Consider the following 41,563-nt stretch of genomic DNA (forward strand, 5'->3'; position numbering starts at 1 on the left):
GGATTTGGTGGCCCTGGCCGATTCCTTTCTGCGCCTACCGGAATTGGCCGCCCTGGCCGAGCAGGCGACGTCGCCCTACTTGCAGGCGCTACAGTACGTGCCGCCGGAGCTAGAGCAGCTGGGGCAGACGCTGCGATCGCACCTGGTTGAAACCCCGCCCCTCTACCTCACCGAGGGCCATCTGATTCGCGATGGCGTTAACGCTCAGCTTGACGACCTGCGCCAGCAAGCCGTCGATGACCAAAAATGGATCGCAGAGCTAGAACCTGCCGAGCGCCAGCGTACCGGCATCTCTACGCTCAAAGTCGGCTTTAACAAAGCCTTTGGCTACTACATCAGCGTCTCCCGCGCCCGCGCCGACCAGGCTCCCGACGACTACATTCGCAAGCAGACCCTCACCAACGAAGAGCGCTATATCACTCCCGAACTCAAGGAGCGCGAGACGCGGGTGTTCAATATCGAGTCAGAAATTAACTCGCTGGAGTACGAGATCTTTAACCAGCTGCGCGAAAAAGTGGGCGAACAGGTCGAACTCATCCGCAAAGTAGCCGCCGCCGTGGCTGCCGTCGATGTGCTCTGTGGCCTAGCGGAAGTAGCGATCTTCCAGGGCTACTGCTGCCCCGAGATGGATGAGTCGCGAGCGATCGCCGTCACCGAAGGCCGCCACCCCGTCGTGGAACAGCTGCTCCCGGCTGGGTTCTTTGTACCCAACTCCAACTACATGGGCACGATTCCCCAGGACAGAGACGCTGTCGCGGCTCAAGATCTGATTATTCTTACCGGCCCCAATGCCAGCGGCAAGAGCTGCTACCTGCGCCAGGTAGGGCTGATTCAGCTGATGGCGCAGATGGGCAGTTTTGTGCCCGCCAAGGGGGCAAGGCTGGGTGTGTGCGATCGCATCTTCACCCGGGTCGGCGCAGTAGACGACCTGGCCAGCGGCCAATCGACCTTCATGGTGGAGATGAACGAAACGGCCAATATTCTCAACCACGCCACGCCCAGATCGCTGGTGCTGCTGGATGAAATTGGCCGAGGCACCGCCACCTTCGACGGCCTCTCGATCGCCTGGGCGGTAGCCGAGCACCTGGCGGTTGATGTCCAGGCTCGCACTATCTTTGCCACCCACTACCACGAACTCAATGAGCTGGCGGCGCTGGTGCCTAATGTGGCTAACTACCAGGTGACGGTCAAAGAAATGCCTGACCAGATTATCTTTCTGCACCAGGTACAGCCCGGCGGAGCCGATAAATCCTACGGCATCGAGGCCGGGCGACTGGCAGGGTTGCCCACCTCGGTAATTCAGCGCGCCCGCGATGTCATGCGCGAAATCGAGCGCAACAGCACGATCGCCGTGGGCCTGCGGGGAGAGGTACCGAAATCTTCAAGACCCCGCCGTCGAGTGAGTGAGACTGCTGCCAGTTACGATCCCTCAGAACAGCTTGACCTGTTTGGAAAAACTTAATTCTCCTTGAGGCTGCCTTTGCTCCATACACAGGGCTTCGTTCTGCCCTAGATTGAGGCGATCGCCTACACTGAAAACACAGAGTATTGCTGCACTCAATGGTTGTTGCTGCCCCTGAACCCAAATCTGATCTGCGCCCAGTGGGGGAGCAGCGGGTAGTGCTGCGGGGTCTATCTTGGCAGGGGTATTTGCAAGTTTTAGACGCGCTGCCCCCATCGCGCGGTTCGCGGCTCACCTACGACGATGGGGTATTAGAAATTACCGTGCCGTTAGAAGAGCATGAGTTTTCGGGGCGGCTAATTGAGCGCTTTATCTTGACCCTAGTGGAGCTGATCGGTCTGCCCATCAAAACTATGGGTTCCACTACCATGACCTACCCCCACCTGTGCAAGGGGGCCGAGCCCGACAACGCTTACTACATTCAAAACCAACCCCTGGTAAAGGGGCGAAATGTGGTGTTTGGCGAAGACCCCCCGCCCGATCTGGTGGTGGAGGTCGATATCACTCACACCGATATTGCCAAAAATCAGTTCTACGCCAGCTTGGGGGTGCCAGAGTTTTGGCGCTTTAACGGGCAGGTGTGGCGGGTATATGTATTGCAGGAGGGAGTTTACCAGGAGGTAGAGAACAGTCCTACCTTTCCCCAGGTGCCGAAAGAGTGGCTCTACGCGTTCTTGAGCATGGCTAAGGATGACGAGATCGCTGCTGTGCAAACCCTGCGAGCCTGGTATCGAGAGGTTTGCTAGGCTAGCGCGATCGCCGTCAGCTTCTATAGCTGTCGTCATAAGGGTTTAGGACATTCTTTACAGCAGTCTGTTGGCAATGGCTATATGCCAGGTCGCCGCTCCATCGCGGTGAGTCGTTGAAGCGTCCTATCGATAGTCTCAGCTGGTTGTCAAGCTTTATTCAGGGTGCTCTCAGGTTGTCGTGACAGCCTGATGACGTAGCGCGATCGCCTGACACGGCGGCGGCTAGGTTATGTTTTCTCCACAAGAGGTTGACTATGCGAATTCAATATCTGGGCGCTGTGGCGATCGCCTCCCTGCTAAGCCTGGGCGCTGTGGCCTGTGGCACCACTACCGTCAGTACCCCTGAGGCTGTCAGCCAAGAAGCGGCTGACCCTTGTGCCGCCGCCAATCCCTGCGCCGCCGCTAATCCCTGCGCTGCTGCCAACCCCTGTGCTGCTGCCAACCCTTGCGCCGCCGCAAAAGCTGGGGCACAGCCCGAAGTTTACGCCTTTGAAGGAGTAGCCATTCGCGGGGCCGATCCAGTCGCCTACTTCACCGAGGGCAAAGCAGTTAAAGGCTCCGCCGACTACGAAACCACCTGGGGCGGTGCCACCTGGCGCTTTAGCAGTGCCGAGAACCTGGCAGCCTTTGAGGCCGACCCCGAAGCTTACGCGCCCCAGTACGGCGGCTACTGTGCCTGGGCGGTCAAGAGTGGCTACCTGGCCTCGGTCGACCCCGAGGCGTGGAAGATTGTCGACGGCAAGCTCTACCTCAATTACAGCGCTGGGGTGCAAAAGCAGTGGCAGGCCGATATTGCGGGCAACATTGCCCAGGGCGACCAAAACTGGCCCGCTGCCCTCAGCAGCGACAAGTTTAGCGAGAGCGGCAAAAGCTGGTAGCCTCGGGCGTGTCATCAATTCTGACCAAAATCTTCAGGACACCAGCGTTGCCACGCCCGACCCCAGAACCAAGCTAGAGGCTGTAACGGCTGATTCTTGAGCCATCATCAGCTAACTAACGCCAGCCCTAGCCCATGGGTCCGGCCAAGATGACCTTGGCCAGAGCGTTGACTACGGCCTCGGGCGGTTCTTGCTTAAGGTCGCAGTACCACTGCTGAGTGGCCTCGGGAACGTGCCCGTAGATAGTGCTGGTGCGCTTGCGGGCCTTAAGCGCCAGGTCGGCGGTGCGCTCCTTGCGGGCGGCTTCGTAGCGCTTGAGGGCATCGACCACGCTGATGTTGGTGGTGGTCAGGTAGCGGGTCAGCACTTCGGCGTCTTCGATCGCTTGGCAGCCCCCCTGGCCCAGGGTGGGAGTCGTGGCGTGGGCCGAGTCGCCCAGTAGGGCAACGCGCCCTTTTACCAGGCGCTCTAGGGGGTCAATATCGCCAATTTCCAGGCGGTTAGTTTGCTCGGGGTCAATGGCCTGAATTAGCTTTTGCACCGCCTCGGGCCAGCCCTGAAAGATTTTGGCGAGTTCGTCCTGGCGGTGAGGGGGGGCAACCTGGGTGCCTTCTACCATCGGCGCACCAAAGAAAAAGTAAAAGCGATCGCCCCCCACAGGCATCATTGAGGCGCGCTTGTTGTCGCCCACGTAGAGCACCCACAGGTCTTTTTCACACAGTTCGGGATCGGCCTTCACCAGCCCGTTCCAGTTGACATAGCGGGCGTAGCGGCGATCGACGCAGTGCCCCACTACATCGGCCCGCACGGCGGAGTGAATGCCGTCGGCCCCAATCACCAGGTCGCCGCTGACGCGATCGCCATTTTCAAAGATAGCGGTGGCGCTGTGCTCGTCTTGCTCCACGCCGACGCAGTTCATGCCCAGGTGGACGTACTCAGAGCCACAGGCATCGAGCAGCATGGACTGCAAATCGGTGCGCGACACCGGGTAAGGCCGCTGGCCTACCCGCTCAAACAGGGGGCGCAGGTCGACATAGCTGAGCGACTCATCGGTGTGGCTGCGATACTCCATGGCGTTCATTTCGCCGCCGATAGCTGCTAGCTGTTCGCCCAGCCCCAGATAATTGAGTACCTTAACTCCATTCGACCACAGGGAAATACCCGCCCCAGCCGGGCGCAACTCCTGGGCGCGATCGTAGACGTCGACCTGGTAACCGGCTCGCCGCATCGCGATACCTGTGGTCAAACCACCAATTCCGGCTCCGATAATCACCACCTTCAGGTTGTACATGGGTCGCTCCTAACTGCTGTGATGGCTAGGGCATGTCGCCTAGGGCTGTCCAATTGTTTTGGGCTAGCCCAAGGGCATGTCGTTAATGCTTTCACTATAAAGAAAACCTGTATACAGTGCACATTTAAGGCGAGTTGGTTAACTGCTTTGCTGAGCAACGTCAACTCTCGAAGTCTACTCAGTAAGATTCCTGCTTAATCTTCAAAAACCTGTCAAATTGTTTACTAAGTCATTAACCCGGCTACGCAGAAGTGGGTGGATTTTTGGGCTGGACAGAGAAGAGGTAACTGTCCCAATTTGGAATACCATCATGTGGCATCGTTTCCCTGTAGTGTTGACTCTTCTGGTGGCTGGTAGCGTAGGGGGGCTGAGCTATTTAGCTCTATCTCCCCAGGCGGCATCTGCACCGTCACCCTTAGGTATTGAATCTGCTGAGGTTCAATCTGATACCGTTGTTGCCACCTATCTGCAAGATAAAAAGCGCTCCGGTAGCGGTCGGCGCGGTATGCGCGGTTAGGGCTCGTCCCTTTGAGCAGCCCGGATTTTTTCAAGCTGGTATTGAGCGTCGTCAAAGCAGCCTAGACGGCTGACATCTAGACAGGCGCTGGCCACAGTTTCTAAGTCAGCGATCGCGCTCTCCAGATCCCCCAACTCCGCATGGAGCAAGCCCCTGTCGTAATAGGCAAAGGGATGGTTGGGATTGAGCTGAATCGTTTGGTTAAAGTCACTTATGGCCCCGGCAAAATCGCCTAAGTCCTGCCGTGTCAGGCCGCGATTGTAGTAAGGCTCCGGGCTGCTCGCATCAATTTGAATCGCAATTGTAAAGTCTTGAATGGCCCCCTGAAAGTCATTGAGGCGACGCTTGACCAGCCCTCGGTTTTCATAAGCCAAGCTATTGTTAGGTCGCAGGTTTACGGCTTCGGTACAGTCACTAAGGGCCGCCGCATGATCCTCTAAATTTGATAGAGACAGGCACCGATTTAGATAGGCATCAGCCTTGCTTTCTGGACTACTGGCCAGGTTGATTGCGGCGGTATAGTCTTGTAGGGCTCCGGCTTCGTCGCCCAGTTCGGCGCGGGCGTTGCCTCGGTTAATGTAAGCATCTGTATAGGCCTCTTGGCGCTGAAGGGCTTCGCCGTAGTCAGCGATCGCCCCCTGCAAATCGCCTAGCTGAAAGCGCAGATTACCCCGTTGATAGTACAAAACGGCTCGCTCAGGACTGGCCTCAATTGCGTTGGTGAGATCTTGCAGAGCCTCCTCTGACTGGCCATTTTCCCACAGCAGGGTAGAGCGTTGGGCTAGGGCATCGCTATTGTTAGGCTTAACTTCTAAAACCTGATTTAGGTAGTTTAGCGAGTCGTTGTTTTGTCCCATTTGCTTGGCCGTTGTGGCCTGCTGGAGCAAGTTATTTACCGTTAGGGTTTGAGGAATACGTAGCCATAGAAGGCTGCCGATCCCCAGCAGTGCTAGGGCGGCCCCACCTCCTAACCAAAGCAGGTTTGGTCGGTATGGGCCTGGTCTCCATCGGCGTGGCGCTGGAGGGGGGGCAGCGGGCGATCGCGGCGGTTCGGGTTCTATAGCCCCATTCTCTTGAGAGGGCGGTGGCGCTGTTGCCATTGCAGCCAGCGGGACTGGGGTAGCTTCTAGCTCCGGAAGCGTGGCCAAAATGTCTTTAGCTTGGTGAAACTGCACCTCGGCTTGGGGCGATACCATTCTCAACAAAATATCTTTGCAGGCACCGCCCAGCGATGAGCATTCGTCGAGCTGAAGCTTAATCTGAGCTAAAAAATCGTCTTGGATCAGGCGCGGAATGGCTTCGTTCGAAAGGCCTGTAGCCATTTGTATCGCAATGATGCCCAGGGCAAAGTGGTCGGCTGCAAAGCGTGTGTACTGCCGCTGCTTGACCTGCGGCAAGTAGGCAGATTCAGCCGTGAGGCTGGCGGAGTGTCCATTGGAGATTGGCCCAGGCTCAGGGGTGCCTGTATCTTGAATCAGGCCAAAGTCGACTAAAACCAAAGGGCCGCGATCGCGGTGGCGAATCAGGTTGTTGGGGTGCAGGTTTTGGTGGGCAATACCGTGGCGCTGAATAATCTCTAAGATACTCAGGCTCTCTCTCAAAAAGCTCTGCACCTCGGCCTCAGGCTTAGGTTTTTGATCCGCCAGCTCCGTGAGTAAAGAATGACCGGGTACATAGTCGCGAACCCAGTAAAAATCCTGCCCTTCTTGAACCGTTGATAGATTTTTAGCGATCGCATCGTGCTCACCCATGCGCTTGAGCAAGCTGACTCGTTTGGCTAGCAAATCATTTAGAAATTTCAGGGTAATGGTGTTGTGGGCAGGCAGCTGTAAATGCTTGACAATGCACTTGTTTTTCGCCAAACTGCCGTGATCGGTCATCAGGTAGGTCTTAGTATAAGCCTTAGTACTGACAACTCGAATGAACTGAAATCGTCCATCGATCAGTCTTTTCACAACCATTAGATTCGCCGAGGTAAATGCACCGGTTAAGCCGGATAAAACAGCCTTTCACCCTAGAAAAGCGTTGATTCGCTGCCGTTATCTATTTGCTCAGGGCCTAGGACACAGCGGACACAAACCCCAATCCGGGGCGAAAAATTAGCCGTTGTGGCACCCTGCAGTTGTAGCGTCGACTTCGGGAACTCAGGAGCAGTAAGCCTGCTGACCGTTTGGGTGAAACCCAAGGGCCGGACAGTTAAGATAACGATAATGACCCATCAGCAGCAATACTACTATGTACTGTGTAATTTATGACGGTAACTGTAACCTTTGTGTCAGTCTGGTGCAGTTGTTGGAGTCGCTCGATCGGGGCATGCAGTTTCAGTACGTGCCTATGCAAGATGAGCAAACCTTAGCCCGCTACGATATTACCGCCGCCGACTGCGAGGCTGGCATGCTGCTGATCGATTTGCAAGCCCCAGACCGCCGCTGGCAGGGCAGTGATGCCGCCGAAGAAATTGGTCGTCTGCTGCCCCTAGGCGATACCTTTGTGCAGGCCTACCGCGCCCTACCGGGGATTAAGCAGGCCGGTGACCAGGTCTATGCCTTTGTGCGCGATCGCCGTTACGAGCTGTTTGGCCAGCGCCCCAGCCGCTACGACTCGGCCTACCCCCTCTGCACCGATCAGCGCTGCGGACCAGTGTCTGACAGCCCCTAATAACCTATGCCTGTTTTTTCATGAACCTTTCCTCCTCGAACAAAAACCCCAGCTCAGGCCTAGTGCCTGCCGCCGGGGAAGAGGGGTTATTGGTCAGCCCGCACGCTCACAGGGGCAAGCGGCAGCGCGATCTACTGCGCCCAAGACACCACGTTTTCGTAGAAGGTCTTCACGGTTAGCACACCAGGCCAATTGGCATCACCTTTAACGATGTTGCCGGGAATATCCTGTACCCACTGCTGCTGTACCTCGGCGCTGTAGTTCAGGTAGAGCTTGCCATCGACAATCGTCCACACACGGGGATCAACCGAAGCCAAATTGCCTTCGCTCATCGCTTTGGCGCAGTAGCCACCGTACTGAGGCGCATAGGCTTCCGGATTGGCCTCAAATAAGGCCCTATTTTCAGCACTGCTAAACCGCCATGTGGCTCCACTCCAGGTGAACGAGTAGGCCTCGTTACCAGGCACCGCTGCTCCCTCCGTAAAGTAAGCTACCGGGTCGGCCCCGCGAATAGCCAGGTTGCTAGCCGACTCGACATAAACCTCAGCGTGAGGTGGTTCGGTAGCTTGGACTACATCAGCCCCGGCGCAGGGATTGGCGCTAGCGCAAGGATTGGCACTGGCACAGGGATTAGCACTAGCACAGGGATTGGCACTAGCGCAGGGATTGGCACTGGCACAGGGATTGGCACTAGCACAGGGATTGGCACTGGCACAGGGATTCGCACTGGCACAGGGATTGGCACTAGCACAGGGATTGGCACTAGCGCAGGGATTGGCACTAGCGCAGGGATTCGCACTAGCACAGGGATTGGCACTGGCACAAGGATTGGCACTGGCGCAGGGATTTACCGTTCCAGTTGCTCCGGCACAAGGGGCCGCAAATACAGAACTCACAACATTAGGGAGAGCCATAGCGCCAACTGTCAGCGCGGACGAGGCCAACAGGGCCGCCAGGTATTGAATCTTCATAGCATCCTTGGGAGCAGTACAGCAGCGTTACTATCCGAGGCCTGGTAGCCCTCTGCAAGCGCCGCAAAATTGCAGCTAGGCAGGCAGAAACTACCAACACCGAACGTTGTCACCACTAAACTCGGTGCAACTGAGGCCACTATGAGTGCATTCTGAGAAATCGTTGAGACGACGACGGTGCGATAGCGTATATCCACAGATGCAGGCGCTACTGGTCCCTGAATACTTTAGAGAAACAGGCAGCATTCCCCTCTCACAACGGCCTGCTGCCAACCCCTTCGCTCAGCAAAAGGATGACTGCTATGGCCACGCGATCGCACTTTGCTCTAGTCGTTCTCAGCGTTCTAACCACCGCTGCCCTTGCTTCTACCGCCGCCAGTGCCCGCCCTGGGCAAGGGCAGGGGCCTCGCCCTCAACCGAGTTCGCCGCTGGTACAGGCGGTGGAGCAGGTTGAGTCTGTCGCCGTCTCTGTCGAAATGCCTGACGTTGCGGTTGAAACCCCCGAGGCCGCTGTCGAAACCTCTGAAGCAGAGGAGCAAGAGAGCCTGCCTTTCCATGGCCCTGCGGCTCAAGCCCCCGCCGAAAATCTTCGAAATTTGCCGTTCGGTCTTCAGCGTCGAGTTGACAATGGGCATGGCCTGACCCCCGGCTTGCAGAGGCAGATGGACAGTGGCCGTGGCCTACCCTCTGGGTTGAATCGGTAAATTCCTCAATCGCTCAATCGCTCAATCGCTCAATCGCTAACTCAGGGACCGGGTTGTTTGGGACTGACCACCAGTGTGGTGGCACCTCTAGCAACCCGGTCCCTTTGGCGTGAACCTTGAACCTCGGCCCCTTTGGCCTAGAGCCTTACTGAGGATTGACGCGCACCCGAGCAAACTTGAGGCCGCTAACCCCCTGCAAAGGCTCTACCGTGCCCCGCTCTATCGAGCTATCCACAATACCTTCGCGGTGCAGGTAACGCAGGTAGCGCTCGTACTCCTGCCACTCTTCTGTGGTGGAGTAGACCACCGTTAGCATGCCGGGCTGGGTAATGCGATCGCCCGTCTCCGCGTCGCAGGCTTTATCAATGCGCTTTTTGACAATTTCGTAGCGGGTATCGCGGGTGCCCCGTACGTCAAACAACCGCTCGCTGGTATCGTCGTGGACGATATCGACGGTAAACGCCTGCACCAGCACCAGGTGGGTGAGCGTCATGTCGGTGTCGTAGGCGGCTTTGAGGGCAAACCCCTGGCGAGCGCAGTCGCACACCGCTCGCAGCTGCTCATAGCGCAGCGACTTGAGCTGAAACTCAGTAAAGGTTGAGTCAATGGATTGACCCGCATAGATCATGTGGTCAATGCCGTCGGTGGCCTCTAGGTCGCAGTAGTGGGCGGTAATGGCCTGCATCGACTCCTGCCACTGGGTCCAGGTGTCGCGCAGCAGCCCGTTGATGTGACCAATGGTTTCGTCGTATATGGCCCGAGCGGCGTAGACGCAGCCGTGTTCGGTATCAATGGCCGCCCGGTACTGAGCGATCGCTCCTTCGGCCTCCGCACTGTGCTGGGCAAAATAGGGGAAATGCCCCTCCACCTCCCGCTGTAGATAGCGCAACAGGGTGACTTCAGCATCTACCGTTACCCCGTCTTCTAAATTGGCAACGTGGTCGGCTAAATCAAGGGCTAGCTGACCCACCAGGGCATTGTTTACCGCCTGGTCAGCGGCTTCAACGACTGCTAGAGCCAGACGAAACTGGGTCAGCAGATCCTTTTGAATGGCTCGATTGCGCTCATCTGACGAGCCGCGAATGTCAGAGATGCCGTAGAGCGGATATACGCTTTCAAACACAACCGGGGCAGAGGGCAGACCCAGGCTGAGGCGCTCGGCCTCCTGTTCAAACCGCCACCGCACCGAGGGGTGAATATTGGTAAAGCGGTCTTGAACGCTGTGGCGCATGGCCGCCGTCAGCGCCGGAATCAGCGTCGTGGCGCGGCTACAGTCGGCCTGGTCAAAGGCGTGGAGCTTAGCACTGGCCAGGCCCACCAGGCCGACCATTTGGGCGGCGCTCTCCCCCAGGCGGGCAGTACGCATGACCAGGGGAATGAGGAGGAGCGATCGCGCCCCTCGTTTGAGCAAATCGACCTCGCACTGGGTAGAACAGTCGAGGCTGAGGTCGGGCACATTCACAACCTCGCGGCGCTCGGTAGCCCGCAAAAACGCCGACCCTTTGAGATCGTCTACCGCATAGATCGCGGTCTGCCACTCGGGCTGGTCGATGCCAGTGAAGAGCTGGGCCTGGTTGTCTTCAGCACTGAGCAAAAAGCTATCGGTCGCGTGAAACAGCTGTTTCATCAGCCCGTTAGCCTGCTCAAAGCGGCGCGTCCCCAATACCGACTCATGACCCACCAGCAGTTCAATGAGCGTCTTAGAAATCTCGCGTTCGGTAACGTCAATTCCCTCAATCAGAATTTGGCCGGTAGCAGTGTAGTTGCCTGGCTTCAGGGCAGACAGCAGCAGCTTAAAGACTGGGTCTTTGCCTAAGATCTGGGTAGCAACCTGCTCGCGGCGGGGCGGCTCAGGCCAGCAGGCCGCCAGACTGGCCTGAAGCTCGGGGGCGATCGCCGTCACCTGCAAGCCACTATCAGCGGTGCGCAGGCGCAACTCAATCTTGCGCATCTGACCCGTTTGTGAGTCGTCTAGGGCCACCACCAGCGGCTCGTGAAGCAGGCGCTTAGACACCAGATCGGCCTGCCCATAGGTGTGGCATAACACGGCGCTCAAAAAGTGTCGCCGAAACCGCTCTTGCAGCGCCTTTTGATCGGTCGTTGAGAGGCGGTTAAAGAAACTCAGGTCGAGATGGCCTCCTTCAAGGTGAATGCCCGTTAGACGACAAAAGTATCGGTTGGCGAAGAGCACCGGATGGGCCTGAGTCGGAGCGCTGATCGTCGTGGCTACGTCCACCACCGCCATCACCAGGTGGCTGTAGTGCTGAATCAGCTCTAGCCAGGGCAATGTCGGTCGAGCAATGGTTTGATCAGGGGTCTCACCCTCCTGGCAACATCCACTGCGATCGTCCAATGTATAGGAGAGATCTAGCAGTAACCCCCCGTCAGGGTCGGCTATGCGGTCGGTGTCGATGCAGCGAGACGTTTCGTTAGCCATAGTTGCTCTTGGTGTACCCTTCACTAAAGTCTTACAAAGCAACCTAGTAAAATTCCGCAGTAGTACTCACATCTTTGCGGAATTTCGGGAGTTTGCAGAGATTTGGTAAACGTTATCTCTGCGGTGCAACTTTAATCTACTACCCGTACCCGCCCGCTCGGGGCTAAATATTTAGTTTGTCATGAAGGTACCCAATGGCGGCGCGCCATCCTCATCCGCACGGGTTTCGCTCCTGGTTAAGGCCTTCACCCCTTAGAATAGAACTAGCGCCCCAGGATTATTCTCTTCTGTTAAACCATGTTTGAAGCTCTGTCTGACCGTCTTGAATCTGCCTGGAAAAGCCTGCGTGGCCAGGACAAAATCAGCGAGTCCAATATTGATAGCGCCCTGCGTGAGGTGCGCCGCGCTCTGCTAGAGGCTGACGTCAACCTCCAGGTAATTAAAGACTTTATCGCCCAGGTAAAAGAAACCGCCCTAGGCATCGAGGTGGTGAAAGGGGTCAGCCCCGACCAGCAGTTCATCAAAGTCGTGAACGACGAGCTGGTGCGGCTGATGGGCGACACTAATGCCCCCCTAGCCGACTCGCCCACTAAGCCCACCGTGGTGCTAATGGCGGGTCTGCAGGGTACGGGTAAAACTACCGCCACCGCCAAACTTGCCCTGCACTTGCGCAAAGAAAACCGCAGCACTCTGCTGGTAGCGACCGACGTTTACCGCCCCGCCGCCGTCGATCAGCTGGTCACCCTGGGTAAGCAAATCGACGTGCCCGTCTTTGAGCTAGGCACTGACGCTAACCCTGTCGACATCGCCCGTCAGGGGGTCGAAAAGGCCAAAGCCGACGGTATTGATACCGTGATTGTGGATACGGCGGGTCGCCTGCAAATTGACCCCAAGATGATGGGCGAGTTGGCCGACATCAAGACTGCGATTGCGCCCGACGAGGTGCTGCTGGTGGTCGATGCCATGACCGGTCAGGAAGCCGCCAACCTAACCCGCACCTTCCACGACGAGATCGGAATCACGGGTGCCATTCTGACCAAGATGGATGGTGACTCGCGTGGTGGTGCTGCCCTCTCAGTACGGCAGATTTCGGGCCAGCCAATTAAGTTTATTGGCGTGGGCGAAAAGGTAGAGGCGCTGCAGCCCTTCTACCCCGAGCGGATGGCCTCCCGCATTTTGGGTATGGGCGATGTGCTCACCTTGGTCGAAAAAGCCCAGGAAGCCGTTGACATCGGTGATGCCGAAAAACTACAGCAGAAAATTCTTGAAGCCGAGTTTGACTTCGACGATTTTCTCAAGCAGATGCGCTTCATGAAGAGCATGGGCTCGCTGGGCGGCATCATGAAGCTGATCCCCGGCATAGGCAAGCAAATTACCGGGGACATGCTGGAGCAGGGCGAAGTACAGCTCAAACGCTGCGAAGCCATGATCAACTCCATGACTACCCAGGAGCGCAAACAACCCAATTTGCTCTCCAGTTCGCCCAGTCGCCGCCGCCGCATTGCCAAAGGCTCGGGCCACCAGGAAAAAGATGTGGGCAAGCTGGTCAGCGACTTTACCAAAATGCGAACCATGATGCAGCAGATGGGGCGCGGCGGCGGCCTGCCGGGGATGGGTGGTGGTATGCCCGGTATGGGCGGCGGTATGCCGGGGATGGGCGGCGGTATGCCGGGGCTACCGGGCATGGGCGGTGGGGCTCAGCCCGGCTTTCGCGCCCCCAGCAATAAAAAGCAAAAGAGCCAGAAAAAAAAGAAAGGCTTTGGCCAGCTTTAAAGCAACGGCTGCTCTGGCTGGTCAAGCCTTTGTTTGCGCTTACTCTTGCGGCTCATGCGATCGCTGCTACAGATTCAAATCCGGCACAGACAAAACCTCTACAGGCTGCCCCTGACACACTGTCGCCCGCACAGCCTCGATCGCCCATAGGGTCGCCTCTGGGGTTGCCGGTAGGGCCAGGGGCACGTAGTCGGCACGGCCAAAGGCGGCGACGGCGGCGCGAATTGCTTCCCGCACTGACATGGCTAGCATAAAGGGAGGTTCGCCCACGGCTTTGCTGCCGTAGATGACGCCATCCTGGGCGGCGCGCTCCAGCAGGTGCACGGTGAACTGCTCAGGCACTTCGCTGATGGTGGGGATTTTGTAGGTGCTGGGGGCAAAGGTGCGCAGGCGGCCTTCGCCGTCCCACACCAGTTCTTCCATGGTCAGCCAGCCCATGCCCTGCACAAAGGCTCCTTCGATCTGACCCTTATCCACTAAAGGATTGAGCGATTCGCCGACGTCGTGGACAATATCGACCTGGCGCAGTTTAAAGGTGCCGGTAAAGCCGTCGACCTCGACCTCCGACACAGCGGCACCGTAGGCGAAGTAGTAGAAGGGGCGACCTTTGCCAAGCTTTGGATTCCAAAAGATGTTGGGGGTACGGTAGAAGCCGGTGGCCGAAAGGCTAATGCGTTCGCTGTAGGTCTGGGTGACAACTTCATCAAAGGTGATCCGGGCGCTGGGGTAGGTGCGGCAGTAGATCCAGTCATTTTCGAAGACCATGTCTTCGGGGGCATCGAGGTTGAGCATGCGGACGGCGACCCCGGCGAGGCGATCGCGCAGCGTTTTGCAGGCATCCTTCACCGCCTGGCCGTTCAGGTCAGACCCGCTGGAGGCGGCGGTAGCTGAGGTGTTGGGCACCTTGTCGGTGCTGGTGTGCATCATGCGCAGGCGATCGCTCTTGACCCCCAGCGCTTTGGCAGCGACCTGAATCATTTTGGTGTGCAGGCCCTGGCCCATCTCGGTGCCGCCGTGATTGAGCTGAATGCTGCCGTCGGTGTAGATCAGCACCAGCGCCCCGGCCTGGTTGTAGGTGACTTTGTTGAAGGAAATGCCGAATTTGACTGGGGTAATGGCAAGGCCGCGCTTTTTGTAGGGGCTGGTTTCGTTGAAGGCGGCGATCGCCGCTCGCCGCCCCATGTAGTCGGCTCCTTCCTTGGCCTCTTGCCAAACGCGGGCAATGCGGTTGTCAACGATGTCCTGGTCGTAGTGGGTGCGGTTGGTATCGCCCTCGCCGTGGTAGAAGTTGCGCTCGCGCACCAGATCGGGGGGCAGGTTGAGGGTGCGGGCAATGCGATCGACCACCTCTTCAATCACGATCATGCCCTGGGGACCGCCGAAGCCGCGATAGGCGGTGTTCGACACCCGGTTGGTTTTGGCGATGCGGCCCTCCACTACCAGGTTGGGCACGTAGTAGGCATTATCGACGTGCAGCATGGCCCGGCCCAGCACCGGGGGCGATAGATCGAGGCTCCAACCGCCGTCCGCTACCAGGGTGGCGTTCATGGCCGTAATCGTGCCGTCGTTGTTGAAGCCAACTTCGTACTGGCCCAAAAAGCCGTGGCGCTTGCCGGTAATTAGCATGTCGTGGTGACGGCGCAGGCGGCAGCGGGCGGGCCTGCCGGTTTTGTAGGTAGCCAGGGCCGCCGCCGAGGCAAAGGGGTTGGCTTGAGATTCTTTACCGCCAAAGCCGCCGCCCATGCGCAGGCAGGTACAGACCACCCGGTTCTTAGGCACGCCCAGCACGCGAGCGACCACCTCCTGGGTTTCGGTGGGATGCTGGGTGGAGGCATACACCTGGATGTTGCCTTCGCCATCGGGCACCACCCAGCTGGTTTGGGTTTCGAGGTAGAAGTGGTCTTGGCCGCCGATTTCGATTTCGCCCGCAAAGGTGTGTTCGGCCTCGGCGATCGCCGCATCGGGGTTACCCCGACGAATGAACTGGGGGTCGTTGTGGTAGCTATGGGCTGCGATCGCCTCCTTTACGGTCTTAATCGCGGGCAGCGGCTCGTACTCCACTACAATCTTTGCCGCTGCTTCCCGAGCTGCGGCCTCAGTCTCACCCACGGCCCAGGCGACCACCTGGCCGTAGTAGCTCACCTCATCGGTGGGCAGCAGCACCTCGTCGTGGACAATTACTCCGGTGTTGTTTTCCCCCGGCACGTCGGCAGCGGTCAGTACCGTGACACAGCCCGCGATCGCCAGCGCTGGGGCGACATCCAGATTGGTAATTTTGGCCCTGGCGTGGGGCGAGAGCACGGGATACAGCGACAGCATCCCCGCCGGTTCGCGCTGGTCGTCAGTGTAGACGGCGGTGCCGCTGACGTGGGCGACGGCGCTTTCGTGGTGTTTGGGCTTGCCGACTGGACTCATGGAATACCTCTTAGCAATTGTGAATTGGCGATTTTAGATTTTAGGTAGGGTGGGCACTGCCCACCAAAATCCTTAGGCAGAATCACCAGCATTGGGCAGAAACTAGGCTGATGAAGCGCAGCGTAGGGAATGGACTATCGGTTATTATGGGAACGGTGGGCACTGCCCACCCTACGAAGACTGCCGATGGCATGGGGAACGATGGGCTGTGCCCACCCTAGGAAAACTCCACGAAGAATTTTTCGAACAAATTCACCACCAGGCGCTTGCGGTACTCGGCGCTGCCGCGCAGGTCGGTGAGAGGGGTAAAGGCCTCTTGCAGAATAGGCTTTGCGGATTGAATGGTCTCCATTGTCCAGGGTTGGCCAATTAGGAAGTCTTCGACTGCGATCGCCCTAGCTGGGGTCGCCGCCACCCCGCCGTAGCCCAACCGGGCGTGGAGAATTTGATTGCTGCTATCTACATCCACCACAAACGCTGCTGCGACAATGCTGATGTCGTCGGTACCGCGCTTGCCAATTTTGTAGGATTGCGCCAGCCGCCGCGCTGTCCCCGCTGTCGGTGCTTTAGGAATTTGGACGGAGACAATAACTTCGCCCGGTTGCAGCTCAGTCTGGCGGTAGCCCGTGAAGAAGTTTGCTAAAGGCAGCGTTCTTTCGCCCCCAGGCCCAGCCAGTTTCAAAATTGCATCCAGCGACAGCAGCACTGGGGGCAGATCGCCAATCGGGGAAGCGGTGCCGATGTTGCCGCCCAGGGTGGCCCGGTTGCGCACCTGGCGAGCGGCAAACCAGTGAATCATTTCATCCAGGCTGGGGAAAATGCCGTGCAGGTTAGCCTCGATGTGGCTGAGGGGCACCGCCGCGCCGATTTCGACGTAGTCCTCGGTTTGGTGAATTTGCTTGAGTTCTGCGATCGCCTCCAGCGAAATCAACACCGGATATTGCTGCCGGTGCCAGCTCATCTCCAGGCCCAGGTCCGTCGCCCCGGCAACTAGCGTAGCGTCGGGGTGCTGCAGCAACAGGTCAAGGACTTCAGAGAGTTGAGTGGGGCGGTAGAACCGCTCGCTGTGGCCGTTGTTTTGCGTGGTGTAGGCCAGGGGCAGCAGTTCTGTCGTGGCAGAGACCAGCTGTTCTGAGAATTGGTCCTGAATAGTGGCATCGGCCACCATCTGGGCGGCGCGGCGAATGGGGATGTAGCCCGTGCAGCGGCAGAGGTTGCCCTCGACCGAGAGGTCGTCGGGGGTGCCGTCGTAGTAGGCGGCAAACAGGCTCATGATGAAGCCGGGGGTGCAGTAGCCGCACTGGGAGCCGCCGGTTTCTACCATCGCGGCCTGCACAGGATGGAGATCGGCGGCGGTGACGGGTTCTTTCACCAGCGGGCTTTTGGGAATTTGGCAGTTGGTAATGCCGTCTGCGGTCAGCACCTGTCGCCCCGCCACCATCCCCAGGGGAATCAGGCAGCTGTTCACTGCCTGGTAGTGGGGCTGGCCATCGGCCCCCTCGCCAATTAGAGCCACGGTGCAGGCTCCGCAGTCGCCGTCGCCGCAGCCTTCTTTGGTACCGGCTCGCCCGCTCAGGCGCAGGTACTCCAGCAGGGTCATCGCGGGGGAGAAATCTTTTACGGAGACCGGCTCTCCATTAATCGCAAAACTGAGTTGAACGTCGAGTTGTTGAGTCACGGGCGATTTATATAGTGTCTAAAAGTGTGTACCCACGGGCCATGAGATTAGTGTTCAACTTAGCGGCATTTTGGTAAGCAAAATAACAAATTGACTAAATTTAATTTGAGCTTAGGGTGTTAGGTCCAGGGCTAGACTACGAAGTGTATGGCCAAGCGTAATGCGTGAAGATCTGATTGAAAAGCTGCTGTAGTTTGCCTAACGTAAGGAACCGCGAACCAGTACCCGCACGGTGCATTGACTCGCGTTTGCGGAGCCTTACCCCAGCCTTATGCACTCCACGTGGGTGCCAAAAATCAAGTCTGACAAACCACTAGCCAAACTGGACGGCTTGGGGGTTGAGCGCACATCCGTCTTCATGTCAGCCATACCCAAAACAGATGCGATCGCCCGAGCCAATCGGTCATGCTAGACGAAAGCGCTTTCTCTACACCACCATGACTCAATCTCCCTTGGCTGTACCTAGCCCCGCCGTCGCCCTGCTAGAGGCCCTGCACTTTTCAGCGACCAAGCACAGCGATCAGCGCCGCAAAGACAAAGAAGCCTCGCCCTACATCAACCACCCCATTCGGGTGGCGCAGCTTTTAGCCAGCGAGGGTGGCGTCACCGATCTGGTGATTCTACAGGCCGCCATTCTCCACGACACGGTCGAAGATACTGACACTACCCCCGAGGAGATAGAGCGCCACTTTGGCCCCGAGGTGCGGCACGTAGTGGAAGAAGTCACCGACGATAAAAACCTGCCCAAGGCCGAGCGCAAACAACTTCAGGTGGAGCACGCCCCCCACCTGTCGCCCCAGGCCAAGCAGCTTAAAATTGCCGATAAAACCGCCAATGTGCAAAACATGACCACCTCGCCCCCCGACGGCTGGTCGCTAGAGCGGAAGCGCGAGTATTTAGACTGGGCCGATCGCGTAGTGGCCGGGTGCCGGGGCTGCAACCCAGCCCTAGAAGCCGTTTACGACGAGGTCATAGCCCAGGGCCGCGAGGCGCTGGCAGCGGTAGCCGCGTAGGCTAGTCGATGTGCTGGTACAGCACCTGGGCCGCCGCCGCCAGGGTGGGGCCAAACACCAGCACCCCCTCCTCGTGCCCCGCCATGATTAAAATGCGGGTTTGCATCAGGTCTGAACAATCCAGCAGCCGGATCATTTCGTAGGCCATGGCCGGGGTGCCGTAGGGAACGCTGGCGGCGGTGGTGGGCAGCACACCCTGGCCCCGTTGCCACAGCGGGCGATTGTGAATGTGAATAATCGCCTGAATGGCGCTGCTGTAGTCGTACAGGGCCGCATGGGTCAGCGACTCAGAAGAGGCCTGAATAGGCCCGGTGCAGTGCAGGGTGTTGCGATCGATATCCCATGTGTCGACCAGGGTGTAGTGGTGGGGCGTGGTGTGGGCCAAGTGCCCGGTCTGGGTGCCCGACACGGCAAAGCTGTGGGTCGATCGCCTAAGGCTGATATTGCCGTAGCCAATGCCGTTGGGATAGAGACCAATGTGCTGAGCCTGATGCATGCGATCGCGCCACGCCATTAACTCGGTCAGCTCAGATTCCTCCAGCGGCGCACCGGGTGTCCAGTGGCTGACGTACTTGATGACACCTTCGTCGGGAGTCGTGGTCATAGCCCTTAGGCCGCCTCTGGAAACAGTCTCAGCAGCCCAGCTTCGGAGGCGGGGCAAATGCCCCGCTCGGTGATCAGTCCCGTGACCAGGCGGGCGGGGGTGACATCAAAGCCATAGTTGGCGGCGGGTGAGGATTCGGGACAAATCAGCACCGAGGTCATGCCATGGGGAGACAGCCCGTCCATATACTTCACTTCGTCCTGGCTGCGCTGCTCGATCGGAATCTCTTTCACCCCGTCGCGCAGGGTCCAGTCGAGGGTAGAGGAGGGCAGGGCCACGTAGAAGGGCACGCCGTTGTCGTGGGCGGCCAGGGCCTTGAGGTAGGTGCCAATTTTGTTGGCGACATCGCCCTGGCGGGTGGTGCGATCGGTGCCCACGATCGCCAGATCCACCAGGCCATGCTGCATCAGGTGGCCCCCGGCATTGTCTGGAATGACGGTGTGCGGTACCCCATGCTGCCCCAGTTCCCAGGCGGTGAGTTTGGCCCCCTGATTGCGGGGACGGGTTTCGTCGACCCAGACATGGACCGGAATGCCGCGATCGTGGGCGTGGTAGATGGGCGAAGTGGCCGTGCCCCAGTCGACACAGGCCAGCCAGCCCGCGTTGCAGTGGGTCAAAATATTGACGGGCTGACCAGTGCGGGCATAGATGTCTTCGATCAGCTTCACCCCGTGCAGGCCGATCTGGCGGCACTGTTCTTCGTCGGCATCGAGTATAGCTTCGGCGTTTTGGCGCAGGCGATCGATCGCCTCGGATGCCGTGGCCACCTCTCGCAGAGCATGGAGCTGGGAGGTCAGCGCCCAGTGCAGATTGACCGCTGTGGGCCGAGTCTGGCCCAGAGTTTGGGCCGCCTGGTGCAAAACGTCGCTAAAGTCTGGTTCAGAAACCGCGTTTAAGGCCGCCAGATACATGCCCATGGCGGCGGTGGCTCCAATCAGCGGGGCACCGCGCACCACCATATCTTTGATGGCGTAGGCCGCCTCATCCACCGAACTCAGGTCCATCCAGATGAGCTGGTGGGGCAGCTGGCGTTGGTCAATCACCTGCACAACGCGAGGATTGTCTGGGTGTAGACGAATGGTTCTGGTTGGCTCACCGTTAATTTTCACAGGCCTGTTCTAGCCCCCAAAATTCCACTCTTCATTATGACAGACCCCAACGGCAGGTATAGCCGTAGTCCCGCTGCCGTAGTCCTTAACAAAGTCCTCTGGCCCTCGGTCGGGCCTATTTTCACGGGGGCAAATGGGGGTGCGATCGCTCCCCTGCTGCTGTTCCGGCTCTTTTCAGGGCAAGGGCAAGCCTGCCAATATTAACTAACCTCTCTTTATTCCCATTTCGGTTCGCCTGCCGTCTGGAAATGCGGCCTAGCCGCGTGTAGCTAATCGAGCTGTGTAGCAACCACTACATTCCACGCTTTCCACAAGGAGACCCACCTATGACCCAAGCCATCAACAAGCCTGCCCAACCCACTACCGCAGCCCCATACAGAGCAGGGACGAGCTACTGGCCAGTCAAGACCCGCGAGCTGCACAGCCACCACTTCGACTCCACTATTTGGAACGACTTTGAGTTCCGCGATGACGACATCATCATTGCCACCTACGGCAAATCGGGCACTACCTGGATGCAGCAGATTGTGGCCCAGCTGATTTTTAACGGTCAGGAGGGGCTGAACGTGGGCGATATGTCGCCCTGGATGGATTTGCGCGTGCCGCCTGCACCGGAAAAATTGACCGCCGTTGAGGCCCAAACCCACCGTCGCTTTCTCAAGACTCACTTGCCGGTAGATGCTCTGGTCTTTTCCCCCCAGGCGAAATACATTTACATTGGCCGCGATGGCCGCGATGTGTTGTGGAGCCTCTACAACCACCACGCCAACGCCAATGCCATGTTCTACAACCTGGTGAATAATACCCCTGGCTTGGTGGGGCCACCCCTCGCGCCGCCCTCTGGCTCCGTGCGCGAGTACTTTCTCAACTGGCTCGAAAACGACGGCTACCCCTTCTGGTCGCTGTGGGAGAATATGCGCTCCTGGTGGGAGGTGCGTCATTTACCCAACGTGCTGATGGTGCACTACGCCCAGCTCAAGCAAGATCTGCCGGGACAAATGCGCCGCATCGCCGCGTTTCTTGAAACCCCGATCGCTGAGTCACAGTGGGAGTCGATCGTGGAGCACTGTACCTTTGACTACATGAAGCGCAATGCCGAGCAGGTCGCCCCCCTGGGCGGCCAAATTTTTGCAGGCGGTGCCCAGACCTTTATCAACAAAGGCACCAATGGCCGCTGGCGCGACATCCTCACCGACGCCGATAGTCGCTGCTACGAAGCCGTAGCCCAGGCCCAGCTAGGTGAAGAATGCGCTTACTGGCTGGCCAATGGTGACACCTGAGCTTTACTTCGTCACCAGCAGATCGCGCAGGGGCTTGGTCATCCAGTTGAGGCCGACGCGCACCTGGTGATTAAAGGTGGGCATACGGTAGAGGTAGGCCAGGCGGCGGGCTACGTAGGCCAGTTCACCATCGAGCTGAATGCCCAACCCGGTTAGGGTGGCGCGGCTGGTGCCCAGGGTCAGCATTTCGCCCATGTGGCGGTAGCGGAAGGGCAGCTGGGGGCGATCGCTCAAACTCGCCCAGATATTCCAGCCGACAAAGTCAGCCTGCTGGAGCGCCACCTGGGCGGTGGTGGGCACCTGCTGGCCCTCGGCGTCGCGGCAGTCGGCGGCATCGCCCAGGGCATAGACACCGGGGCGATCGACCGACTCCAGAGTGGGCTGCACAGCCACCTGCTGGCGATCGTTGTGCTTCAGAGGTAAATTTGCCATCACTTCATTGACACGGGTGCCCACCGTCCACAGCACCAGATCAACCGGCAAAATATCGGTCTGTTCCCGAAATGTCAGGCTAATGGTGTCGGCGGTCACGCTATCGACGGCGGTTTCGAGATCAACCCATACTCCTAGATCAGAGAGTACTTTTTGGGCCACTTCGCGGTTGTACTCGGGCGAGGTGCGGAGAATCATGTCGGTGCGCTCGATCAACCGCACCCGGCCGCGATCGCCCAAGTGTTCTGCCACTTTACAGGCCAGTTCGACGCCGCTGTAGCCGCCGCCTACCACCGCCACACGAATTTTCTCGGCGTCGGAGGCCTCCAGCAGGCGCAGGCGATCTTTGAGCTGGTAGGCGTCTTGCAGGGTGCGAAAGGCCAGGGCATGCTCGGTCACGCCGGGGGCCATATCCATCGGCGTGGTGCCGCCTAGGGCCAGCACCAGGCGATCGTAGGTGAGCGTAATTCCATCGCTGAGGCTGACGCGCTGCTGGTCAAGATCAATGGTGGCGACGTCTGCCTGACGAAACTGCACGGCGGTACCGGCCAGCAGCTCGACGTAGGGGGGGGCGACCTCCCAGGTTTGCAGCTCGTCGGTGACCATTTCGTAGAGCAGCGGCAGGAAAAGAAAGCGATCGTTGCAGTCAACCAGCGTAATTGTGGGTGGGCTGCCTTCCCACGGCAGCTGGTTCAGGCGCAAAGCCGTGTAGAGGCCACCAAAGCCACCGCCGAGAATACAAATTTGCTGGGGAGCGTCTGCCATGTCAAAAAGCTGTGATACCTCCTCTACCTTCTAACTCAAAATGGAAAGAGACATCCTGCTTTTCGGAGATTTCTTTTGGCTACAGCGTCAAACTCTACGGTACGGTCTCCTCGCCAAGAGCTGCTGGCTGGGGCACGAGACATCATTCCCCTGGTGGTTGGGGCCATACCCTTCGGCATTATTTTTGGCACCCTGGCCCAGGGCAGCGGCCTATCTTTTGGGGCTACGCTGGGCATGTCCGCCTTTGTGTTTGCGGGGTCATCGCAGTTTATTGCCCTGGGGCTGCTGGCGGCGGGCAGCACCCTGCCCCTGATCGTGCTCACCACGGTGGTCGTCAACCTGCGCCACATGCTCTACGCCGCCAGCCTGCTGCCCTACGTGCAAGGGGACTCCCAACGGTGGAAGGCGATCATTGGCTTCTTTTTAACCGATGAAGCCTTTGCGATCGCCATTCGCCGCTACCTACAGCCCGACCTCAGCCCCCACAAGCACTGGTACTACCTGGGCGCAGGCGGGGCCATGTACGGCAACTGGGTGCTCTGCACTTGGCTGGGGCTAACGGTGGGGCAGCTGATCCCCAATGCGGCGGCTTGGGGGCTCGATTTTGCTATGGTGGCCACATTCATCGGTATGATCGTGCCCTACGCGACGACAAGGCCGATGGTGGGGGCGATCGCCGTTGCCGGACTGGTGGCTGTTTTAGCCAATGGGCTGCCGCACAAATTGGGGTTGATGGTGGCCGCGATCGCGGGGGTCGCCGCCGGTTTCTGGCTCGAAACTCGGGTATTCAAGAGTGAGGAGGTGGGGAGATAAATGCTTTTCAACCGGCGCTGTGCAGACTGGTTTTGCGCAGATTTGCTTTAAAGGTCGCGCCCTCTGGCAGCAGAGGACGTTTGTTGAAAGCGCTGTAGGGCAGCACCCGCAGAATTTCTGACATGGTGGTGAGACCGGTGGTCACTTTGGCGATCGCTGCTTTGCGGAAGGATTCTAGCCCGCACTTGTGCAGGTAGCGATGAAGCTGAGTCAGGGTGCCTTCGTAGATGATTTGGCGAACGGTATCATCGACATTGAGCAGCTCAACCACGGCTTCTCGGCCAGAGTAGCCTGAGCCAAAGCATTTCAGGCAGCCTTTCCCCATCCGCCACTGGCTGGCATTGGCCTGGTCGTAGGAAATGCCCAGCATTTTGAGGTCGTGGGCGCTGGGCTCGTGGGGCACGGCGCAGTGGGGGCAGACCTTGCGCACCAGGCGCTGAGCCACAATACCCAGCAGGGCATCGCTAATCAAGCTGGGGTCGGGGCCAATGTCTTTGAGGCGAGGAATGGCGCTGACCGCGTCATTGGTGTGCAGGGTGGTCAACACCAAGTGGCCGGTGAGGGCCGCTCGCACGGCAGTTTCAGCGGTTTCGTGGTCGCGCACTTCACCCACCATAATGATGTCCGGGTCCTGGCGCAGAATGGCCCGCATTCCCGCCGCGAAGGTCATACCCGCCGCCTCATGCACCTGGGTTTGGGTAATGCGGGGCAGAATGTACTCGACCGGGTCTTCCACCGTCACCACGTTGACCTGCTCGGTGGCCACCCGCTGCAAGCTGGTGTAGAGAGTGCTGGTTTTGCCTGACCCAGTGGGGCCGGTAAAAATAATCATGCCCTGGGGCTGGCGCAGCCAGTTCTCGTAAATTTCGAGGGCGGGCGGGGTAAAGCCCAGCTCTTTGATGTTGGTAAAGGGGTTTTCCTGGGGCAGCAGCCGAATGACGGCTTTTTCGCCGTTGATGCAGGGCAGCGTGCTCACCCGCATATCCAGTTCGACATCGAGGTCTGAATTTTTTGAGTAGCGATCGCCAATCCGAGCATCCTGAGGCACCCGGCTTTCGGCAATATTCATTTTGCACATCACCTTGAGGGCCACAATCACCCGGCGGCTAATGTCGGGGGGTAGCGTAGTAATGTCGTGCAAAATGCCGTCAATGCGGTAACGTACCAGCAGCCCTTCGCGAATCGGCTCAAGGTGAATATCGCTGGCCCGATTGCGCAGCGCCCCAGAGATAATGGTTTTGATGCGGCTAATTTGATCGACGGCCTTAGACAGAAACAGCTCGGTAATTTCGCCAATATCTTCTGATTCCATCTCGCCCGTGAGCGGATTTATCACTTGCTCGGCGTCAATTTTATTGGTGTCGAGCCGCTGCAAACGAAACCAGGCGTGATAGCTTTTGGCGCTGATATTGGTAACGCAAATTTCAGTTGAGGTGCGATCGCTCAATTGATCAATCTGCTCCGCCGATAAGGGCGCTGGGCTGCCCAAATAGTAGCGGTTGCGCCACAGCAGCAGCGGCAGAATCGGCGGCAGAGACGGTTGATCTTGGCAGGCTCGAAAAAAGCGATCGCTCACTTCGCGATCGAGCAGTGCCAGATTCACCTGCCCCTGTGCATCGACTAGTAGCGCCAAAGCTTGTTCTAAATCGAGTTTTTTGTGCCGGAGCTGCTGCCATACCGAGCCTGCTGTTGTCATGGTCTAACCTCACTCAAAAATATGTGCTGCCTGCCGCCCTAGAGCAAATTTTGGGGGCGACTGTCTGGGAATAACTTTTCTGCAACGAATACTTCGCAATAGTTTTGCGAACAAAATTTAGGCTTAGTTGCCAAAGGCAGGCCGACTTGCCACCGGACAAGGGTTGCCGTTGCTGTCTAAGAAGTAGCAGGGTTGAGGATTTTGGACGACCGCTTGACCAGGGGCTGCATCCGACGAGCTACCGCACAGCGATGACAGGTCGCGCACCTGGCCATCGGTCATGACCATATAGCAAAAGAAAGACACGGGTTCAGCCCGGCGTGGCGCTGCGGCTGGGTCGGCTATGGCGGGCGAGACGAAGGCGATCGCCAGGGGGAGAGTCATGATCCAGCGAAAGAACTTTGGCATGGTGTGCATCCTGTAATCAAAAAATAGTCAAATCGGTGCAATCGGGAAGCCAACATGTGGAGTGCCAACGCTGGCGCTGCGACGTTGGCCAGGTCAGAGCAGCTGCAAAATCGATCGGGTCGAAATGCCCAGACCAATCACGGTGATGCCCACAGCGCTGATCAGCGGTAGCCACTGAAACGCCTGCCAACGAGGCATGGGCACCTGCTTAAACACCCGTTTGGCCGACACCATCAGCAGACCCAACCCTGCTAAAACGCTGGCCAGCCCCAGGCTAAACGCCACCACCAGCAGCAACCCCGAAATCGGATTGCCAAAGGCGATCGCCCCCAGCAGCAGCACCAGGGCCGCCGGGCAGGGCACCAGCCCCGCCGACAGACCCAGCAGCAGCAGACTGCGCCAGGTGGTAGTGCCATCGGTTACGGGCAAGTGGCTATGGGAGTGCCCGCCGTGGTGGTGGTGAGCAGAATTGTGGGTGTGGGAATGGTGATGATCGGAGTCGTGATCAGAGTGAGCGGAGGCATGGGCATGATGCCCGTGGGAATGGTGAGGGTGGTGGTGGCCGTGGGTCGAGTGGTTGTGGGCGTGAGATTTTTTGTGGGCGTGAGCGTGAGCTAGTTCACCGGGAGAGTGGGCGCTAGCATGGGCCGCTTCGCTAGGGACGTGAGTATGGGCGCTGTGATGGCTAGAGCGCTGCCGCTGCGATCGCTGGGCAACTAGGTTAGCGCCAATGCAGACAATCATGCCGCCTGAGATCAGGCCTAACCACGGATAAATTTGCTCGGGCAGCACATAGCGGGCGGCGGCCAGAGTAATCAACCCCAGGGCAAACACGCCGAGGGTGTGAGTCACGGTAGTCATCAGGGCCAAAAACAGGGCGTGGCGGGAGGTGGCCCGTTCACCCACCAAATAGGCCCCTACCAAAGTTTTGCCATGCCCCGGCGACAGCGAGTGCACCGCCCCCCACAAAAATGCGCCAATCAGCGTGATAAACCAGGCTCTACTGCCCAGGGCGGCTGCGTCTGGCGATGTCACGGTGAAGGTGGGGTCTTTAGGCGTGAAGACGTGGTTGATGACCTGCCCGTTTTGGGCAATGGTGGCCAGACAGCTCGCCTCGGGCGCATCGGCAGGGAAAAAGGTGTAGGCGATCGCTAGCCCCGACGGTGGCTCGGCCCAGGAGTACAACAGCTGTAGTGTCGTGTGGCTACTCGGGGCAATCCTGGCGTTGGTAGAAACGCTGTCTACGGCGGGCAGGATCGTCAGCCGGGGCGATTGATTGCGGCTATCTTTGAGGGCGATCGCGGGCTCAAGCTGCTGCGTTAGCGCCTGCCGATGGCGCAGGAGTTCCGCCGTCGAGAGTCGTCCGCTGCCGTCGTCATCGGCAAAGGCCGTTAATCCGGTGGGGTAAGTCAGGGTAATGCGCGTTTCCGTCTCTGCCAGCCCAATTTCAGCGGTGGCCAAATCGCCCCAGTGGGCGGCGGCGGGCGGGGCGATCGCCAGCCCAATTACGATGCAGGTCACGGCGACCAGAAAACCTAAAACACTGTAGCGGCGTAAACAATAGCGGCGTAACTGCTGGGTCATGGTAAAAGCCTCTCATTCTGCCTGACGAGTCCTAACCGTTGCCGGGTTTGAGGGTTAAACGCAGGGTTAATTTCTGCCACCTGGCGAAAAAACTGTTCCGCCTGGGCGGAGTGGCCCAGGGCCAGCTCAATCTCGCCCGCTCGGTAGGCCATCCCGGCGCTGTGGATGCCCGAGTCTAGCGCCTCTCGCATCACCTGTTGTGCCGCCGATAGCTGACCTGCCTCCTGCAGCGCCCAGGCCAGTAAATGGAGGGTCTTGGCATCGCGGCGGTTGGTAGCTTCGGTTTCCATCAGCGTTACCGCCTCCGCTATGTCTGCCGGGTCACCCCGTTCCAGCAGCAGGTGGGCCAAATCGCGTCGATGCCCCAGGGCATTACTGTCGATGCTGCGGCGCAGCTCAGTTTCGGCCACAGTCCAGGCTGCGGTTTCTGATCGGCCCCGCAGGGCTTCAATGCGGGCCAGGCCGTGGAGCGCGATCGCCCCCCCGACGGCCCGGTAGTGGTGTTTGGCCGTGCGATAGTGGCCCTCAACCGTAGCCAGCTCGGCCATTTGAAGATGCGCTAGCGGATAGTCAGGGACGATTTGCAGCGCTTCGTGGTAAAGGGCTTGAGCGGTTTTGTCGTCGCCCCGCTGGGCGTAGAACCGGCCCAAAAACACGCGGGTTTGGGCCGAACCGGCAGTGTTAGCAGGTTCTTCGGCGGCGATCGCCGCCTTAAAATCCGCCAGGGCCAGCTCGTCGCGCCCCTGGGCCTCGTGGGTCAGCGCCCGCAACGTCAGGCTCCCCAAGGATGGATACTGCTCGGCGAGTGCGTTAGCTAGGTTGGCGGCATCGTCGAGCTGTCCCAGCGCCAGCTGAGAGGTAATCACCAGCCCCAAGGCATCAGGGCTGCCAACGCTTTCAGCGAGACTAACAGCGGTCTCAAAGTCGTGCTGAGCCTCAGCGATCTTGGCCAGGGCCAGGGTCGCCCCAGAATTCTCAAAGGGCATCTTGGCTAGCGACTGCTGAGCCGCTTTTTCGGCCAGCAGGTACCAGCTGTCGTTGCGAGTGGCGCGAGCCATCTGAATGTAGAGATTAGCCAGCGCCGCCTGATCGAGTCCATCGGCCGGGTTTTGCTGAATTCGACCTTGGTAGAACGAAATCGACTGCTCTAGAGTGTGCTGATTTTGGCTGGACACAGAACCCGAAAACGGGTAGTTGTAAAGGCTCTGGTGCCACAAGCCCGACCAATACTGCCGATCGGGTTGCGTCAAGGCGACTGCCCCTAGCGATAGCAAACCCACGGTTAGCAGCCGAACCGGATACCCTCGCCCCAAGGGAGACGTAATTGATCTGATAGTTATCATTGCGATCGCATCCTCGCATCCTGTACTGACCAGACTTTGCTTGAGATTCGGGCGGCAGCCGCATAAGCGACAAGCACGCCGCCCGAATCCCAGGATTTGGCCCTTTTGCGCTTAGAGAAATGGTCTGAAGCCGCTATGGGCCAGCGCTAGAGAAGCGCTAGTTGGCCGGTGCCAGGTAGGGAAACGACGGCACTAGGGGATCATGACCCTGAGCCGGGTTACCGGGCGTTCCCACATAGGACACGTTGTCGGTGGTAATGCCACCATTGGTGAGCACAGAGAGCGTAATGTCGACAACGTCATCCATCAGCAGGCGTCCAGCAATGGGGCTGCCTTTAGCGTTCAGGGCGTTGGCATAACCGCTAGGAACGGTCGTGTCAATTCGCATGACATCGGGCAAAAACGCCTGGAGCAGAGCATCGGCCCTGGCCTCGTTATTGCCGATCGCCAGCAGAGTTTGTTTGGCCTCGCCGATGATGGGGGCCGCCGCGCTGGCCGCCGGTTCTCGCCCCGCCAGGGCCGCCGCCTCAAAGGCGGGGTCAACGCTGTTGAGGGTGTTCAAGAAATCGTTGGTGACAATCAAGCCCTCATTCACGGCTGGACGGGCCAGTCGCTCGACCTGGTTAAGTTTCTGGCTCCCCGGCAGCGACACCGTCATCCACACATCAAAGGTGGTGGCGTCTTCTGAGCCCTGCAATAGCCCAATGGGCAGCTGAACGGCGATCGCATTGACGTTGTAGCCCTGGGCAAAGTCCACCGCTTGATCGGGTTCACGAAACCCAACCGCAGGCCCTTTACCCAAAGCCCCTGCCCGCACCCGAAAGAACTGCTCCACATCAAAGAAGAATGGATCTTCGCGCAGTCCCGCAAAAACTTGAACGGTGGAGCCGTCGACGCTACCCGTATTCAAGATCGGAGTCTCTCTGAGCGCGGTGGTTTGGCCTTCAATTACGTCACTGCTGCCGTCTTTGGTCACGGTGAGGGTATAGTCTTGGCGGTTATCGCTGTCCGGCGGGCCAAACTCAAACTCCAAAACAACATCCGATATCCCGTCCGGTGTAGCATCGTTGTTGGTAACGCGAGAAATGTTGAACTTGTACGCCGCTCGGGTGCTGAAATAATACTGTTGCCCCGCTAGAGAACGAGGATTCGTATTCATAACTAAAACTAGATTGTTCGACGAAGCACTGGGGTTTTGATCCACTTCTCGAAACACGTACAAATCGGTCAGGTTCAGGTTGCGCCCTTTAATTTCTGACTCACCGTCGTCGTGGTCAGACGCGTTGACAAACAAAGCACCTGCGCCCAGGGTGGCCGCTAGCCCCAGCCCTAATCCCGTGGCATAGAGGGCTTTTTTGAACGTTTGATTGATAGTCTTCATGGTAGGTATAGCCCTTGATTGTTGGTAGAAAATACGGAACTTCAGCCCTGGTATCGCAGCGGCTTCAGCAGCTTAGATTCCAAGGCTTGTTAAGCCAATAAAGAGATAGATAAAAGACGTGGTTTGGGCGATCGCCTAGGTAATCCCGGCAATCTCAGGGGTGAGCGTTACGACCAGGTCGTTAAAGTCAAAATCCCCGGCATCTTCAAAGAGCCATGTGTTCCCCTCGCGCTTAATGCGCGTTTGGCCTAGGGCAGCATCGCCGACTGTCGCGAGGTTTTGCAAACTGCCGTCGATCAACAATGCCGGTGCATAGTAGGTGCCGCCGAGGAGGCTCACAGTCACATCGATACTTTGGTTGTTACCAACCATTAAGGTGATGTCGTCAATCAAATTGGCGGCGGCAGCGGCCTCATAGCCGCTATCTCCCGGCAGCAGGCCATCTACCTGTCCCAGCGCATCGGTTTCATAAAAAGACAGCACGTTGTCAAAAACGGCTTCCCGCGAGAGCCGTCGGATCACGTTGACCGCCACGTTGCCGTCAAAGCCAGTCAGGTCAAACAGTTCGGGCAAGGGATCAACCTCCGCCATCGGGGGCGCAGCCGTCAATCCCTGGAACACAATCTCGCTGCCGTCTGCGATCGCACCCAGACTGGTCGCCACTCCAGACTCCAGGTTGAGGCTGTACAACATTGCGTTAGACACCGCAAACGCCGTGTTGTCGCCTGCCGAGGTCGACACAATCTCGAACCCGCCCAGGGTATCCAGGTCAAACCCCAGCATTCCCACCGTCTGCAAGGTGCCATCGTTGGGCGGGCTTTGCAGCAGCAAGCTATCGAGGGCGCTGTCGAGGTCATACAGCTGGGTCGATGTAGTGCCCGCAAAGGAGTTGGTGTAGGCCGCCCCAGTCACGCTGGGATTTACGCCCGCATTGACATCATCACCAGAGAAGGCGAGGTCTCCATCGACAATCACCGCACCCGTATCCACATTGATGCGAAAGTCCTGGTCATTCTCTCCCACCAGGCGCAGTCGATCCGCCACCGGGTTGAAGTCAAACCCTGATACAGCACCGCCCTCAAAGGGCTGAGACAGCGTGCTCACCAGGGTTGCCTCAGCGCTCTCCTCACCGAGGGCAATGGTGTATATCTGGTTGGTTGTGGTCAGGCCATAGATCAAGCCGTTAGCCGGACGCACGTCAATACCGAGCAGCGTGCCCTCGACTCCAGAAACCGACAGTGTTTTGGTTTGGGCCAAATTACTGGTGGAAAACGCCACGATCTGATTGGCGTCGGTCAGACCCAGCAGATCGAAGTCCATTGGCGGCGCAACAGGCTGGATGGTTTGAGCCCCCGTCAGGGCGATCGTGTAGGTTCCGCCCGATGCGCTCTCACCAGCAAACCCGACTAGCGGCGAACCGCCACCCGGTCCGGTAGGCAGCAAAACGCCATCAAAAGAGCTGTCGGGAAAGATCTCCCCACCCGTGCTGATCGAGTCATAGTCAAAACCAGAAATAGCCAGGTAATAAATGCCTGGCTCAAGCAGCCCCGCCATCGAGGGCAGGGTGGCCTGGGCTGAGCCAAACAAATCATCATTGCCATAGACACCGTTGCCAGCAGCATCAAACAAAAAGAGCTGCGGGTCTTGCAGCAGACTGGTAGGAATACCCAGCGTATTGTCGATGGGCAGGCCGAGCAGCGTGGCTGGATTCAGCGTGGTCGCTGAAAACGGCTGCTCGCCAGAAATAAACAGTTGAAAGAGATCAGCATCTCCAGCGAGGGTTCCAGAGATGGCTGTTAACGGCTGTGCTAAGTCAGCGACAATGGGGATGGCCCCATCGAGCCGCTCTCCAGTGTCATCAACTTCGACAAAGGAAAAGTCAGAAGCGGGGGTATTGGAATCGGAGGGGGGCATGTTAAAAACTCCTATGCTTGGTGCTTGAATCAAGCAACCAGCTGTTTAAGGTTTTCATGCCTATTACGCCTGAGTTTGTGAAGCAGATTTAAATCAGGACAGCTTTATCAAAGCTTTACATCGATTGGGGAACTGGTTATGAATGACTGGCTTTTGGTAGCCTGTATGGCCCTGGTGACGTTTTCAATTCGCTACGTGCTGCTGGCCTTCAGCGGTCGCATTCAGCTATCGCCGACCCTGGTGCGGGCCTTGGGCTACGTGCCCCCAGTGGTACTGACCGCGATCGTAGTGCCTGCGGTCGTGCTGCCCGATGGCGAAACCCTATGGCTGGGGTGGCAAAATGCGCGGCTGGTGGGGGCGATCGCCTGCGTCATCCTCGCCCTTTGGCGCAAGAACCTGCTGCTCACCATCGCGGGTGGCATGGTCGTATTTTGGGGCTGGGGCTGGCTGGTTAGCTAACCATCAAAACCGCTGGTGTATCGACTGGACAATACAAGGATGTAGCTGTCTGAGGAGATTATGCAGCGGGTTCTGGCTTTAGCCGATGAAACCTAGCCTCAGGTCTGGCCACCGCCGTTCAGGCAGCCGTTTCGGCTCATTTCTCCCCAGAAATTCAGCCTTTCTGTAGACGACACCACCATTACCCACTGCCTAAAGTAGATGGAGAAAACGATAGGTAAAGGTAGAGAAATTACTATGGCGTGGCAGTTTAAGGTCCCAACTCTAGGCGATCAACAGTCGGAGCAAGAGCTTAAGAAACTCATTCTTACCTCTGAACCCGACGCCAATATTGACATTAATTCTCAGGCCAAAACCATCACTATCAGCTCTAGGGCCTCCGAAGAAACCTTCAAAGAACTGATTGTGGCCGCTGGTCACAATATTGCCCCCGCTTAACAACGGCTTGGGATGGAAGGATAACCTGCCTAAGGGCCTACCGTCATAGCTCTGCGCTACTCTAGAGGGCGTTGGCCTTGGGGCCAAACTTAACGCTCGCCTTCTTGCTTGAGTATATGGCTACCTCCATCCCAAATTCAGGCATCCCAGACTCGGGGCCTTTGCCCCCCGGTAGTTTTGGCCTACCCGTGGTGGGTGAAACCCTCAGCTTCTTGTTCGATCGCGAGTTTGCCCGCAAGCGCCAGGCCAAGTACGGTGCCATCTTCAAAACGCGCCTGCTGGGTCGCCCCACGGTGGTAATGATGGGGCCAGAGGCCAACCAGTTTGTGCTGTCGAGCCACATGGACTGTTTCTCCTGGCGAGAGGGCTGGCCTGGTACCTTTAAGGAACTTTTGGGCGAATCACTCTTTTTGCAGGAGGGCGAAGAGCACCGCCGCAACCGCAAGCTGCTCATGCCCGCCTTTCACGGCCCCGCCCTGGTTGGCTATGTAGACACGATGCAGTCTCTCACCGATCGCTACGCCCAGCGGTGGGAGAACCTGGGCCAGTTCACCTGGTTCGATGAGATCAAGCGGCTCACCTTTGACATTGCCAGCACCCTGCTGCTCGGCAGCGAACCAGGCGAGCAGAGCGCCCAGATGTCACAGTGGTTTGCCGATTTGACCAATGGCTTGTTTTCACCGCCCATTCGCTGGGGCTGGACGCCCTTTGGCAAAGCGATTAAAGCGCGCGATCGCCTGCTAGACCACATTGAGCAGGTGGTTAAAGAGCGCCAGGCCCGCCCCACCCACGATGCCCTGGGCCTGCTGGTGCAGAGCGAAGACGAAGACGGCAACCGCCTCAGCTTAGAAGAAATCAAGGCCCAGGCCCTGCTGATGCTGTTCGCGGGGCATGAAACGACGACCTCTATGCTGACCTCGCTGGTTATGTCGCTGGCGCAGCACCCCGATGTCTGGGAGCGGGCGCGGCAGGAGCAGGTGGCGTTAATGGCCGGAAGCGACGCGATCCGTCCCGGAGTCGCCCTAGAGCAAATTCGGCAGATGCCCTACCTCGACCAGGTGGTCAAAGAGGTGGAGCGGCTATACCCGCCCGTGGCCGGGGGCTTTCGCGGCGTAGTTAAGTCCTTTGAGTTCAACGGCTACCGCGTGCCCGAGGGCTGGATGGCGCTGTACAGAATTGATGCGGCCCACCGCGATCGCCGCATCTACACCAACCCCGAAACCTTCGACCCCGATCGCTTTGGCCCCGAGCGAGCCGAGCACAAGCGCTACGACTTTAGCCTGGTGGGCTTTGGCGGCGGCCCCCGCGTGTGCCTGGGTCTGGCCTTTGCCCAGCTCGAAATCAAGCTGGTGGCCGCCCACCTGCTACGCCACTACACCTGGGAACTGGTGCCCGATCAAGACCTCACCATGACCCCCATTCCGACCCTCAGGCCTAAGTCGGGCCTCAACGTGGTTTTTAAAAAGCGCGATCGGGCGGCAAACATTAGGACTACCTAGCTCAGCGAAATGGTGTTGTAACAAAGCCGAATCACATAACCCCGATTCCAAACCGGCGACTTGCGCAGGGGCAAACAACCGTTTGCCCAGCCCAACCGTGGTTAGCCAAGGCGAATTCAGTATTAACGCTTAGTGATGTAGCGTTGGTCAGAACTATCCCTAGAACCAAAGGCTGAACCATGGCGCGATCGCTGCTGTTTTTTGTGCTGGCTGGCCTGTGTGAAATTGGCGGCGGCTACCTGGTCTGGCTGGCACTACGAGAAGGCAAAAGCCCCTGGCTGGCGGTGCTGGGTGTGGCAATTTTGGGCATCTACGGGGCCGTACCTACGCTGCAACCCACCCATTTTGGCCGCGCCTATGCAGCCTATGGCGGAATTTTCATTGTGCTGTCGATCGCCTGGGGCTGGCTGGTTGACCAGGTCAAACCCGATCGCTTCGACTGGCTCGGCGGCTGGGTGGTTTTGCTGGGTGTTCTGATCATGATGTATGCCCCCAGACGCTAGAGAACCCATACAGTATCGCTAAAACCCCAGATGTGCAGCCGCAGCGACCATAGCCCCCCATCACTTCCTGGACAGAACAGAGGTTTAAACCGATGATCGCCCACTCCTTTCTGTCGGGTCTAGGGCGGCGGAACGTCCCTGGTCGACGGGGGACCGGGGCCAGCGAAATGGCCCCGGCGGCAAATCGGGCTTTCACCAGCGGCTTTGGCCTGCGCAACTTGCTCTTGCTAAAGCAGCAATACTGTACCGATGCTCTAGGACGCTTTGAGCGATTGCCCCCGCCAGGTCCAGCCCCAGCCGGTCTTGGTTTTGATAATGGAAGTAAGGGCGATCGCCACCACAATCAGGCCGCCCACGCTGCTCAGCCACCAGTAGCGCAGGGGCACTCCCACCTGGCGGTAGCTCAGCCACCGCAGCAGCCCGTAGGCCACCAGCGTCAGCGCCGTCAACCCATAGAGCATCGCTACAGGCCAGGAAAATTCGGGACTGAGCAGGAGCGCGGTAAGGCTGGCCAGCAGCCCCACCCAGGGCATCACAAACACCATGGCAATGGTGAAGGCAGACAGCAGCGTCAGCGGCAAATTTTCTTCGGTGCCCAGGTAGTAGTTTTTTGTCCACCCCTCCCACAGGGTGCCAAACGATGAATACATCCGCACCCCCAGCAGGTCAATGCCCAGCACGTAGCGCAGCGCCAAATTCTGCCGCCGGATCTGGCGGGCCAGCTCCACATCTTCCACAATTACGTCGTGAATGGCGGCGTGGCCACCAATTTGGTCGTAGGCGGCGCGCCGAAACAGCATAAATGGCCCAGCGGCAAAGGCATCGTCTACTGCCGTCGAGTCGTTGATAGCCTGAAAGTCGTAGGCGATCGCGCTCGCGCTCATCATAATCGGCTGCACCAGCCACTCGGCGAAGCAGCCACACTCAATTTTGGGGCCACAGCTCAGCAGATCGGCCTGGTGGGTTTGAGCCTCGCTCAGGGCAGCGGCGATCGCTCCCGCCGACAGCCGCACATCGGCATCAATAAACAGCAGGTAGTCGCCCTTGGTAAACTGCGCGGCGTGGGCACAGGCCCAGTTTTTGCCGTGCCAGACTTCCCCTGTTGGGCGCGGCGGCACCGTCAGGTGGTGAACGTTGGCGTGCTGCGCAGCGAGTTCGGCAGCCAGTTGCCCAGTGGCATCGCTCGATTGGTCGTCGGCAATCCAGACCTCAAAACGCTTAGCCCCTGGCAGGGCGGTCGTCAGCACCGCTGCCACACAGGCGCGAATGTTCTCAGCCTCGTTATAGGCCGGAATAATCACATCAATAGACGATTCTGGTGGTGCAGTATCAGCTGGTTCTAATCGAGGAGCCGCTTTCAGCGACTGGGTCAGCTTCCAGGTAAAGGCCGCGATCGCCACCAGCGCAATACCAAGCAACCCGTCCAGTGCAAACGTTATCGTGTCCAACATGGCCTATTCCCGCCGTCATTCAGTAGCAATCTACTACGGTTGAACCGAGTTGGGGGCGAGGCCGTCCGGCAAGACACCGTTCCATTGCGCTCACCGCTGCACAATCGCTCTGGCCGCGCTTGAGCAGTTTGCGGCACAGTAGGGCGCGATCGCTAAAGGTGGGCTGCTTGCTGCTTGAGCAGGGTGTTGTCCTCTCGCTTGGGTATGGTTCACGTCCTGGTTAGTCGCGCTTTTACCGGAACCTTTAGACTCAGCTCAGCTCTTCGCAACTCTCGCTACAATAAAAGCCACACAGAATTCACGGATCGCTTGCGCTATGAAACGGTTGCTTGTTGCTTTGGTCATGTGTTTGGCTCTGGTGGGGTTTCCGGCCCAGGCAAGCGCACACCAGGTTGAAACGTTTTACACTCTCGACAATCAGCTTGAGTTTCAGTCGAGGTTTAGTTCTGGAGAGCCGTTTGTGGGCGCAACGGTCAGTATTTACGCCCCCAACAGCTCCGACGAGCCCTGGATGACCACCACCACCGACAGTGAGGGGCGATTTGCCTTTGTGCCCGACGAGTCGATACCGGGCGACTGGGAAGTGGCGATCGAAGATGACACCCGCAGCCACGCCGACTACTGGACCGTGCCCGTGGGCGACAAGGGCATTATCTACGACGGCATTAGCCTCGACTCGACCGAAGATGTACACTACCGCGCTGCCGCTGCCTTCATGCCGCTGATGATTTCTATCGGTGGAGCGCTAGCCTGGCTAGGGTTTACCCGTCGCCGTCGCTAAACAATCCTTCAAGTGCAGCGGTTAACGGCTGCCCTCGACCTGCCTGGCCTGCTGCTAGGGATGCCGAGGGCAGAACTTTTGGGTGATTGAAACCACACTGATGCCTGGTTAGGCAATGTATTAGTAACTTTCATCGAGACCGGGTTTCTGCTGGAGGTGCAGCGCCTCGTTGCTGTGTAGAAGTGCGGTTTTCGATGGTACTATGCGCCATAAATCAACACTCGTTTTGCAGAAATCAATATAAAGCTCTCAGCGTAGCTAGCAAGCAAAACTGAGCATGATATGATTGTTAAGGAATTATAAGCGTCCTCATGGGCCAGTCTTTGCTCCATTAAGCTGTTTGCGGCGGTTATCTGAGTTGTTGAGTTGATTCGGCTTGCTGATATCTCGATTTTGCAATCAAGCTTAGGCTCTGTTCGGTTCCCTTCGGGGTGAACAGATTTTTTTTGGGCAGCTATAGTCCAGCCCCGACGTTCGCACCTTAACTTTTCTGGAGACTATTCCTTGACTGCAATTTTTGAGCCTTCCGCTAAAGCCGCGGATGTGAATCCGTATGGCGACCTGACTCTAAAGCAGGTTATTCAAACTATTCCTAAGGCATATTTTCAAAAAGATTCCCGCAAAGCGTGGACTGCAGTGCTGCTCAGCGTAGGTACGGTAGCCCTAGGTTACGTTGCGATCGCCCTCTCGCCCTGGTTTTTACTGCCGGTGGCCTGGTTTGTGACGGGCACGGCACTTACCGGCTTTTTTGTGATTGGCCACGACTGCGGCCATCGCTCCTTTGCCAACCGCCGCTGGGTCAACAACTGGCTGGGGCACATCATGTTTCTGCCGCTAATTTACCCCTTCCACAGCTGGCGGCTGCTGCACGACATTCACCACCGCCACACCAACAACATGGAGATCGACAACGCCTGGGCCCCGTGGAGTCAGGAAGAATATTCTGGCGCTGGTGGCTTTTTGCAGGTGGTTTACCAGAGCATGCGGGGCTGGCTGTGGTGGCTGGCATCGGTGGCTCACTGGGGAGCGCTGCACTTTGACCTGCGCAATTTTGAACCCCGCGACCATGCCAAGGTCAAGCGCTCAATTGCAGCAGTAGTGATCTTTGCGGCGATATTCTTCCCCACACTGTTTTACTTTGCTGGCCCCTGGGGCGTGGTCAAGTACTGGCTGATGCCCTGGCTGGGCTACCACTTCTGGATGAGCACCTTCACCCTGGTGCACCACACCATTCCTGAAATTCAGTTCCACTACGACGACACCTGGAATGAAGCCGAGGCCCAGCTCTCTGGCACGCTCCACTGTGACTATCCCAAGTGGATTGAAGTGCTGTGCCACGATATCAACGTCCATGTTCCCCACCATATCTCAGTGGGTATACCGTCCTACAACCTGCGGCCTGCCTACGCAGCGCTCAAAGCCAACTGGGCACCGCTAATGAAAGAGACCCGGTTCTCCCTCGATCTGATGCGGACAATTACAGGGCGCTGTCATATCTATCACCCTGAGCAGGCTTACCAAACCTTCCGAGATTTGGGCCGCTAAAGCATCGCCTAAATGTCTCGTCAGGGGCGATTTAGCCCCCGCCACCGGCCCAGGTTTTCTGGGCCGGTTTTGTCTTTGGTAAGGACAATTGGTAAACTGCGACACGTTACTTCGCAACTGGCCCTTGCCATCGCCACAATCGTGAGTAGCATTAGGAGTCTTGCCAGCTTTAGACCCCGAACGCTACTCCGCTCTTCACACCGCTACACCAATCGCTATGGCCCTGCTGTCTCGTCCACTGAATACGTTACTCACGACCGCTGCCGTGGTGCTGGCGGGGCTGGCTGCCGCCCCTATAGCTAGGGCACAGCAGTTTGAACAACAGCCCATTGACCCCAGCCTAACCGTGGCGATCGCTACTCCCGTGCGCGATGGGGCCTTCTACAACCTGATGATTTTGGAGCAAGTTCCCAACCAGCGGCAGTGCTGGCAGGAGCAAAACCCAGGGAACGGGCCGGTGGCCATTGACCCACTGCTGCTCAATTTTGACTTTACCGGAGCCTGCGATCGCAAGACCGATAGCAACGGCTACTCAGTGCGTGTCAACGGCCAAGACCTGGGCGTGCACTACCGTCTGGAGGTGTCGGCTCGGCAGAATGACCTGGTGCTGTTTGCCAGGCCAACCCGCGATCGCTCGGCCCCGCCCATCGAAATTGGCCGCACCAATGGCCGCACCAATGGTTTCCTGAAGATTCAGCTCAACCCCGGCTGGCAGATGGCCCGCCGCACCTACAACGGCCAGCCCGTTGGCCACATCTACCTCACTCACGACGCCCCGCTGGATGTGCGGCTGGCCACCGGGGCTGCTCCACCCCTGTCGCAGGGCGCACCAGCCCCAGCACTTCCCACCGTACCCAGCACGCCCATTGCCCAAACGCCGCCATCCAGCGGCACCACGCCCACGGGCAACCACTTCCGCGTCATCGTGCCGATTACCAACAACAACACGCTGCAACAGGTGCGCGCCGTCGAGCCCGAAGCCTTTCGCGCCACCGTCGATGGTCAGTCGGTTGTGCAGGTGGGTTTGTTTCGCGATCGCCAGCGAGCCGATGAGATCTACAACGCTCTGGTTGCCGCCAGTCTACCCGCCAAGATTATCAGCGCCTCGGCCCCAGCGGTGGCCTCTACTCCGGTGATTCCACCCATTCCCCAGGGGTCGATCGTGGTGGTGATTGACCCCGGCCACGGCGGTCGCGACCCCGGTGCCGTAGGCATTGGCGGTATGCAAGAAAAGCAGATCAATACCGCCGTATCTAATCGGGTGCAGCAGCAGCTCCAGGCCGCTGGCATTACCGTGCTAATGACCCGCAGCAGCGATGTCTTTGTGGATCTCGATGCCCGCGCCCAGTACGCCAACCGGGCCGGGGCCAACCTGTTTGTCAGCATTCACGCCAATGCCATCAGCATGAGCCGTCCCGAGGTCAACGGTCTAGAGACCTACTACTTCTCCAGCGGCGAGCGGCTGGCCCGCAGCATTCACAGCGCGGTGCTGCAAAATGTGAGTATGCGCGATCGCGGCGTCCGCCAGGCCCGCTTTTATGTGCTGCGCTATACCACCATGCCCTCGGTGCTGGTCGAAACCGGCTTTGTCACCGGGGCCGAAGATGCCGCCCGCTTTCGTGACCCCGCCGCCGTCAACCGCATCGCCGACGGTATCGCCCGAGGTATTTTGAACTATCTAGGTCGGTAAATGAAGGCGGGGACGGTTAGAGAGACGAGAAAGGTGGGGGGAGATAGACCTAATGTAGGTAGTTTCAAAGGGGAAGTTTAGCAATTCGATTGACCCACTCCTCAGCATTGGATACGGCCCAAATCAGCAGCAATTCTTCGATCGCTGTTTCAAACGATAGCTTTCTAGAAACGATGATGACACCAGAACTTTGCTGACTAGCGATAAATGCAGCAAACTCCAGGGGCATTGTCCTGCGATCGTGGCTAACAAGAATCCGCCCCTGCCGTGCCGAGAGGCGTAAGACCTCTGCGTCAATAATTCCATCCAACCCAGCAGCAGAGGCGCTTTGAAAATTCACCGCAGGCTCTCGCCGCAGCACCCCGGTCACAATCGCTTGATTCAAATCGGCATCTGCTTGGTAGCGAACGGTCAAGAATTTACCTGCTGCTGCGAGGCTTTAGCCGCTAGGAGCTTGTCGTACAAACCAGGGGCAGAAACTTGTAGAGGTTGGGGCATGGCATCGAAAGCAGCTTGCTCTGCCGCCAGGTAAGCGTCAACCTCAGCACGATTGGCCAAATAAAAGGTAATCACCCCATACACTTGCTCTAAAGTCAGTAGTGGAAATGACTGCACAATGCTTTCGGGTGCCAGGCCATCACGGAAGGCATAGACAACAGAATCTATGGAGATTCGAGTGCCCTCGACCCAATAAGCTTCGTTGCGATACTCGACGTAAGATTTGGCCGTAACGACTGGCATGGCTTATTGAACTTCACTTATGGTTTAAGTGTAACCGGGCTACTCAGTCATGGGCTTATCGGGGTGCTCTGCGCCAGCCCGCCGCGATCGCCTCCGCCTCGGTGCAAAACCACCGCTCTCCCTTGTCGAGATGGATCTCTGTTCCCTCATAATCTTCCATGCCGGGAACGTGGTAGAGCTTGTTGCCGCTTGAAATTGAAATATTGCCTTTGACCACACAGGTAGATTCTGCGATCGTCTCAATAGGGGAAGGCGAAGTTGTGGCAGTGGGCTGCGTAGTGGGCGAGGGCGGACTACTCGTAGCAGGCGGCGAAGGCGGAGGCGTAGTGGTGGGCTGTGCAGTAGGTGAGGGCAAACTACTTGTAGCAGGCGGCGAGGGTGGAGTCGTAGTAGTGGGCTGCGCAGTGGGTAAGGGAACAGACGACAGAAAGAAGGTTCTGTGCACAAACGGCACGGCGAACAGTGCGACAGTAGTAAGGCCTAAAATACCCACCACAGCTTCAAGCCAGATGTCTTGTATTGATTGACGCCTAGCTATCCGAGGGCGGGGCGTTGTTGGGATAGATTTAGCTGTCCGAGGG

The 41,563-nt window shown here is 58.2% G+C and carries 36 protein-coding genes; 17 read left to right on the forward strand and 19 right to left on the reverse strand.

Annotated elements, in window-relative coordinates; all coding sequences use genetic code 11:
• The 3 genes from mutS to IQ273_RS04635 form a co-directional block, all read left to right on the forward strand.
• Positions 1-1,462, forward strand: a 1,462-nt coding sequence (mutS, locus tag IQ273_RS04625) for a DNA mismatch repair protein MutS (protein WP_194022001.1), incomplete at its 5' end; no start/stop codon positions are given.
• 98 nt (positions 1,463-1,560) lie between these two features.
• On the forward strand, positions 1,561-2,208 hold the full coding sequence (locus IQ273_RS04630) for a Uma2 family endonuclease (protein ID WP_194022002.1): 648 nt from the start codon (positions 1,561-1,563) through the stop codon (positions 2,206-2,208).
• A 257-nt stretch (positions 2,209-2,465) separates the two neighbouring features.
• Positions 2,466-3,089 (forward strand): YHS domain-containing (seleno)protein, encoded by a 624-nt coding sequence (locus IQ273_RS04635; protein WP_194022003.1) that lies wholly within the window; start codon positions 2,466-2,468, stop codon positions 3,087-3,089.
• A 127-nt stretch (positions 3,090-3,216) separates the two neighbouring features.
• Here IQ273_RS04635 and hpxO read toward each other — a convergent pair whose 3' ends face one another.
• Positions 3,217-4,380 (reverse strand): FAD-dependent urate hydroxylase HpxO, encoded by a 1,164-nt coding sequence (gene hpxO / locus IQ273_RS04640; RefSeq protein WP_194022004.1) that lies wholly within the window; start codon positions 4,378-4,380, stop codon positions 3,217-3,219.
• 310 nt (positions 4,381-4,690) lie between these two features.
• Here hpxO and IQ273_RS04645 point away from each other — a divergent pair, with 310 nt between their 5' ends.
• The gene (locus IQ273_RS04645) at positions 4,691-4,897 is read left to right on the forward strand and encodes a hypothetical protein (RefSeq protein WP_194022005.1); all 207 of its coding nucleotides are present in this window, start codon (positions 4,691-4,693) and stop codon (positions 4,895-4,897) included.
• Here the strand turns inward: IQ273_RS04645 and IQ273_RS04650 are convergent.
• On the reverse strand, positions 4,894-6,858 hold the full coding sequence (locus IQ273_RS04650; protein WP_194022006.1) for a tetratricopeptide repeat protein: 1,965 nt from the start codon (positions 6,856-6,858) through the stop codon (positions 4,894-4,896). The genes IQ273_RS04645 and IQ273_RS04650 overlap by 4 nt on opposite strands.
• A 274-nt stretch (positions 6,859-7,132) precedes the next feature.
• Here IQ273_RS04650 and IQ273_RS04655 point away from each other — a divergent pair, with 274 nt between their 5' ends.
• Positions 7,133-7,555: a thiol-disulfide oxidoreductase DCC family protein gene (locus IQ273_RS04655; RefSeq protein ID WP_194022007.1), complete on the forward strand. Its 423-nt coding sequence runs from the start codon at positions 7,133-7,135 to the stop codon at positions 7,553-7,555.
• A gap of 131 nt (positions 7,556-7,686) precedes the next feature.
• On the opposite strand, the gene IQ273_RS34670 is transcribed toward IQ273_RS04655, so the two are convergent.
• Positions 7,687-8,526 carry a YHS domain-containing (seleno)protein gene (locus IQ273_RS34670; RefSeq protein WP_313898018.1) on the reverse strand — a complete coding sequence of 280 codons (840 nt, stop codon included), beginning with the start codon at positions 8,524-8,526 and terminating at the stop codon, positions 7,687-7,689.
• Between the two features lie 302 nt (positions 8,527-8,828).
• Between IQ273_RS34670 and IQ273_RS04665 the strand changes: the two genes are divergently transcribed.
• Positions 8,829-9,230, forward strand: a complete 402-nt coding sequence (locus IQ273_RS04665) for a hypothetical protein (RefSeq protein ID WP_194022009.1) — start codon at positions 8,829-8,831, stop codon at positions 9,228-9,230.
• Between the two features lie 145 nt (positions 9,231-9,375).
• Here IQ273_RS04665 and IQ273_RS04670 read toward each other — a convergent pair whose 3' ends face one another.
• Positions 9,376-11,667 (reverse strand): GAF domain-containing protein, encoded by a 2,292-nt coding sequence (locus IQ273_RS04670; RefSeq protein ID WP_228052338.1) that lies wholly within the window; start codon positions 11,665-11,667, stop codon positions 9,376-9,378.
• A 297-nt stretch (positions 11,668-11,964) separates the two neighbouring features.
• Here IQ273_RS04670 and ffh point away from each other — a divergent pair, with 297 nt between their 5' ends.
• Positions 11,965-13,440: a signal recognition particle protein gene (gene ffh / locus IQ273_RS04675; RefSeq protein WP_194022010.1), complete on the forward strand. Its 1,476-nt coding sequence runs from the start codon at positions 11,965-11,967 to the stop codon at positions 13,438-13,440.
• Positions 13,441-13,506: 66 nt separating this feature from the next.
• Here the strand turns inward: ffh and xdhB are convergent, their stop codons facing one another.
• Both xdhB and xdhA read right to left on the reverse strand, forming a co-directional pair.
• Positions 13,507-15,855: a xanthine dehydrogenase molybdopterin binding subunit gene (xdhB, locus tag IQ273_RS04680; protein ID WP_194022011.1), complete on the reverse strand. Its 2,349-nt coding sequence runs from the start codon at positions 15,853-15,855 to the stop codon at positions 13,507-13,509.
• Between the two features lie 217 nt (positions 15,856-16,072).
• Positions 16,073-17,533, reverse strand: coding sequence for a xanthine dehydrogenase small subunit (gene xdhA / locus IQ273_RS04685; protein WP_194022012.1), 1,461 nt, complete (start codon positions 17,531-17,533; stop codon positions 16,073-16,075).
• Between the two features lie 437 nt (positions 17,534-17,970).
• Here xdhA and IQ273_RS04690 point away from each other — a divergent pair, with 437 nt between their 5' ends.
• Positions 17,971-18,546 (forward strand): HD domain-containing protein, encoded by a 576-nt coding sequence (locus IQ273_RS04690; RefSeq protein ID WP_194022013.1) that lies wholly within the window; start codon positions 17,971-17,973, stop codon positions 18,544-18,546.
• 1 nt (position 18,547) lies between these two features.
• Here the strand turns inward: IQ273_RS04690 and IQ273_RS04695 are convergent, their stop codons facing one another.
• Positions 18,548-19,150, reverse strand: coding sequence for a class II aldolase/adducin family protein (locus IQ273_RS04695; RefSeq protein WP_194022014.1), 603 nt, complete (start codon positions 19,148-19,150; stop codon positions 18,548-18,550).
• Between the two features lie 5 nt (positions 19,151-19,155).
• A complete protein-coding gene (gene mtnA / locus IQ273_RS04700; protein ID WP_194022015.1) occupies positions 19,156-20,259 on the reverse strand; it encodes an S-methyl-5-thioribose-1-phosphate isomerase in 1,104 nt (367 codons plus the stop codon).
• A gap of 326 nt (positions 20,260-20,585) precedes the next feature.
• Here mtnA and IQ273_RS04705 point away from each other — a divergent pair, with 326 nt between their 5' ends.
• Positions 20,586-21,539: a sulfotransferase domain-containing protein gene (locus IQ273_RS04705; protein WP_194022016.1), complete on the forward strand. Its 954-nt coding sequence runs from the start codon at positions 20,586-20,588 to the stop codon at positions 21,537-21,539.
• Positions 21,540-21,542: 3 nt separating this feature from the next.
• On the opposite strand, the gene IQ273_RS04710 is transcribed toward IQ273_RS04705, so the two are convergent.
• Positions 21,543-22,736, reverse strand: a complete 1,194-nt coding sequence (locus tag IQ273_RS04710) for an NAD(P)/FAD-dependent oxidoreductase (protein WP_194022017.1) — start codon at positions 22,734-22,736, stop codon at positions 21,543-21,545.
• A gap of 75 nt (positions 22,737-22,811) precedes the next feature.
• On the opposite strand from IQ273_RS04710, the gene IQ273_RS04715 reads away from it, so the two are divergent.
• The gene (locus IQ273_RS04715) at positions 22,812-23,549 is read left to right on the forward strand and encodes an AzlC family ABC transporter permease (RefSeq protein ID WP_194022018.1); all 738 of its coding nucleotides are present in this window, start codon (positions 22,812-22,814) and stop codon (positions 23,547-23,549) included.
• A 7-nt stretch (positions 23,550-23,556) separates the two neighbouring features.
• Here the strand turns inward: IQ273_RS04715 and IQ273_RS04720 are convergent, their stop codons facing one another.
• The 6 genes from IQ273_RS04720 to IQ273_RS04745 form a co-directional block, all read right to left on the reverse strand.
• Positions 23,557-25,245: a GspE/PulE family protein gene (locus tag IQ273_RS04720; RefSeq protein ID WP_194022019.1), complete on the reverse strand. Its 1,689-nt coding sequence runs from the start codon at positions 25,243-25,245 to the stop codon at positions 23,557-23,559.
• 123 nt (positions 25,246-25,368) lie between these two features.
• Positions 25,369-25,653 (reverse strand): hypothetical protein, encoded by a 285-nt coding sequence (locus tag IQ273_RS04725; RefSeq protein ID WP_194022020.1) that lies wholly within the window; start codon positions 25,651-25,653, stop codon positions 25,369-25,371.
• A 93-nt stretch (positions 25,654-25,746) separates the two neighbouring features.
• Positions 25,747-27,237, reverse strand: a complete 1,491-nt coding sequence (locus tag IQ273_RS04730) for a nickel/cobalt transporter (RefSeq protein WP_194022021.1) — start codon at positions 27,235-27,237, stop codon at positions 25,747-25,749.
• Positions 27,234-28,487 (reverse strand): lipopolysaccharide assembly protein LapB, encoded by a 1,254-nt coding sequence (locus tag IQ273_RS04735; protein ID WP_194022022.1) that lies wholly within the window; start codon positions 28,485-28,487, stop codon positions 27,234-27,236. The genes IQ273_RS04730 and IQ273_RS04735 overlap by 4 nt, the downstream gene beginning before the upstream one ends.
• A 250-nt stretch (positions 28,488-28,737) precedes the next feature.
• Positions 28,738-29,961, reverse strand: coding sequence for a DUF4331 domain-containing protein (locus IQ273_RS04740; protein ID WP_194022023.1), 1,224 nt, complete (start codon positions 29,959-29,961; stop codon positions 28,738-28,740).
• A 135-nt stretch (positions 29,962-30,096) separates the two neighbouring features.
• Positions 30,097-31,875, reverse strand: a complete 1,779-nt coding sequence (locus tag IQ273_RS04745) for a DUF4394 domain-containing protein (RefSeq protein ID WP_228052340.1) — start codon at positions 31,873-31,875, stop codon at positions 30,097-30,099.
• A 138-nt stretch (positions 31,876-32,013) separates the two neighbouring features.
• Between IQ273_RS04745 and IQ273_RS04750 the strand changes: the two genes are divergently transcribed.
• The 4 genes from IQ273_RS04750 to IQ273_RS04765 all read left to right on the forward strand — a co-directional run bounded on the left by IQ273_RS04750 (position 32,014) and on the right by IQ273_RS04765 (position 34,774).
• Positions 32,014-32,334 (forward strand): AzlD domain-containing protein, encoded by a 321-nt coding sequence (locus IQ273_RS04750; RefSeq protein WP_194022024.1) that lies wholly within the window; start codon positions 32,014-32,016, stop codon positions 32,332-32,334.
• A 237-nt stretch (positions 32,335-32,571) separates the two neighbouring features.
• Positions 32,572-32,772: a heavy metal transport/detoxification protein gene (locus IQ273_RS04755; protein WP_194022025.1), complete on the forward strand. Its 201-nt coding sequence runs from the start codon at positions 32,572-32,574 to the stop codon at positions 32,770-32,772.
• A 116-nt stretch (positions 32,773-32,888) separates the two neighbouring features.
• Positions 32,889-34,271, forward strand: coding sequence for a cytochrome P450 (locus tag IQ273_RS04760; protein WP_194022026.1), 1,383 nt, complete (start codon positions 32,889-32,891; stop codon positions 34,269-34,271).
• A gap of 179 nt (positions 34,272-34,450) precedes the next feature.
• Complete coding sequence (locus IQ273_RS04765) at positions 34,451-34,774, forward strand: YnfA family protein (protein ID WP_194022027.1); 324 nt, start codon at positions 34,451-34,453, stop codon at positions 34,772-34,774.
• A gap of 254 nt (positions 34,775-35,028) precedes the next feature.
• Here IQ273_RS04765 and IQ273_RS04770 read toward each other — a convergent pair whose 3' ends face one another.
• Positions 35,029-36,225: a glycosyltransferase family 2 protein gene (locus IQ273_RS04770; RefSeq protein ID WP_194022028.1), complete on the reverse strand. Its 1,197-nt coding sequence runs from the start codon at positions 36,223-36,225 to the stop codon at positions 35,029-35,031.
• 316 nt (positions 36,226-36,541) lie between these two features.
• Here IQ273_RS04770 and IQ273_RS04775 point away from each other — a divergent pair, with 316 nt between their 5' ends.
• The 3 genes from IQ273_RS04775 (at position 36,542) to IQ273_RS04785 (ending at position 40,241) form a co-directional block, all read left to right on the forward strand.
• Positions 36,542-37,006, forward strand: coding sequence for a carboxypeptidase-like regulatory domain-containing protein (locus IQ273_RS04775; protein ID WP_194022029.1), 465 nt, complete (start codon positions 36,542-36,544; stop codon positions 37,004-37,006).
• 504 nt (positions 37,007-37,510) lie between these two features.
• A complete protein-coding gene (locus tag IQ273_RS04780; protein ID WP_194022030.1) occupies positions 37,511-38,551 on the forward strand; it encodes a fatty acid desaturase in 1,041 nt (346 codons plus the stop codon).
• A gap of 160 nt (positions 38,552-38,711) precedes the next feature.
• Positions 38,712-40,241, forward strand: a complete 1,530-nt coding sequence (locus IQ273_RS04785; RefSeq protein ID WP_228052342.1) for a DUF3747 domain-containing protein — start codon at positions 38,712-38,714, stop codon at positions 40,239-40,241.
• Positions 40,242-40,305: 64 nt separating this feature from the next.
• Here the strand turns inward: IQ273_RS04785 and IQ273_RS04790 are convergent, their stop codons facing one another.
• From IQ273_RS04790 to IQ273_RS33510, 3 genes are read right to left on the reverse strand one after another with little or no spacing between them, the layout of a single operon-like run.
• Positions 40,306-40,656: a DUF5615 family PIN-like protein gene (locus IQ273_RS04790; protein ID WP_194022031.1), complete on the reverse strand. Its 351-nt coding sequence runs from the start codon at positions 40,654-40,656 to the stop codon at positions 40,306-40,308.
• The gene (locus IQ273_RS04795) at positions 40,653-40,982 is read right to left on the reverse strand and encodes a DUF433 domain-containing protein (protein WP_194022032.1); all 330 of its coding nucleotides are present in this window, start codon (positions 40,980-40,982) and stop codon (positions 40,653-40,655) included. The genes IQ273_RS04790 and IQ273_RS04795 overlap by 4 nt, the downstream gene beginning before the upstream one ends.
• A 55-nt stretch (positions 40,983-41,037) precedes the next feature.
• Positions 41,038-41,544, reverse strand: a complete 507-nt coding sequence (locus IQ273_RS33510; protein WP_397197062.1) for a hypothetical protein — start codon at positions 41,542-41,544, stop codon at positions 41,038-41,040.
• Positions 41,545-41,563 lie beyond the last annotated feature (19 nt).

This window comes from Nodosilinea sp. LEGE 07298 (genome assembly GCF_015207265.1).
GTDB lineage: Bacteria > Cyanobacteriota > Cyanobacteriia > Phormidesmidales > Phormidesmidaceae > Nodosilinea.

What these genes read in the sequence shown, in the direction of transcription:
- IQ273_RS04770 (WP_194022028.1), bottom strand. Translation starts at nt 36,225, where the DNA reads ATGTTGGACACGATAACGTTTGCACTGGACGGGTTGCTTGGTATTGCG.
- IQ273_RS04720 (WP_194022019.1), bottom strand. Translation starts at nt 25,245, where the DNA reads ATGACAACAGCAGGCTCGGTATGGCAGCAGCTCCGGCACAAAAAACTC.
- ffh (WP_194022010.1), top strand. Translation starts at nt 11,965, where the DNA reads ATGTTTGAAGCTCTGTCTGACCGTCTTGAATCTGCCTGGAAAAGCCTG.
- IQ273_RS04750 (WP_194022024.1), top strand. Translation starts at nt 32,014, where the DNA reads ATGAATGACTGGCTTTTGGTAGCCTGTATGGCCCTGGTGACGTTTTCA.
- IQ273_RS04725 (WP_194022020.1), bottom strand. Translation starts at nt 25,653, where the DNA reads ATGCCAAAGTTCTTTCGCTGGATCATGACTCTCCCCCTGGCGATCGCC.
- hpxO (WP_194022004.1), bottom strand. Translation starts at nt 4,380, where the DNA reads ATGTACAACCTGAAGGTGGTGATTATCGGAGCCGGAATTGGTGGTTTG.
- IQ273_RS04745 (WP_228052340.1), bottom strand. Translation starts at nt 31,875, where the DNA reads ATGCCCCCCTCCGATTCCAATACCCCCGCTTCTGACTTTTCCTTTGTC.
- IQ273_RS04670 (WP_228052338.1), bottom strand. Translation starts at nt 11,667, where the DNA reads ATGGCTAACGAAACGTCTCGCTGCATCGACACCGACCGCATAGCCGAC.
- IQ273_RS04695 (WP_194022014.1), bottom strand. Translation starts at nt 19,150, where the DNA reads ATGACCACGACTCCCGACGAAGGTGTCATCAAGTACGTCAGCCACTGG.
- IQ273_RS04730 (WP_194022021.1), bottom strand. Translation starts at nt 27,237, where the DNA reads ATGACCCAGCAGTTACGCCGCTATTGTTTACGCCGCTACAGTGTTTTA.
- IQ273_RS04760 (WP_194022026.1), top strand. Translation starts at nt 32,889, where the DNA reads ATGGCTACCTCCATCCCAAATTCAGGCATCCCAGACTCGGGGCCTTTG.
- IQ273_RS04705 (WP_194022016.1), top strand. Translation starts at nt 20,586, where the DNA reads ATGACCCAAGCCATCAACAAGCCTGCCCAACCCACTACCGCAGCCCCA.
- IQ273_RS34670 (WP_313898018.1), bottom strand. Translation starts at nt 8,526, where the DNA reads ATGAAGATTCAATACCTGGCGGCCCTGTTGGCCTCGTCCGCGCTGACA.
- IQ273_RS04635 (WP_194022003.1), top strand. Translation starts at nt 2,466, where the DNA reads ATGCGAATTCAATATCTGGGCGCTGTGGCGATCGCCTCCCTGCTAAGC.
- IQ273_RS04795 (WP_194022032.1), bottom strand. Translation starts at nt 40,982, where the DNA reads ATGCCAGTCGTTACGGCCAAATCTTACGTCGAGTATCGCAACGAAGCT.
- IQ273_RS04775 (WP_194022029.1), top strand. Translation starts at nt 36,542, where the DNA reads ATGAAACGGTTGCTTGTTGCTTTGGTCATGTGTTTGGCTCTGGTGGGG.
- IQ273_RS04765 (WP_194022027.1), top strand. Translation starts at nt 34,451, where the DNA reads ATGGCGCGATCGCTGCTGTTTTTTGTGCTGGCTGGCCTGTGTGAAATT.
- IQ273_RS04650 (WP_194022006.1), bottom strand. Translation starts at nt 6,858, where the DNA reads ATGGTTGTGAAAAGACTGATCGATGGACGATTTCAGTTCATTCGAGTT.
- IQ273_RS04755 (WP_194022025.1), top strand. Translation starts at nt 32,572, where the DNA reads ATGGCGTGGCAGTTTAAGGTCCCAACTCTAGGCGATCAACAGTCGGAG.
- IQ273_RS04630 (WP_194022002.1), top strand. Translation starts at nt 1,561, where the DNA reads ATGGTTGTTGCTGCCCCTGAACCCAAATCTGATCTGCGCCCAGTGGGG.
- IQ273_RS04645 (WP_194022005.1), top strand. Translation starts at nt 4,691, where the DNA reads ATGTGGCATCGTTTCCCTGTAGTGTTGACTCTTCTGGTGGCTGGTAGC.
- IQ273_RS04665 (WP_194022009.1), top strand. Translation starts at nt 8,829, where the DNA reads ATGGCCACGCGATCGCACTTTGCTCTAGTCGTTCTCAGCGTTCTAACC.
- IQ273_RS04710 (WP_194022017.1), bottom strand. Translation starts at nt 22,736, where the DNA reads ATGGCAGACGCTCCCCAGCAAATTTGTATTCTCGGCGGTGGCTTTGGT.
- IQ273_RS04740 (WP_194022023.1), bottom strand. Translation starts at nt 29,961, where the DNA reads ATGAAGACTATCAATCAAACGTTCAAAAAAGCCCTCTATGCCACGGGA.
- xdhB (WP_194022011.1), bottom strand. Translation starts at nt 15,855, where the DNA reads ATGAGTCCAGTCGGCAAGCCCAAACACCACGAAAGCGCCGTCGCCCAC.
- IQ273_RS04690 (WP_194022013.1), top strand. Translation starts at nt 17,971, where the DNA reads ATGACTCAATCTCCCTTGGCTGTACCTAGCCCCGCCGTCGCCCTGCTA.
- IQ273_RS04655 (WP_194022007.1), top strand. Translation starts at nt 7,133, where the DNA reads ATGTACTGTGTAATTTATGACGGTAACTGTAACCTTTGTGTCAGTCTG.